The organism is Nonomuraea sp. AD125B, assembly GCF_041402765.1.
Classification (GTDB): domain Bacteria; phylum Actinomycetota; class Actinomycetes; order Streptosporangiales; family Streptosporangiaceae; genus Nonomuraea; species Nonomuraea bangladeshensis.
Map to the genome: position 1 here is coordinate 405519 of NZ_JBGLOU010000001.1, position 56578 is coordinate 462096.

Genomic DNA, 56578 nt, shown 5'->3' on the forward strand with positions numbered 1-56578 from the left:
GCTCCACGCGGCCGAGCACCGTGTTGCGGTGCAGGCCGAGGCGCGCCGCCGCGCGCCCGGTCGAGCCGCCGCAGTCGAGCACCGCGGCCAGCGTCACCACCAGCACCGGTCCGTCCGGCGCGGCCAGCAGGTCGGCCAGCACCAGCCGCGCCGACGCGGCCAGCTCCGCCTGGCCCAGCGTGCCGAGCAGCGCCCGGTAGCCGAGCTCGTCGAACGTGCGCACCTCGCCGTGCCCGAGCCGGACCGTCGCGCCAGCGGCCAGCACCGCCTGCTCCAGCGAGGCGCGCAGCCCCTCGCCGCCCTCGGCGGCCCGGCCCACGCCCGCGCTGAGCGGCACCGGCACGCGCATCCTGGCCAGGTGCCTGCGCAGCGCCGCCGCGACCTGGCCGGACTCGATCTCCGGCTCGGTCCACCAGCTCGCCCAGCCGTCCTGCCACGGGGCGAGCGGCAGGTCGGGCAGCACCTCCTGCCAGGCCGACACCACGCCCGGCGACAGGCCGGCGCCCTCCAGCGCGGGATCGGTACGCAGGAACACCGCCACGTGCCGCCCCTCCAGCCGCCAGCCCGGCAGGTCCACACCAGGCTCGGCCTCCACCGCGTGCCCCGGCCGGGCGAACAGCGCCGTCAGCGCGGCCCGCGCCTGCTCGGCGCCGTAGACGGCGCTCACCCGCTCCCGCGCCACCGACGTCGTGAGCGGGGCGCGCGCCAGGCGCAGGATCAGCCGTACGCTCTCCGCCCACGCCGGGGCCGGGGGAGCGGCCAGGCCGGCGACGAGATCGGCCCAGCGGCGGCCGTCCGGGCCGGGGACCTCCACCCGCACCTGGTGCTCGGCCCGGGCCGCCGCCGACTGCCCGGCCAGCAGGTGGCCGTCCGGCAGCAGCAGCGCCGCCGTCACGCCGGGCACCTCCGCGTTGATCACGCCGAGGATGCCGCGCGGGCTGCTGCGCTCGGCGAACAGCTCCGCGCAGCGGGCCGCGAGCCGGGCCCGCGCCGCCTCGGGGCTGGCGACCACGGCGGCCAGCTCCAGCGCGTACGCGGCCGGGTCCTCGCCCACCGCGAACACCGGCAGCCGCATCCGCGTGGCGAGCTGCGCCGTCGCCGACGTCGGCCCCGCCTCGGCCGGGCTGACCAGGCAGGACGCGCTGCGCTCCCATGCCAGGCGGAGCGCCGACTCCACCATCCAGGCGCCGTGGCCGAGCGTGGCCGACAGCACGACGACCGTTCCCGGTCCGTGCGAGCGGATCTGGTCCAGCTCCGACACCAGCGCCACGCGGGACACCCGCCGGCCGAGGTCCTCGCCGACCAGCATCTGGGCGCGGCCCAGCGGGCCGTACCTGACCAGCTCGTCCACGGTGAGCTGCTCGGCGACGCGCGGGGCGCGTACGCTGCTCATCGGCTCGCCTCCTTCGGGTGCCGCAGCGGGAAGCCGAACGCGCCGGGGCCGCCGAGCGCCAGGCCGGGGATCGTGTGCCAGAGCGGCGCGGCGGGCACGACCAGCACGTCCACCAGGTCGCCCGCGGTCAGCCTGCCGGGGCCGGTCATGCGCAGCGTGCCCCGGTCCAGCAGGCACAGCAGGTCGGGCACGGCCGCCGCCAGCGAGCCGTCCGACAGCGCGAGGATCAGCTCGTTGTGCGCCTCGATGCGGATCAGGCGGCCGCTGTCGTGGTCGTGCACGGCCAGGCCCACCGGGTTGCCGGGGAAGAGCGCGGCGGCCTGGCGCACCGAGGGCCCGATCTCGACCAGCCGCCCGCCGCCGAGCACGCTCGCGCCGGTGACGGCGGTCAGCTCGGCCAGCAGCCGCTCGTGCGGCGCCACGACCCCCCGCTGCCCCGGCCCGCCGTCCCGGAAAGCCCCACCCTCGTAGAAGGGCCCGCTCTCCCAGGAGGGTCCGCCGCCTGGCGAGGGTCCGCTCTCCCAGGGGGGTCCGCCGCCCGGCGAGGGTCCGCTCTCCCAAGTGGGCCCGTTCTCCCAGGGTGGGTGGGGCGGGCCGCCGGTCCAGGCGGGGCGGCCGGGGGCGTGGGCGAGCAGGACGCGGCCGACATCCAGCACCCGGATCATCGAGCCCGGGATCGCCGCCCCCGCCAGCTCGCCCACCCGCGTCGGGTAGAGCGCGCACAGCAGCCACCCGCCGGCGCTCTGCGCGACGACCCGAGCCAGCCGCTCGGCCCGCGCCGACCCGGTCTCCAGCAGCAGCGAGTCGTCGCCCGCGCTGACCGCCGCCATGGGCGCCAGCGACAGCCCGGCCAGCTCGAACGTCGTCTGGTGGATGAGCGGGAACACCCGCCCCATGCCGTCGCAGTCGATGAGCGGCAGCCCGAGCAGCGCCGCCGCCGCCACCGGGAACAGCGCGTTGACGCTGGCGGCGTTGAGCGGCAGCACCGCGCCGAGCGGCCCGCACCGGCCCTCCAGGCTGCGCGCCAGCGCCTCGGGCTCGGCGCCCGAGGGCGGCAGCTCGGCCATGGCGGTGGTGGAGCCCATGCCGCCGATGGCGGCGCAGACGGTGCCGGAGTCGAGGTCGCCGGCCGCGACCAGGCGTACGGGACCGGTGTGGGCCAGGATGTCGCCGAGCCAGACGCCGGCGAAGTCGATGCCCTCGCCCGCCGCGCTGGTGGAGAAGAACTCCGCCCCGGCGAGCAGCGCGGGCACGTCGGCGGCGGTGATCAGCCGCTCGCTCACGTCTCCTCGCCCGCCTCGCCGCCCGCGCGGACCATCAGCCGGTAGGAGCCGCTGCGCAGGAACGACATCGACACCGCCCGCGAGCTGACCACACGCTCGCTGCCGAGCCGGGCGCCGCTCTCGGCGACCAGCGTCAGGGCGCGCTGCTCGGCGATGCCGCGCTGGCGGTCGAGCTCCTCGCGCGACTCGGCGTAGACGACGGTGTCGAGCCAGGCCGTCGGCTCGGTGCAGGCCGCGCCGATGGCCGCGAGCTCGCCGCCGGGCAGCACCAGCCGCCCCGGCGCGGGCAGCCGGGCGGCGACGGCCCTCGCCCGTAGGGCCGCCTCGCCGGTGGAGCCGGCGGCCACCACCGCCTGGTCGGGTTCGTGCTCGGCCAGCAGGGCGAACGCGGCGGCCGAGGCGGCGGGGGAGCCGGGGATGCGGGTCAGTGACGCGGTCGGCACGGCCATCCGCACCCCGCCGGGCCCCGGCCGGTCGACGGTCACCTCGGGCAGGCCGCCCGTGACGTGGCCCACGGCGAGCGCGTCCGGCAGGGCCAGCCCCACCAGCGCGTCCCCGGCCCCGGCCAGCCAGGCGGCACCGGTCAGCGCCGCCGCCTCCGACGCGGCCAGCGCGAGCACCGGCAGCAGCCGCAGCCGTTCGGCCGAGATGCGCCCGCCGTCGCCGGCCGCGAACCAGGTGGACACCTGCGGCCCGACCAGTTCGCCCACCCGTACGCACCGCTCGGCCAGCTCGGCGGCCCGCGCCAGCAGCGCCGCGTTGATGACGGTGGCGGCCTCCCTGTCGAGCAGCCCCAGCCCGCCCACCTGGTGCGACAGCGACACCCGCGCCTCGGGGCGGGTGTCGTGGACCAGCTCGGCGGCGGCCAGCTCGTGGTCGGCGCAGCCCGGCGCGCCGCTCGCGGTCACCGCGAGCGCGGGGATGTCGCGGGCCGCGGCGGCCTCGGCGAGGACGGCGTAGATGTCGAGCGGCGCCAGCTCGACGCCGAACAGGTCGTGCCCGCCGATCACCGCGCCCCGCCGCGCCTGCAGGGACCGCAGCAGCGGGGAGGGGTGACCGGAGCCGAGCCCGCCCGTGGGCAGCCGGGGCACCACGCGCACGGCCGCGACCGGCGTGCCGGCCAGGGCGGGATCGAGCTCGGCGGAGACGTCCCAGGTGACGGAGCCGACGCGGGCGCCGTTCGCGAGGCCGCGCAGCATCCGGGCGAGGACCCGCTCGCTCGCGTTGGGACCGGTGGCGTGGCGGGTCTCGCCGTCGCCGACGAGTGCGCCGTGCGCGCGCCCCGCACCCAGCAGGATCCCGATCCGCGCGCCCTCCACCTAGCTCCTTCGGCCTCGCAGCAGCCGGTCGAGGCTCACCGCGCCGAGGATGAGCGCACCCTGTACGACCTGCTGATATATCGTATCCCAGCCCAGCAGGTTGAACCCGTTGCCGATCAGCGTGATGAGCAGGACGCCGATCAGGCCGCGCCAGATCGCGCCCTCGCCGCCCATGACGCTGGTGCCGCCCACGACGGCCGCGGCGATGGCGGTCATCTCCATGCCGGTGGCGAGGCTCGCCTGCGCCGACCCGCCCCGGGCGGCCAGGATGAGCCCGCCGAGGGCCGCGCACACGCCGCTGATGGCGAACACCGCCACCTTGATCTGCCCGACCCTGATGCCGGACAGCCGGGCGGCCTCCTCGTTGCCGCCGATCGCGTACACGCGGCGGCCGAACGTGGTGCGGGCCAGCAGGATCCAGCAGACCGCGACCACGGCGAGGAACAGCAGCGACGCCGCGGTCACCCCGCCGAGCACGGTCGGCCAGCTCAGCGCCTGGAAGGCGGTGGCCCGGTCCTCGGCCGGGTAGACGATCGCGCCGGCCGTGAGGATCACCGCCACGCCCCGGTAGATGATGCTGAGCGCCAGCGTCGCGATGAACGAGTGCACCTTGATCCGGACGACCACGATGCCGTTGATCATGCCGAGCAGCGCGCCGGCCAGCACGCCGGCGATCATGCCGGGGCCGACCCCGGCCACGTTCGTGACCGCGACGGCGACGATCGCCGACAGGGCCAGCACCGCGGTGATCGACAGGTCGAACGACCCCGAGATGATCACCAGGGTGGCGGCGGTGGCCAGCAGTCCCACCACGGCGGCCTGGTCGAGCAGGTTGACCAGGTTGCCCGTGGTGAGGAACGTCGAGGTGCTGACCGACAGCACCACGATGATGAGGACCACGCCGAGCACGATCCCCAGGTCGCGCAGCCGGGCCGAGCGGCCGGGCGCGGCTTTCACGTCCGCCTTGACGTCCGCGGTGGTGGCGGTCATCGGTTCTCCTCAGGAAGTTCGGTGTCGGGGGTGTCGGCGAAGGCCAGCGCGACGACCTGCTCGGGGGTGGCCCGGCCGCGCGCGAACTCCCCGACGAAGCGGCCGTGCCGCATGACGAGCACCCGGTGCGCCAGGCCCAGCACCTCCTCGACCTCGGAGGAGACCACCAGCACCGCCATGCCCTCGGCGGCCAGCTCGACCAGGAGCTGGTGGATCTGGCCCTTGGCGCCCACGTCCACGCCGCGGGTCGGCTCGTCCACCATCAGGACCTTGGGCCGGTCCATGAGCCACTTGCCGAACAGCACCTTCTGCTGGTTGCCGCCCGACAGCGTCCACACGGGGCCGCCCAGGTCGGAGCCGCGCACGTCGAGCCCGCCGAGCATGGCGCCGGCGGCCTCGCGCTCGGCCCCGCCCCTCACGAACCCGGCCCGCTGCCTGCTGCCGAGGCTGGCGAGCGCCACGTTCTCGCGGACCGAGCGGCCGAGCACGAGGCCCTGGTCCTTGCGGGACTCCGGCACCATGGCGAGCCCGGCCTTCATCGCGCGGGCGGGGGAGCCCGCGGGGACGGCCTGACCGGCCACCTCGACCACGCCCGCGTCGGGCGCGTCCGCGCCGAAGATCGCGCGCAGCGTCTCGGAGCGGCCGCTGCCCACCAGGCCGGCGATGCCGACGATCTCGCCCGCGCGGATGTCCAGCGACACGTCGCGCACGGCGGTGCCGCGGCGCAGGCCGCGGGCGCTGAGCAGCACCGGCGCGTCCTCGGGCACCGGCCGCGGCTCGGGGTAGAGCAGCTCGACGGGGCGGCCCACCATGTCGCCGACCAGGCTCTGCGGCGTCCGCTCGGCAGCGGGGCCGGTCTTGATGTGCCGGCCGTCGCGCAGCACGGTGACGTCGTCGCAGACCGACAGCACCTCCTCCAGGAAGTGCGAGATGAGCACCACGGCCGCGCCGTCGGCCGCGAGACGCCTGATGACCTCCAGCAGGCGCTCGGTCTCGTTCTGGGTCAGCAGCGCGGTCGGCTCGTCCATGCCGATGACCGACGCGCCCGAGGCCAGCGCGCGCAGCACCTCGACCTGCTGCTGCGCGGCGATCGGCAGGTCCCTGACCAGCGCGGACGGGTCCAGCTCGAACCCGGTCCGCTCGGTCAGCTCGGCGAAGCGCCGCCGGTCGGCGCGGCGGTCGCGCCAGCCGAACCGGTTGCGCCAGCGGCCGAGATACACGTTGTCCAGCACGGTCATGGCCGGCACCAGGGCCAGCTCCTGCGAGATGAGCGTGAACCCGTGCCGCAGCGCGTCCCTGGGCGAGCCGACCGTGATGGGCCGGCCGTCCAGCAGGATGCGGCCGGTGTCCGGGGCCACCGCCCCGCACACCGCCTTGAGCAGCGTGGACTTGCCCGCGCCGTTCTCGCCGAGCAGGCCGTGCACCCGGCCGCCGTGCAGGGTGAACGACACGTCCCGCAGGACGGGCACGCCGCCGTAGGACTTGCCGAACCCCTCAAGGTCGATCCTCACCGGCGGCTCCTCCTACTCGTCGTACTCGCCGGCGACGCCGGCCAGCGCCTCCTTGGTGCCCTTGCCGTCGTTCGGCGCGAGCACGGTCTCGCTGTTGGACTCCTCCACCTGCTGGCCGCGGGCCTTGGCCAGGCCGAGCTCGGCGGCCTTGGCGCCGGCGCTCTTCTCCGGCAGGTAGTAGGTGGCGAACCAGCGCCCGTCCTGGACGGCCTTGACCGCCTGGCGGGAGCCGCCGTTGCCGATGAGCAGCACGCCCTTGCCCTTGACCACGCTCTCCGCGCCGGCGATGGCCTGGGAGCTGCCGATGACGACGTTGACGTCCGGCTGGGCCTGCAGCACGTCCTGCATGGCCTTGCGCCCGCCCTCCTGCGTGTAGCCGCCCTCCACCCGGGAGGCCAGCTCGACGCCGTCGGCCGCCTCCAGGGCCTTGACCGCAGCCTCGGTGCGGGCGTTGTCCAGGGGCAGCGACTTCATGCCCTCCAGGTACGCGACCTTGCAGGGGTTGAGGTTCTTGCTGCGGCACGCCTCGACGCCGAGCTCGCCGAGCTTCTTGCCGTTGTCGGCGGGCACGTCCACGAGCGTGATCACGCCGGGGACCTGCGAGTCGGCCGTGTCGTACGCGGTCCCGACCGGCGTGAACTCGGCCACCACCGTGATCCCGGCCGCGACGGCCTGCCGGAGCGCCGGCACCACGGAAGCGCCGTCGTTGGCCTGCACGATGAACACGTCGAACCGCTTGCTGGTGACCGCGTCCTGGATCTGCTGGACCTGCGTCTGGGCGTCGAAGTTCGGGTCGAAGAACTCGGCCGTGGCGTTGTTGGCCTTGGCGTACTCCTCGATGCCGTTCCACGTGGCGACGGCGAAGGCGTTCGCACGGGCGAAGCCGAAGAAGGCGATCCGCTTCTGCGCGTCGGCGCCCTGGGCGGCCTGCGAGGCGGGCGCGCTGCTCGCCGTGCCGGTCTCCGACCCGGGCGCGACGCACGCGGTGCTGAACGCGAGGATCGCGGCGGCGGCGCCGACGGCCATCCCTGTCTTCCTGACCTGCCCGTATTTCCTGATGTGCATGGGCTTTCCCGTTTCTCGGTGCGCGGCTGGACGCTTGTGGAGAGCCCGTCGCCTTACCCCCGGGGCGTCGGCCTCCTCCGACGTGCTGGAAACTGTAGGAAGCCCTTCCCAGACCCCATGGGCGCGGCGCACATCCCGGCCCGGCGCCACTGTGCGGCGTGCCGCGCACCGAGGGAGGGGCCGCCGCGGGCCCGTCCCGCGGGCCCTTGGCCCCCCTCGGATCCGTGACGACCGCGGGAGGCCGTTAAGGTGAACAATCCCGCGCGCGCGGGATGTCGTGCTGATGGAGTCACGAAACGGATGGTCGGTTCATGGGTGACAAGCCGGAACGTCGGGTGGCGGTCTTCGGTGCCGGGTACATCGGGCTGGTGACCGGCGCCTGCTTCGCCGAGCTCGGGCACCGGGTGGTGGTCAGGGACATCGATCCCGAGAAGGTGAGGCTGCTGCGGGCCGGCGACGTGCCGATCTACGAGCCGGGGCTCGGCGACCTGATCGCGCGCAACAAGGAGCGGCTGTCGTTCACCCTGGACCTCGCCGAGGCGCTGGACGGCGCCGAGGTCGCGTACGTGTGCGTGGACACCCCGCCCTCGGCCTCCGGCGACGCGGACCTGTCGCGCGTGTGGTCGGTGGTGCGCTCCCTGGAGGGCGCGAAGGACCTGAAAGCGGTCGTGGTGAAGTCGACCGTGCCGGTCGGCACCGGCTCGCGCGTACGCGCCGTGCTCGACGAGAGCGGCCTCGCGCACGTCGGCTACGCCTCCAACCCCGAGTTCACCGCCGAGGGCACGGCCGTCCACGACTTCCTGCACCCCGACCGCGTGGTCGTCGGCGCCTCCGACGAGTCGGTCGCGCGGCTCGTCGCCGACCTGCACGCAGGCGTGGACGGGCCGGTCGTGACGATGGACGTGCGCTCGGCCGAGATGGTGAAGCTGGCCTCCAACGCCCTGCTCGCCACCAAGATCAGCTTCATCAACGAGATCGCCACGCTCTGCGAGAAGACCGGCGCGGACGTCACGGAGGTCGCCCAGGCCGTCGGCCTCGACCACCGGCTCGGCCCCCACTTCCTGCGGGCCGGCATCGGCTGGGGCGGCTCCTGCTTCCCCAAGGACTCCGAGGCGCTGCGCCAGCTCGCCAGCAACACCGGCTACCACCTGCAGCTGCTGTCGGCCGTCATCGAGGTCAACAACCTGCAGAAGCGGCGGGCCATCCAGCAGCTCAACGACGCGCTGGGCACGCTGGCCGGGGCGCGGGTGGCGCTGCTCGGGCTGACGTTCAAGCCGGGCACCGACGACATGCGCGAGGCGCCGAGCACCGTGCTCGCCTCGCGGCTGCTCGCCGAAGGGGCCGAGGTGCGCTGCTGGGACCCGATGGCCCGGCCGGGCGCGGCCGAGCCGTGGGCGTCCACGACCCGCCACCCGACGCCGGAGCTGGCCATGGAAGGGGCCGACGCCGCGATCGTGGTCACCGAGTGGCCGCAGCTCCAGGACGTCGACTGGGCGGCGGTCGCCGGGTCGATGCGGCGCCCGGTCCTCTACGACGGGCGCAACCTGCTCGACCCGGCCGCGATGCGGGCGCTCGGGTTCACGTACATGGGGGTCGGCCGGCCGTGACGGCGCCGTCGAACTTCGACGGTTGTCCTACCATGACGTCATGGAAGACGTCTTGGCAGACGAGCGCATCCCGCCGCACCCCGACCCCCGGGAGGTCACGCTCCAGCAGGTCCTCGAAGCCCTCGTGGACCCGGTGCGGCGCGGCATCGTCACGCGGCTCCGCGACTCCGCCGCCGCCATCAAGTGCGGCGACTTCGACCTGCCGGTGAGCAAGTCGACGGCCACGCACCACTTCCGCGTCCTGCGCGAGGCCGGCCTCATCCGCCAGCACTACGCGGGCACCGCGCGGCTCAACACCCTGCGCCGCGACGAGCTGGACGCCGTCTTCCCCGGCCTGCTCGACGCCATTATGGACGCGGAGCGCGCCCGGGTCTGACGCGCCGGCGCGTTCAGCAGGCGGCCGCGCGGGACTCCAGCAGGGCGCGCTCGCGGCCGTTGCGGGTCAGCGCCGCCGCCCGCTCGAACTCGGCCCGCGCCTCCTCGCGGCGGCCCAGCTTGAACAGCAGGTCGCCGCGGACGCTCGGCAGCAGGTGATAGCCCTTCAGCGCGGGCTCGCCGGCGATCTGGTCGAGCAGGCCGAGACCCACCTCGGGGCCGTACGCCATCGACAGCGCCACCGCCCGGTTCAGCTCGACCACGGGGGAGCGCAGCAGCTTGGCCAGCTCCTCGTAGAGCGCGGCGATGCGTGCCCAGTCGGTGTCGCCGGCGACGACGGCGCGGGCGTGGCAGGCGGCGATGGCGGCCTGCAGCGCGTACGGGCCGGGAGCGCCGCCGGCCAGGCTCTCGGCCCGGCGCAGCGCCTCCAGGCCGCGGCCGACGAGCAGGCGGTCCCAGCGGGTGCGGTCCTGCTCCAGCAGCAGGACCGGCTCGCCCGACGGGCCCACGCGGGCCGCCGAGCGGGACGCGTGCAGCTCCATGAGCGCCACCAGGCCGTGCACCTCGGGCTCGCCCGGCATCAGCCCGGCCAGGACGCGGCCGAGACGCAGGGCGTCCTCGCACAGCGCGGGCCGCAGCCAGTCGTCGCCCGCCGTGGCCGAGTAGCCCTCGTTGAAGATCAGGTAGATGACCTCCAGGACGGCCGCGAGCCGCCCGGCCAGCTCGCCGCCCCCGGGCACCTCGAACGGCACGCGCTTGTCGGCCAGGGCGCGCTTGGCGCGGACGATGCGCTGCGCCACCGTCGGCTCGGGGACCAGGAACGCGCGGGCGATCTCCTCGGTGGTCAGGCCGCCGAGCACGCGCAGGGTCAGCGCCACCCGCGACTCCATCGACAGCGCCGGGTGGCAGGCCGTGAACACCAGGCGCAGCAGGTCGTCCTCGATCTCGTCCGGCTCGGGCCGCTCCTCCTCGCCCGCGCCGCTCTCCAGCCGGTGGCCGAGCTCGGCGAGGTTGTGGCGCAGCCGTTCGTTCCTGCGGATCAGGTCGATCGCGCGGCGCCTGGCGACCGTCACGAGCCAGGCGCCCGGGTTGTCCGGCACCCCGGACCCGGGCCACTGCTCAAGCGCGGCGACCAGCGCGTCCTGCGCCAGCTCCTCGGCCAAGCCGACGTCGCGGACGAGCCCGGCGAGCCCGGCGATGAGCCGGGCGGCCTCGATCCGCCACACCGCCTCCACGGTGCGGTGCGGATCGGCACCGGCGCCGCGGTGCGCGCCGGTGCCCCCGCCAGCGTCCGCGCCAAGGTCCGCGCCAGCGTCCGCGCCAAGGTCCGCGCCGGGGTCCGCGCCAAGGTCCGCGCCGTGGTCCGCGCCAAGGTCCGCGCCGGGGTCCGTCGTCATCCGCCCATCCCACCAGCGCCCCCGCCGCCCTCGCAACCCGCGGCGGGGCGCGCGGGGGGTCAGGCGTCGGGGACGTCGCCGCGCAGGCGTACGTGCAGGGCCCGCTCGCGCTCCTCCTCCGGCAGCGACTCGTCGAGCACGTCGGAGGCGTCGAAGACGCGCCACACGTCGAGCCCGACGCCGTCGTGGCCGGGCGGCACCGGCACCCGCAGCGCCCACTCGATCGCCTCCTCCCGCGACTTCACCTGGATCAGCCAGAACCCGGCGATCAGCTCCTTGGACTCGGCGAACGGCCCGTCGATCACGCTCGCCCGCCCCCCGCTGTAGGCGATCTGCGCCCCCTTGGAGCTGGGCAGCAGCCCCTCGGCGGCCAGCAGCACCCCGGCCTTGGCCAGCGCCTCGTTGTAGGCGTGCATGGCGTCCACGAGCTCCTGAGGAGGCAGCTCCCCGGCCTCGGTCGCGGCGTTGCCCTTGCCCACGATCATGAACTTCACGGTCTGCTCCTCTTTCACGCGTACGGTCCGTCGCCGGTGCGTCGAACGGCGGGAGGCCGGATCGACAGGCGGCCACCGATTGTCGTACACCCGGAGGCCACCCGCTCAGTCGATCTGCATGACGACGGCCTTCGGCTCGGTGAAGAACTCGCGGCTGAACGTGCCGCCCTCGCGCCCCACGCCCGAGTCGCCCGCCCCGCCGAACGGCGCCCGCAGGTCGCGGATGAAGAAGCAGTTGACCCAGACCGTGCCCGCCCGCAGCCGGGCCGAGACGCGGTGCGCCCGCGACAGGCTCTCGGTGAACAGCATGGCGTTGAGCCCGTAGCGGGTGCCGTTCATGAGCGCCACGACCTCGTCCTCGGTGTCGAACGGCGTCACCGTCACCACCGGGCCGAAGATCTCCTCCCGCTGGTGGCGGGCGGTGGCGGGCAGGCCGGTGACGATCGTCGGCCGGACGAACCAGCCGTCGCCGAGCCCGCCCGCGTGCACGGTGCCGCCCTCGGCGGCGACGGTCTCGACGTAGCCGCGCACCTTGCGGTAGTGCGTCTCGGAGGCCAGCGGCCCGAGCTCGGTGTCCTCCAGCTTGGGGTCGCCGAGCCGCATCGCCCCGGCGGCGGCGGTGAAGCGGGCCAGGAACTCCTCGAACACCGGGCGCTGCACGTACAGGCGGGAGCCGGCCAGGCAGACCTGCCCGGCGTTGGTGAAGATCGCGCGCAGCGACCAGCTCACCGCGTTGTCCAGGTCGGCGTCGGCGAAGACGGCGTTGCCGCCCTTGCCGCCGAGCTCCAGGCTGACCGGGACGAGGTTGCGGGCGGCGGCGGCCGAGATGACGCGGCCGGTCGCCGACTCGCCGGTGAACGTGATGCGGTCCACGCCGGGATGCTCGGTGAGCGCCTGGCCGGCCGAGTCCGGGCCGTACCCGTGCACGACGTTGAGCACGCCGGGCGGCAGGCCCGCCTCCAGCGCGAGCCGGGCGAGGATGGTCGCCGAGGCGGGCGTGTCCTCGGCGGGCTTGAGCACGACCGTGTTGCCCCAGGCCAGCGCGGGCGCGATCTTCCAGGTCTCCAGCATGAGCGGGAAGTTCCACGGCGCGACGGCGGCGGCCACGCCGACCGGCTCGTAGCGGGTGTAGGCGTGGTGGCCGGAGTCCATCGGCAGGGCCTCGGCCGGGGTGAGGCGGGCGTGGTCGGCGAAGAAGCGGAAGTTGTCGGCGGCGCGGGGCACGTCGTTGCCGCGGCTCTGGCTGATCGGCTTGCCCATGTCGCGGGTGTCGGCCAGGCCGAGCCGGTCGGCGTGGGCCAGGATGAGGTCCGCCAGGCGGTGCAGCAGCCGCCCGCGCTCGGCGTGGCCCATGCGTGGCCAGGGCCCCTCGTCGAAGGCGCGCCGCGCCGCCGCGACGGCCAGGTCCACCTCGGCGGGGCCGCCGAGCGCGACCTCGGCCCACGGCCCGCGGGTGTAGGGATCGACGCTGGCGAAGGTCTCGCCGCCCGCCGAGGCGACCTCGGCGCCGTCGATCACGTGCCCGAAGAACTCCACGTCAACCGCCCTTGCTGATCTCGTCGCGTTCGGCGAGCGTCTGGTCGCCGGCCGCCCAGTGCGTACGCGGCACCTCCCTGACGATCACCCTGATGCTCTGGGCCGGCGAGCCGATCGCCCGCTCCACGGCGGCGTGCAGCTCGTGGATGAGCGCCCGGATCGCGGCCGGATCACGCCCTTCGGACAGGGACACCTCGACCAGCGGCATGTCAGCCCTCGCTTCCCGTGACGGGCCGCCCCGGCAGGGGACGGCGGATCTGCGGCTGGGTGTGGACGCGCCGCGTGGGGCCCTGCCACATGTCGATCGAGCCCGGCTCGGCGGGGTCGAAGTAGCGGGGACGCCAGGCGTCCTCGTCGGTGATGAGGCGCACGCCCCACGAGTACTCGTACGTGATGCCCTCGGGGCCCTTGAAGTAGACGAACACGGCCGTGGACTGGGGGTGGCGGCCGGGGCCCATCTCGATCTCGACGCCGTTCGCCTCCAGGAAGTGCCAGTTGCGCATGACGTCGTCGAGCGAGTCCACCTGGAAGTTGATGTGGCAGAGCCCCGGCCGGCTGCCCTGGAAGACGGCGAGCTTGTGGTGGACCTGGTCGATGCGCATGAGGCAGGCCCAGTCGCCGATCCAGTCGGAGACGCGGGCGTTGAACAGGCCGTTCCAGAAGCGGTACGCCTCGCGCACGTCGGGCGCGTCCAGGCACAGGTGGCCGAACTCGGTGATGCCGGCCTCGCGGCCGTGCCGTACGGGGGCGGTGAGCGTCACCTGGTCGATGACGAGGTCGACCCGGTTGCCGAAGGGGTCGTCGAAGGAGAGGAAGTCGCGGACCCGGCGCGAGCGGGCCTCCTCGGCGCCGCCCCGCGCGACGGCGACGCCCGCCTTCTCCAGCTCGGTCTCGGCGGCGGCCAGCGCGTCCTCGTCGCGGACGGTGAAGCCGGAGCTGATGACGCCGGACTCGCCCTCGACCAGGGCGAGGCAGTGGTGGCGCTGGTCGGCGCGCAGGTAGGCGACGCCGTTCTCCTGGGCGGTGAGCTCCATGCCGACGACGTCGACCGCGAAGCGCACGGCGGTGTCCAGGTCGGCGGCGCCGGAGCGGACGTAGGCGATGTCCGTCAACTCGATCATGACGACTCCCGGAGGTGGGACCAGATGCGGGCGAGGAGTTCGGGCGCGGCGGACCGCCACGCCCGCTGTTCGGCGGGGGTGAGGGGGACGGGGGTTCCGGCCGCGGCGGCGGTGGCGTTCATGCGGGCGCTGGCCTCCAGCACCCACATGAGGGCGACGGCCTCGCCGGCGCTCGCGCCGGCGGTGACCGCGCCGTTGCCCCGCATGACCAGGGCGGGGGAGTCGCCGAGCCGGTCGGCGAGCGCCCGGCCGCGGGCCCGGTCGCGGACGAGCACGGCGTCGTCGAGCACGGGCACCTCGGGCCCGAGGAAGGCGCCCTGCCCGTGTAGCGGCCGGATGGGCACCCCGGCGGCGGCGAGCGCGGTGGCGGCAGGCGGCTGTGCCCGGCAGATCGCGCCGGTGCCGGGGCGGGCGCGGGCGATCTCGACGTGGATCCACGCCTCGCGCGGCGCTCCGCCGGGCAGTTCGGCGGCGTCGAGAGGGAGCTCGGCGTACGGGGACGCGGCCGTGAGGGTGCCCAGGGGCACGGGTGGAGTCATCAGCAGCCGGTCGGCGCCGGTCCGGACCGAGACGTGCCCGAACGCGGTCACCAGCCCCGCCGCCGCCAGTGCCCGCCCGGCCAGGGCCAGCTCGGTCCGTAAGTGCTCTTCCGGTAAGGGTCCGGCTTCAGCCGTGCGCACCGCCGCCCGCCTCCTCGCGAGATCGTTCCCGAAGACAGGGAGGACAATACATGTATCTCCATACCTGTTCTAGAGGAACGGATCATGCTCTCCCTATGCTGGAGGGCATGTCGCTTCAGCACGCGCTGCTCGGCGTCCTGGAGGCGCGCCCCATGAACGGGTACGAGCTGACCCGCTTCTTCGAGGCCGCCCCGCGCTGGGTGTGGTCGGCGCCGCAGAGCCAGATCTATCCCACGCTGCGCCAGATGGAGCAGGCCGGCCTCATCGAGGGCCAGAAGGAGATCCGGGGCACCAGGCTGAGCAGGACCGTCTACTCCATCACCGGACGCGGCCTGGCGGAGCTGCGCGCCTGGCTCGGCGCCTCCCACACCCCGCCGCCGGCGCGGGACGCGTTCTTCCTGCAGGCGCTGTTCTTCGACATGATCGAGCCGGACCGGGCCGCGTCGGTGCTCAAGGCGTTCATCGCCGAGCAGGAGCAGCTCGCCGCCGAGTGGCGGGCGCACAGGGAGGCGCTGCTGGCCAAGGACACCCCCCTGCTCAAGGAGCGGCTGAAGAACCGCCCGGCGGCCGAGCACGACCGCATCGCCGCGCTGAAGGCGCACGTCTTCGCGGGGCAGATCGCGGTCGCGACGGCCCGCGCCGAGTGGGCCCGCGAGAGCCTGCGGCTGCTGGAGGAGCCCACGCCCTGACGCGGGCGGGGCCGCACACGCGACGAGCGCGCGTCCCCGGGCGATGGGGACGCGCGCTCGTACGTGGGTGAGGTCAGGAGGCGTACTCGGGGTAGCCGTAGCCGACGACCTGCCACTTCGGCCGGACGCGCTCCTCCACCTTGCCGTTGCCGGTGTTGCCCTCGATGGTGGAGATGGTGCCGTCCTGGTTGTCCTTCTCGACGAACCCGACGTGGTTGATGGCGTCGAGGTCCTTGCTGCCGCTCCAGGAGAAGAAGACCACCGCGCCGGGCTTGGCGACGGTGCCGAAGCGGTCGTTGTTCTTGAACCACCTGGCGTGGGCGACGGTCCAGGCGTCCCAGCCGATCTGCGGGCGGGCGCCGGTCTTCTCGCCGACCCAGGAGACGAACATCGCGCACCAGGGGGCGTTGAGGTAGCCGGCGGGGGTGCCGCCGTCGCGGGCGATGGTCTCGGCGGCCCGCTTCGAGTCGGCGTACCAGCGCTGGTACGGGGTGCCGCCGCCGGCGGCGTTCTCGCTGGTGCCCACCTGGGAGCGGGCCATGGACAGCACCTGGTCGGCGGTGACCTGGATCTTGTTCTCGTCGGCGCGGGAGCGCTGGGCGGCGTGGTCGACCGGGTTCTTGGTGCTCTTGACAGTGCTCTTGACGGTGCTGCTGTGCTGTCCTGCGGCCGAGGCGGTCTCGGCGTTCGCGGCCTGCGGGCCGAGCGCGGCGGCGGCCACGGCCGTGCCGAGGACGGCGTAGGCGATCTTCATCTTTCGGGCAGCGGTGAAGCCGTGCTTGGCCATCGAGGGGGTTACTCCTTGCTTCCATGCCGCTTACCGGGTTAGCTGACGGGTTCGGACGTGGAAGCTGCCCTACGGCACGTGGTGCCGATTCACCCCAAAGGACGTGGGTCCCCGGTTCCGCGCGTGGCGGATTCAGCGGTCACAGGACGATCCTGTGATGTTCTTTCACTTGCGATGGTCAGACATACTCCGACAAAACGGACGTATGCCCTGAGATGCCCCATAAGGTAATACACATGGCAAGGAGATGACAAATCCCTAAAGGGCTGGTCAGGACAGTTGTTGCCGGGCGTCGGCCAGCAGCCCCATCATGGCAAGGGATTCGTCAAGCGGCATGATCGCCGATTCGGTCCGTCCCTCGGCCACCGCGGCACGCACCTCGCGCACCTCACCCGCGTAGCCGTTGTCGGCCGGATCGAGCAGATGCTCCTCGGGCTCCATGCCGGGCGCGGACAGCACGATCCGCTCCGGCGCCCAGAACGCCGCCGGGATGTCCGCCCGCATGCCCGTGCCGACCACGTGGGCGGAGTTGGGGTAGTGCGCGAGCAACGAGGTCGCCACCACGGCGTGCCGCCCCCCGGAGTACGTCAGCAGCCCCGCCGCCTCGGCGTCCACGCCGTTGGGCGCGAGCGCCCCGGTGACGCGCAGGCTCTCGGGCATGCCGAGCAGCAGCTGCGCCAGCCCGAACGGGTAGATGCCGAGGTCGAGCAGCGCGCCGCCGCCCAGCTCGGGAGCCCACAGCCGGTGCGCCTCATCATAGGGATGGGCGAAGCCGAAGGACGCCTGCACCGAGCGGATCTCCCCGAAGCGCTCGTCGGTGGCGATCATGCGGATCAGCGGGTTGAACCGCATCCACATGGCCTCCATGAGGAAGACGCCCGCCTCGCGCGCCAGGCGCACCATCGTCTCGGCGTCCGCCACGCTGGCCGCGAGCGGCTTCTCGCACAGCACGGCCTTGCCGTTCGCGATGGCGGCCGCGGCCACCGGGAGGTGCTGGGCGTGGGGCGTGGCGACGTAGATCGCGTCCACGGCCGGGTCGGCGCACAACTGCTCGTAGGAGCCGTACGCCGACTCCGCGCCGAGCGTCGCGGCCATCGCCCGCGCCCTGCCGAGGTCGCGGGAGCCGACGGCGGCCACCCGCATGCCCGGCTCGGCCGCGATGGCCGTCCCCACGGTCTGGGCGATGCCGCCGGTCGCCGCTATGCCCCACGCAAAATCTCGCACAAGGCGAGATCGTAGAGGGTTCAGGTGGCGTTGAAGGTGTCGGGGTCGGGCCCGAGGCGCTTGCCCTGGTTGAGGGCTCCGATGGCGGCCATGTCCTCGGTGTCGAGGATGAAGCCGAACACGTCGATGTTCTCCTTGATGCGCGCCGGGGTGACCGACTTCGGGATCACCACGTTGCCGAGCTGCAGGTGCCAGCGGAGCACGATCTGGGCGGGCGTCCTGCCGTACTTGCCCGACAGCACCGCGAGCGCCGGATCGTCCAGCAGGCCCCTGCCCTGGCCGAGCGGGCTCCACGCCTCGGTGAGGATGCCGTTGGCCTCGTGGAACTCGCGCAACTCGCGCTGCTGCAGGTAGGGATGGAGCTCGATCTGGTTGATGGACGGCGTGATGCCCGTCTCCTCCATCAGCCGGGTGAGCGTGGGGACGGTGAAGTTGGACACCCCGATCGCCCTGGCCCGGCCGTCCCGGTAGATCTTCTCCAGGGCCTTCCACGCCTGGACGTACTTGTCCTGCCGCGGCACCGGCCAGTGGATGAGGAAGAGGTCGACGTAATCGAGGCCCAGCCGGGCCAGGCTCTCGTCGAAGGCCTGCTCGGCGCGGCCGTGGTCGCCGTTCCACAGCTTGGTCGTGATGAACACCTTCTCGCGCGGCAGCCCGCAGGCGCGCACGGCCTGGCCCACGCCCTCCTCGTTGCCGTAGGCGGCGGCCGTGTCGATGTGCCGGTAGCCGGCCTCCAGCGCGGTGCGCACGGCCTGCTCGGCCTCGTCGCCGGGGACCTGCCAGACGCCGAACCCCAGCTGCGGGATCTGCACGCCGTCGGTGTTGAGCATGAGCGAGTTCATGGTGTCCATTGTTCACGTCGCGTTCCTGGCGGCTTAAGGCGGCAGGGGTAACTTAACGGCGTCATGGACGGGCCATCACCCTGCTGGGAGGCCCATCGGCCGGGAGGGGCAGGAGTGGTCGGACAGGCGTCGGCCTGGGTGGAGTCGCCGCTCCAGATGCTGTGCGCCGTCGAGGCCCACCACGCGGGGCTCCTCGGGCCCGTGACCACGGTCGTGCCGCGCGCGGGGCTGCGCGCGCTGAAGGCCACCCGCGCGGAGCTGCGCTCCCTCGGCGCGCCCGACGGGCTGGTGCTGGCCGATCCGCGCGAGCGCATGCCGCGCCGGGTCCTCGCGGTCGGCGACGCCTTCTCCGGCAGGGTGCAGGTGCGCTGGCTGGCGTCGTGGCCCGGCCGGGTCGTCATCGTGGACGACGGCCTCGCCACGCTGCGCCTGCTGGAGCTGCTGGCGGCCGGGCCGTCGCGCCCCCTGCTGCGCGCCCGCGCCGAGCCGTCCGCGCCGCGTACCGCACTCGGCCTGGCCGCCGCGCTGCGGCTGCGCCTCAGCCGGGTGTCGGTCTTCACCGCGCTCGACGTGGACGACAAGCTCGCCGAGGCCGTCCGCGCCGCCGGCGTCGAGCTGGTCCGGCACGACTTCGCCTGGCTGCGCGCCCAGCCGCCGAGCCCGTACGGCCCCGACGAGCACACGGTCGTGCTCGGCACCTCGCTCGTCCGCAACGGCCTGGTGCACCGCGGCCGCTACCTGCGCTGGCTGACCGACCTGGCGGCCCGCGAGCCGCTCGCCTACTACCCGCACCGCCGCGAGGACCCGGTGGACGTGGCGCTCATCGCGGAGCTGCCCGGCGTCACCGTGCACGACGCCGGCGCGCCCGCCGAGCTGACCCTGCGCGGCCTGCGCCCGGACCAGCGGGTGCTCAGCCTCCCCTCGACCGCCGTCACCTCGCTGCGGGTCCTGCTCGGCCCGCGCGGCGTCGCCGTCGAGCCCGTGGACGTGCCTGACGACTGGTGGACCAGCAGGGCGGCGCCCGCCCTGCGCTCGCATCTGACAGGAGTGCCTGGTTGAACGTGTTGGCGGTGGCCGACTCCGACTCGTACCTGAAGTGGGCGGCCTGCCTGCTCGACGACCTGCCCGAGGGCTCGTCCGCGGACCTGGTGGTGGTCCGTACGCCGATCGCGCCCTCGCCCGAGCAGATCGCCGCCGCGGTGAGCGGGCGCGGGCGGCCGGCGCCGCCGGTGCTGTCGGCCCGGTCGGTGCGCCGGCTCGCCGAGCGCACCCGGCCCGACGTGATCCTCGTGGCCTGTACGGGGCCGGTGGTGGACGTGCTCGTGTCCGGCGTGCTGGACGGGCTGCGGCCCCGGCCGGTGTTCGTCAGCGGGCTGCCGGGCATCTCGGTGCCGGCGACGGAGAAGGCGTGGATCTACCGCAGCGGCTGCGACCTGTTCGTGGTGCACAGCGAGCGGGAGGTGGCCGAGTTCGGCGAGATCGCCGGGCGGCTCGGCGGGGGAGGGGCGGTCGGGCTGGCCCGGCTGCCGTTCCTGCGCGCGGGCGCGGCCCCGGCGGGCGGCGACCGGGTGGTCTTCGCCACCCAGGCCAAGGTGCCGCGCGGGCGCGAGCAGCGCGAACAGATTCTGAGCGCCCTGGCCGAGCTGGCCCGGCGCCGGCCGGACCTGGACGTCGTGGTCAAGCTGCGGGCCCTGGAGGACGAACGGCAGACGCACCGCGAACGCCACCACTACCAGCGGCTCTGGCGCGAGATGGGCGAGCCGGGGCGGCTGCGCTTCGCCGCCGGGCCGATGCACGAGCAGCTCGCGAACGCGGCCGGGTTCGTCACCGTCAGCTCGACGGCGGCGCTGGAGGCGATCGCGCTGGGCGTGCCGTCGCTGGTGCTGACCGACTTCGGCGTCAGCGCCGAAATGATCAACGTGGTGTTCGAGGGCAGCGGCCTGCTCGGCACGCTCGACGACCTGGCCGCGGGCGCCTTCCGCGCGGCCTCGCCCGCCTGGTGCGCGGCCAACTACTTCCACCCCGCCGAACGGGACGACTGGACCCGGCTGCTGGCCGGCCTCGTGTCCGCCGGACCGAGCGGGCCCGCCACGTCCCTGCTGGACGGCCCCGAGCACGCGGCGGCGCGGCGGCGGGCCCGGCTGCGGGTGGAGGTCCACCCGTCGATGCTGCGGGCCGGATACAAGGCGAGGAAACGAGTGCGCCGCTACCTGACAGCCCTCGGCTGAGCGGCCGGAGAGGGCCGGGCGCTCAGCCGAGCGTCCGAAGGCGGGGCCGGGCGTTCAGGCGAGTGGGCGGAGGCGGCGCCGCAGGCGTTCCAGTGCCTTCGGGCGGGACGACGCCGGCCGGTCCAGGAGGCCCAGCACCTCCAGCCGCCTGCGCTTGAAGTAGCGGGCGTCGAAGTCGATCCGCGCCGGACGCAACCCCGGATACGCCTCGGCCTGCATGCAGTAGCCGACCGCGCGCACCAGCCCGGCCAGGTCCACCGGCGGCGGCTCCTCGATGCCGCCGTCCGCCGTCAGCCGGGGCAGCAGCGCGTCCACGACGGTGAGCGGGACCCGGTTGCTGTTCTCGTAGGGCGTCAGGCGCTCCAGCACCAGCTCCGTCCCGTACGAGGCGACCGGCAGCCCGAAGTAGCGCCGCGCGGTCATCAGCCCGGTCGAGAAGCAGCCCACGACCAGCTCGGGCCGCAGCGCCGCGAAGCACACCTCGGCGGGCACGTTCTCCCCGGGCACCGACAGCCGCACCCCGAGCCGCCCGGCCGTCTCACGCAGGAGCCGGGCGTGCCGCCGCCCGGCCGCCGGATGCGGCTTGAACACCACGTGGTCGTGGCCGCGGGCGGCCAGCGCCGCCAGCATCCCCTCGTGCAGCCCGGCCTCCTCCTCGGCGCTCAGCAACTCCAGCGCCGACAGGTACTGGCCGAGGACGACCGGCGCGCCCTGTGGCAGGGCGGGGGCCGCGGCCCCGGGCGCCCCTGCCACCTCCGCGACGACCGCGAGGAAACGCTCGCCCGGCAGCGTCTCGGCCGGCACGCCGTACTCGCTGAGCAGCAGCGGCGTCAGCCCCGGCACCAGGTCCAGGTGGAGCAGCCGGGTGACGCGGCGGTGGATCTCGGCGGGGAGCGGGTCGCGCGTGGGGCCGTAGCTCATGAGCCCGTCGGCGTAGACGGTGATCGGGCAGTCGCGCACCAGCCCGCCGATCGTCCGGGCGGGCGGCACCGCGATCGACTCCAGCACCAGCTCCTCGACGTCGTCCAGGCCCCAGTGGGAGCGGATCAGCCGCTCGGTCATCGGCACCTCGATCACCCGCGCCCGCCAGTCGGACGGATGCAGCGGCGCGATCAGCTCGTTCCACGAGCGCACCTCGTCGAAGCGCCCGCGCAGCGCCGCGAAGCCGGGTGTCTCCTCCAGCGGCGTCGCCACCTCGGGGACGGCCGCGTTGTTCGACACGATCAGCAGCCGCCGGCCGTCGCCGAAACGGCCGTCGTCGATCGCGGCGGCCAGCGTCATCGCCCCGAACAGGGTCGAGGCGTAGAAGACCTTCATGGGGCGCTCCGGATCCTGGCGTACGGGTCGGGGGGCAGTCCGGGCAGCAGGGCGCGCAGCAGCGCCCCCCGCTCGGCGGGCATCCGCGTCACGGCCTCGGCCACCAGCTCGCGCGGCAGCGAGGACACCATCAGCACGCCCCGCTCCTCGAAGCGGGCGCGCAGCGGCGGCGCGAACCGCTCGCCGAGCTCCAGATGGTGGGCGAACAGGGCGCAGAAGGTCCGTACGGCCTTCGGCAGGAACTCCGGCTCCAGGTCCTTGAGCACCAGCTCGAAGGCGTCGAAGAAGTGCAGTTGCCGCTCGTCGCCGATCTGGGTGAGCGAGCCGGCGACCTGGCGGCGGTAGAACACCCCGGCCAGCGACACCACGGCGAACGTGGCCGCCTCCCGGTGCAGCCGCCAGATCCACGGCCGGTCCTCGGCCGTGTGCAGCGAGCCGGGGAAACGCAGCAGGTCGCCCAGCGAGCGCCGGTAGATCCCGGCCCAGGCGTAGGGGTAGTCCACCATCGTGCGCGTGTCCGCGGGCAGGATCGCCTCGCGGGGGTCGAGCACCACGCCCCTCCGCGCCAGGGGGGCGCGGTGCACGACCCGTTTGCGGCCCTCGACCTGCACGTGGTCGACGCGCACGAAATCGCAGCCGAGCCCGTCGGCCGCCTCGACCAGCCGGGCCAGGTAGCCGGGCGCGAGCCAGTCGTCGCCGTCCAGGTACGTCACGTACCGGCCGGACGCGGCGGCGAGACCGGCGTTGCGCGCGTCGGCCAGCCCGGCCGGCACGTCATGACGGATGACGGCCAGGCCGGGCAGCTCGCCGCGGAAGTCCTCGACGATGTCCGGGGTGGCGTCCACGGAGCCGTCGTCGACGACGATGAACTCGAAGTCGCGCCGGGCGTTGCGGGCCAGCGCGGTGAGCGCGTCGGCGATGTAGCGCTCACCGTCGCGGATCGGCACGACGACCGAGAGAGTGATCAACGGGGGGTCTCTCCAGGAACGAGGGGCAGGGGGTCAGGCGGTGACCCGGCGCAGGCGGGCCTTGGGGGCCTCCTCGCCGGGGAAGACGCGCTTGACGCCGTCGCCCATGGCCTGCTCGATGATCCGGATGTCGCGCACCAGGTGCTCCAGGCCGGCGGGCTCCAGCGAGGCCGCATGGTCGGAGCCCCACATGGTGCGGTCGAGCGTGATGTGCCGCTCCACGCACACCGCGCCGAGCGTCACGGCCGCCAGCGAGATCTGCAGCCCGCGCTCGTGGCCGGAGTAGCCGACCGGCACGCCGTAGCGCTCCTTCAGCGTGGTGATCGTGCGCAGGTTCGCCTCCTCCGGAGGCAGCGGGTACGTCGAGGTCGCGTGCATCATGATCAGCCGGTCGGTGCCGAGGATCTCCACCGCCGCGTCGATCTCCGACAGCGTGGACATGCCGGTGGACAGGATGACCGGCTTGCCGGTGGCGGCGAGGGCGCGCAGGAGCTGGTGGTCGGCCACGCCCGCCGAGGCCACCTTGTGCACCAGGACGTCCATCTCCTCCAGGAACTCGACGGAGGGCACGTCCCACGGCGAGGCGAACCAGTGCAGGCCGCGCTCGGCGCAGTGCTTGGCGATCTCGGCGTACTCGTCGCGGCCGAACTCGGTGCGCTCCTTGTACTCCAGGTACGTCATCTCGCCCCACGGCGTCTGCCGGATCTGCCCCTTCTGCTCCTCCGGCACGCAGATCGCGGGGGTGCGCTTCTGGAACTTGACCGCCTGGCAGCCCGCGTCGGCGGCCACGTCGATGAGCCGGCGGGCGATGTCGAGGTCGCCGTTGTGGTTGATGCCGATCTCGCCGATGACGTAGACGGGCTCGCCGTCGCCCACCAGCGTGTCGCCGATCGCGACCGGGCCGAAGCGGGGGCGGGCCCGGCCCGCGGCGGCCGGCTGGGCCTGCGGCTCGGGGCGGGCGGCCACCACGCGGTCGCACAGCTCGCGCACCGCGCCCGAGCCGCCATTGCGGGTGAGCACGACGCGGGCCGCGGCGCGCACCCGCGGGTGGGCGTCGGGGGTGGCGACCGGCCAGCCGACCTCGGCCATCGGGCCCAGGTCGTTGACGTCGTTGCCGACGTAGGCCACCCGGGCCGGGTCGAGGCCCTCGATGTGCAGCCAGTCGCGCAGCACCGTGCGCTTGTCGGCCAGGCCCTGCAGCACGGGCACGCCGAGCTTGCGGGCGCGGGCGGCGACCACCGGATTGTGCTCGGTGGACATGATCAGCACCTTGACGCCGGAGCGGCGCAGCAGCGACACGCCCATCCCGTCGGAGCGGCTGACCAGCACCATCTCGCGACCCTCGGAGTCGACGTAGGCGCGGTCGTCGGTGTGCACGCCGTCGAAGTCGGTGATGACGGCGTCCACGTCGATGGGCTCCGGCCGGTCGATGAACGGCGCCAGCGCCCGGACCAGCTCCAGGTCGCCCGGCTCGTCCACCTCGATCGCGTGCTGCGGCGGGACCGGCTGGACCGCGGTGCGGCCGAAGAAGCGGTGGCCGTGCTCGCGGAAACCGGCGGTGCGCATGACGTAGAACGCGCCGTTCTCGCGGAACTGGGGCTCGCGGTCCTGCCGGCGCGGCCGGACGGCGGGGTCGTGGTTGACGCCCGCGCCCGCGGCGGTCCAGAGGAACTCGTGCGTCGGCAGGCCGGACACCACGGAGTCGGCCTCGCCGTCGAGGACCTTCCGCACGGCGGCCGACAGGTCCTCCGGGTCGATGAACGCGCTCGTGCACTGGACGAGCACGACGACCTCGGGGTCGGCGCCGAGCGCGTCGAGCGCGTGCAGCACCGCCGACTCGCTGGAGGCGGTCGCGCCGCTGAGCTCGGCGGGCCGCTCCACGATCAGTGCGCCCGCCTCGCGGGCGGTCGCGGCGATGCCGTCGTGGTCGGTGCTGACCACGACCTGGTCCACGAGCTCGGCGGCCAGGCAGGCCCGGACGGCCCGGGTCACCAGCGGCACGCCCCCGACCAGGGCGAGGTTCTTCAGGGGTACGCCCGCCGAACCTCCGCGGGCGGGAACTACGGCCAAGACTCGCAACGGATTCTCCTCAAAGCTTCTGATGGCATTGAGAAGCTAGAGGTCCGGGTTGAACGCCCGGCGTCACCGTCATTAACGCTCCATGGGGATCCGGTAGAGCAACTCTGGCCGGCCCACTCCGCCGTACTGCGGCATGCGGACCGCCGTACCCAGCTCGACCAGGTGTTCCAGGTAGCGGCGGGCGGTCACGCGGGACACCCCGATGGCGTCGGCCACCGCCTGCGCGGCCATGCCGCCCGGCCGCGCCCGCAGCTCGGCCGCGACCGCGTCCAGGGTGTCCCTGGACAGCCCCTTGGGCAGGTCGGAGCTGCCGCGCAGGGCGCCGAGCACGCGGTCCACGTCGCCCTGGCCGGCCGCGACCCCGGCCTCGTCCTTGAACCGGGCGTAGCGGGTGAGCTTCTCCTGCAGCGTGGCGTACGTGAACGGCTTGAGCAGGTACTGCGAGACGCCGAGCGACACCGCCGAGCGCACCATCGCCAGGTCGCGGGCCGAGGTGACGGCGATGACGTCGCACATCAGGCCGCCCGCCCTGATGGCCCGCACCACCTCCAGCCCGTGCAGGTCCGGCAGGTACAGGTCGAGCAGGACGAGGTCCACCGGGCGGCGGCGCAGGAAACGCAGCGCCTCGCCGCCGGAGCGGGCCACCCCGGCCACCGTGAAGCCGGGCACCCGCTCGACGTAGACGCGGTTGGCCTCGGCGGTGATCTCCTCGTCCTCGACGACGAGGACGGAGACGGCGGCGCCGGTCATCGGACGCGCTCCGGGATCGGCAGCCGGACGGTGAACGCGGACCCGCGCACCTCGATCTCCCCGCCGAGCCGCCGCACCGCCTGCCCGACCAGCGCCAGGCCGAGGCCGCGGCCGTCGCCCTTGGTGGTCCAGCCCCTGGCGAAGGCGGCCGGGCCGGTGAGCCCCGGGCCGTCGTCGGAGACCTGGATGACGGCCCGGCCGCCGTCGGAGCCGAGCCGCACCTCGACGCGGGTGCCGGCGTCGATGGCGTTGTCGATGAGGTTGCCCGCGATGGTGACCAGCGCACGCGGGTCCAGGCCCCAGTCGTCCAGCGGCTCGTCCTCGCCGCCCTCGTTCGTGATCACCAGCTCGACGCCGCGCTCGGCGGCCTCGGCGCTCTTGCCGAGCAGCAGCGCCGCGAGCACCGGCTCGCGGACCGCGCCCATCACCCGGTCGGTCAGCTCCTGCGCCGCGCGCAGCTCGGCGGTGCCGAGCGCGACGGCCTCCTCGGTACGGCCCAGCTCGACCAGCGTGATCACGGTGTGCAGCCGGTTCGCGGCCTCGTGCGCGGCCGAGCGCAGCGACTCGGCGAAGCCGCGCTCGGCGTCGAGCTGGCCGGTCAGCGCCTGCAGCTCGGTCGTGTCGCGTACGGTCACCACCCGGCCGAGCCGGCTCGCGGCGCTGTTGACCGCGAGGACCCGCTCGCCGACCAGGTGGACCCGCTCCTCGCCGGCGGCCGTCAGCTCGGTGAGGCCCAGCTCGTCCACGTGCCGGCCCTCGGCGCCGGCGGGCAGGCCGAGCAGCAGCCGGGCGGCGTCGTTGCACAGCGTCAGCCGGCCGTCGCCGCCGACCAGCAGCAGGCCCTCGCGCACGGCGTGCAGGACCGCGTCGTGGTGCTCGTGGATGCGGCCCAGCTCCACCGGGCCGAGCCCGTGCGTCTGGCGGCGCAGCCGGGCGGTCACCAGCCACGTGCCGGCCGCGCCCAGCCCGAGCGCGAGCGCCACGATGAAGCCGCCCCAGCCGAGCTGGCCGCGCAGCATGGCGCTGATCCTGTCCACCTTGATCCCCGCGCTGACCAGGGCCACCACCCGGCCGTCCGACAGGACGGGGGTGACGGCCCGCTCGGAGGGGCCGAGCGTGCCGGTGTAGGTCTCGGTGAACGTCTCGCCGCGCAGCGCCGGGCCGGTGTTGCCGAGGAAGCGCCGGCCGATCTCGGAGCGGTGGGGATGGCTGAGCCGGGTGCCGTCCGGCCGCATGATGGTGATGAAGTCGACCCCCGTGCTGAGCCGCACCCGCTCGGCGAACGGCTGCAGCCGCGCGCTCGGGTCGGGGTCGCTCAGGGCGTCGGCGACCTCGGGGGCGGCGGCCACGCTGACCGCCACGGCCGTGGCCCGGTGGCCGGCGTCGTCGGTGAGCAGCCGGTGGGCCTGCACCAGGGCGAGCACGGCGCAGCCCGTCGCGGTGACCGCGACTACGAGCAGTTGCAGGACCAGCATCTGGCCCGCCAGGCTCCAGCGACGCATGGTGAAGACACCTTTTTCCGGCATTAGTCGTGAACGTAACTTACTTAATGGTGACCTGGGTCACGTACGCCGCGCATAGTCGCACCACTGGAACGTCCGTCCGCAGTGGCTGGAGACAACCCCCCATGCGCGATCGCACACGCTATCTGTACCTGGCCGTCATCGCGGCGGTCCTGCTCGGGATCCTGGTCGGGTTCGTCTGGCCGGAGGCCGGTCAGGCGCTCAAACCCCTCGGCACCGGGTTCGTCGCCCTCATCAAGATGCTGATCGGGCCGATCATCTTCTGCACCATCGTGCTCGGCGTCGGCTCGGTGAGCCAGGCCGCCAAGGTCGGCAAGGTCGGCGGCCTCGCCCTCGGCTACTTCATCGTGATGTCCACGGTGGCCCTGCTCATCGGCCTGCTCGTGGGCAACGTCATCCACCCGGGCGAGGGGCTGCGGCTCACCGACACCGCCCGGCAGGCGGCCGAGGCGGAGGCGGCCAAGGGCGGCGAGAGCGGCACCGTCGACTTCCTGCTCGGCATCATCCCCGACACGCTGCTGTCGTCCCTGACCTCGGGGTCGGTGCTGCAGGCGCTGCTGGTGGCGCTGCTGACCGGCTTCGCGCTCCAGGCGATGCGGGAGAAGGGCAAGCCGATCCTGCGCGGCATCGAGCACCTGCAGCGGCTCGTCTTCCGCATCCTCGCCATGGTCATGTGGGCCGCGCCCGTGGGCGCGTTCGGCGCGATCGCGGCCGTCGTGGGCGCCACCGGCATCGAGGCGCTCAAGAGCCTCGCGATCATCATGATCGCCTTCTACACCACCTGCGTGCTCTTCGTCGGCCTGGTGCTCGGCCCGCTGCTGTGGCTGGTCGCGCGGGTCAACCTGTGGTCGCTGCTGCGCTATCTCGGCCGCGAGTTCCTGCTGATCCTCTCGACGTCCTCCTCGGAGACCGCGCTGCCGCGGCTCATCGCCAAGATGGAGCACCTCGGCGTGAGCCGGACCGTCGCGGGCATCACGGTCCCGACCGGCTACTCCTTCAACCTCGACGGCACCGCCATCTACCTCACCATGGCCACGCTGTTCATCGCCACCGCGACCGGCTCGCCGCTGGAGCTCGGCGAGCAGGTGGCGCTGCTGCTGTTCATGATGATCGCCTCCAAGGGCGCGGCGGGCGTGACGGGCGCGGGGCTCGCCACCCTGGCCGGCGGCCTGCAGGCGCACCGGCCCGAGCTGGTGGACGGCGTCGGCCTCATCGTGGGCATCGACCGCTTCATGTCCGAGGCGCGGGCGCTCACCAACTTCGCGGGCAACGCCGTGGCGACGGTCCTCGTCGGCACCTGGACCGGCGACTTCGACCGGGAGCGCGCCGGCGAGGTGCTGGCCGGACGGGCCCCGTTCGACGAGTCCACCCTGATCGACGAGGACGAGTCCCCCGGGGAGCGCCCCGAGCCCGACGCCGGGGAGCGGGAGATGGCCCGCGCCTGACCACGCGTCAGCGGCGGCCGTAGGTGAGACGCCGGAGCAGCGCCTCCGCCGGACCCCTCCGGCCGCCCGCGGACAGCACGGCGGCGAGGACCACCGTGGCGAGCCAGGTCAGCACGGCGACGCCGGACGCGGCGGCGTCGCTGGCGCGGGTGCCGAGCCCGCCGAAGTACGGCGCGAACACCGCCACGAAGATCACCGACTGCAGCAGGTAACAGGTCAGCGACCACTGGCCGCACGCGGCCAGCGCCCTGACGACCACGCCGGGCCGCACGCGGGACGCGACCAGGCCGATGACGGCCGCGTACGCGAGCCCGCCCGCGATGCCGCTCAGGCTGTGCAGCACGTACGCCGCCACCGCCACCAGGTCGGACGCCGCCCACACCCGCGTGTCGATCAGCGTCAACGGCGCCCCTCCCGCGACCGCCAGCCCGGTGCCGGGGACCGCGACCCGGACGAGCAGGTCCCGGTGCGCCAGCGGGTCCTCCAGCAGGCGGCGCCTCGCGGCCCAGACGCCGAACAGGAACGCCGGCACCACACCCACGGCGAAGTACGTGGGCGTCATCCCGGACCAGCCGATCAGCCGCATCATCGTCGCCTCGACCGGGTCGGCCATGGCGGCCGGGGTGTCGCCCTTGGGCCCGGAGATCGTGAGCAGGCCGAAGGCGGCCATGACCACGGCGTGCGCGACGAGCCCGGCGATGGCGGCGCGCAGCACGGTGCGGTCCTCGCGCAGGACGAAGCCGGCGAGGACGAGCCCGACCAGCCCGTACGCCCCCAGGATGTCCCCGAAGAACAGCAGCAGCGCGTGGCAGAACCCGAAGGCCAGCAGCCACAGGCTCCGGCGGCGCAGCACCGCGCGCACCCGGGACGGGCTCCGGCCGGCGGCGAGCTGCCGGTGCGCGAGCTGGACCAGGCCGTAGCCGAACAGCGCGGCGAACATGGGCAGGGCGCGCCCGTCCACCAGCAGGATCTGGACCCCGGCGACGAGGCGGTCCAGCGTGCCCCCGTCGAGGGCGTAACCGCGGAAGCCCACGGGGTGGCCCCCCAGGTACATGTGCGCGTGGGCCAGCGCGATCAGCAGCAGCATCAGCCCGCGGGCCAGGTCGGGCGCGAGAGCCCGGCGCGTGACGGGAGTGGCTCCCTGGACGGGCAGCGGCGGAGCGACGGACATGGGTGTCCCCTCAGTAATTAGCTACACGACTGTATCTAATGATGATGAAGGTAAGCTACACCCGTGTAGCTGAACAAGGGGGCGAGAATGGGCGACCACAGCGGGCGGACGCGCCGGCGTGGCGAGGAGTTGCTCAAGGCCATCCACGACGCCGTGCTGGAGGAGGTGCTGGAGGTCGGCGTGGCGCGGCTGACCATGGACGGCATCGGCCGGCGGGCGGCGACGCCGCGCACGACGCTGTACCGCCGCTGGTCCAGCCCCGTCGAGGTGCTTCTGGACGCGCTCTACCACCAGCATCCGGTTGAGGAGCCGGCCCCGGGGGCGGACGATCTGCGCGGCGACCTGATCAGGGCGCTGCGCCTCATGACGGAGTGGGCGTTCAGCAGGGCGGGCCGGGCGGTGGCCGCCATCCTCACCGACCCGAAGAGCGCGGAGCTGATGTCGGAGGCGCTGCACGAGCGGGTCTTCGCCGGCCGTGGCGGCACGTTCACGCTCACGGTGCTGCGGCACTACGCCGACCGGGGCCACTTCGGCGCCGAGCTGATCACCCCGGTCGTGGCCGACATCGGCGAGGCGCTGGTGACCAAGCACCTGCTCGACAGAGGCACCCCGCCCACCGACGAGACGCTCGAGGCGATCGTCGACCAGGCCATCCTGCCCGCCGTCGGGTTCGGCCCGCGGGCCTAGAGCGCCCGGCCGGCTCCCAGCCGCCGGCCGCGAGCCGGCCGGGCGCTCGTGGCGGGACTTCTCAGCGCGGCTTGCGGGCGATGCCCGCGTAGCCCATGCGGGCCGTCTCCTCGTCCACGATCGTCGGATGCGCCGGGTCGGCGAACGGCCACACGGCCGGTCCGAGCCCGTTGGCGAGACCCGGCGGGATCAGCTCGAAGTCGCCGAAGAAGGTCTCGATCTCCTTGCCCGGCCGCGGCGTGAACGGCATTCCCGACTGACGGTAGAACCCGGCGATGCGGGCGGCCCGCTCGGTCGCCACGTCGTTGCCCATGTGGGAGATGGCGAGGTAGCTGCCCGGCGCCAGCGCCTCCCGGTAGGCGGCCACGAAGCCCTGCGGGTCCTCCTCGTCCGGCACGAAGTGCAGGATGAACATCATGAGCACGGCCACGGGCCGGGAGAAGTCGAGCAGGCCGCGCACCTCGGGGTCGGACAGGATCTCCTCCGGCCGGCGCACGTCGCCCAGCACCATCGCCACCCGGTTGGGGTCGGCGAGCAGCGCCCGGCCGTGCGTGGCCACCACGGGGTCGTTGTCGACGTAGACCACGCGGGCCTCGGGAACGATCCGGTGGGCGACCTCGTGCACGTTCTCCTGGGTCGGCAGGCCCGAGCCCAGGTCGAGGAACTGCGTGATGCCCTGCTCGCACAGGTAGCGGACCATGCGGCCGATGAACGCGCGGTTCTCCCTGGTGCCGTCGCGGACCTCGGGCATGACGCCGAGCACCATGTCGCCGAGGTCGCGGTCGGCCTTGAAGTTGTCCTTGCCGCCCAGGAAGTAGTCGTACATGCGGGCCGCGTTGGGGATGCGGGGATCTACGCCCTGCGGCGCCTGCTCCGTCATGAACCAATGATCCACTATCGGAACGGTAGAAATCACGTGGCCGCCGGAAGTCTCAGGACGAACCGGGCGCCGCCCGGGAAGTCCTCCGCGCAGATCTGGCCGCCGTGCGCGAGCGCCACGTCGCGGGCGATGGCGAGGCCGAGGCCGGTGCCGCCGGCGTCGCGGCTGCGGGAGGCGTCCAGCCGGGTGAAGCGCTCGAAGATGCGCTCGCGCTCGGCCTCGGGGATCTCCTGGCCGTCGTTCTCCACCGACAGCACCGCCAGGCCGTTCTTGCGGGTCACCCGCACCTGGACGTGGGTCTCGGCGTGCCGCTGGGCGTTGTCCAGCAGGTTCGTCAGCACGCGGGCGAGCTGCAGCCGCACGCCGTCCACCTCGACGCCGGCGGCCAGGTCGGCGTGGACCGGCAGTTTGTCGCTGCGCCGGCCCAGCTCCTGGCGCACCAGGACGGCCAGGTCCACCCGCTCCTTGGCGGCGTCCACCTGGGAGCCGATCCTGGCCAGCAGGAGCAGGTCGGTGATGATGGCCTCCAGCCGGTCGGTGTCGCGCAGGGCGCTTTTCACCAGCGACCGCAGGTCGGTGTCGTCCGGGTAGAGCTGGGCGCTCTCCAGCTGGGCGCGCAGCCCGGCGATCGGGGTGCGCAGCTCGTGGGAGGCGTCCGAGGCGAACTGGCGCTGCTGCTCGGCGGAACGTTCCAGGCGGGTCAGCGTGCCGTTGATCGAGCGGGCGAGCTGGGCCACCTCGTCCTCGCCCGGCGGCTCGCTGACGCGGCTGCTGAGGTCGCCGGTGTGCACCGCGTCGAGCTGCGCGCGCATGACGGCCACCGGGCGCAGGGCCCGGCCGGTGATCAGCCAGGTCGCCCACCCGGCCAGCGCGACGAGCACCGCGACCTCGGCGAAGACGACGAACTCCAGGGTGCGCGTGCCCAGCACGTCCGGGGTGCTGCGCCCGGCGAGGACGACGGGCGAGTCGGGGGAGACGTTCACCCGGATCGCCGACAGGTGCACGCACTCGGTCGGCAGGCAGTTGAACACGTCGATCTCGGGGTCCTGCCGCGTGGGGCGCAGGTCGGTGAGCGGCGGCAGGGCGCGGGCGGCGTCGCTGGTGGCGATGATCCGTTCGTCGGCGCCGATGACCTGGATGAGGTCGACCGACGGGTCGGACAGCGGGATGGTGGAGCCCTGGGGCAGGCTGCCGGAGCGCATCTCGTACGCCACCCGCTGGGCGGTGTGGCGGGTGTCGGCGAAGACGGACGACTCGACCAGCGTGCGGGCGAGGACGACGGCCGCGACGCCCATGGGCAGGAGCACGAGGGCCGCCACGATCGTGGCGATCAGGGTCACCCGTCCCCGCAGGGACCTGCCCCAGATCGACCGGAACACCGCCGACATCCCACGACATTACCGAGCGTCACGACTCGCAGATGCCGCGAGAGGGGAAAGATCCCCCAAAGCATCAGCTATCAATCGTCGGTGCCGGAGCCGGAGCGCTGGATCCAGACGGCGGTGTCGGGCGGGATCGACCCGTCGGCCGCCAGCGGGCCGCTGGACAGCAGCACCTCGCCCGCGACGCCCGGCGGCACGGGACGCTCGCCGGTGTTGAGCACCACGACCAGGCCGGGGTCCCGCTCGACGGCCAGGACGTCCTCGGGGGAGTCCAGCCAGGACAGCGTGCCGCCGCCGAGCGCCGGATGCCGCCTGCGCAGGCGCAGCGCGGCCCGGTAGAGGTTGAGCGTCGAGCCGGGGTCGTCCTCCTGGGCCTCGGCCGACAGCGCCGTCCACTCCGCCGGGATCGGCAGCCACGGGTCGCGCCAGCCGCAGCCGGGCTCGGCGGTCCACGGGATCGGCACCCGGCAGCCGTCGCGGCTCTCGCCCCGGCGCAGGAAGGCCGGGTCCTGGCGCAGCTCGTCCGGCAGGTCGAGGACCTCGGGCAGGCCCAGCTCCTCGCCGTTGTAGAGGTAGGCCGAGCCGGGCAGGGCCAGCATGAGCAGGGTGGCCGCGCGGGCGCGGGCCAGGCTCCCGTGGCGGGTGACGTGGCGCGGCTTGTCGTGGTTGGACAGCACCCAGGTGGTGGGCGCGCCGACCAGCTCGGCCTCGGCCAGCGACTTCTCGATGACCGTACGGAACGACTTGGCGTGGAAGTCGGCCATCATGAACTCGAAGTTGAACGCCTGGTGCAGCTCGTCCGGGCCGATGTAGCGGGCCAGGCGCTCGGGGGAGGAGACCCACGCCTCGGCCACCGCCATCCGGCCGCCCGGGTAGGAGTCGAGGATCGGCCGCCACTCGCGGTAGATGTCGTGCACGCCGTCCTGGTCGAAGTAGGGCACCTGCTCGTCGCCGAGCATCTCGGCCTGCGGGCCGTCCTTCGCCCCGACGTCCGGCAGGCCGGCGGCCTTGATCATGCCGTGCGCCACGTCCACGCGGAAGCCGTCCACGCCGCGCTCCAGCCAGAAGCGCAGGATGTCGCGGAACTCGGCGCGCACCTCGGGGTTGTCCCAGTTGAGGTCGGGCTGCTCGGGCGCGAACAGGTGGAGGTACCACTGGCCGTCCTCGACCTGCGTCCACGCCGGGCCGCCGAAGATCGACTCCCAGTCGTTGGGCTCGTCGCGGAAGATGTAGCGGTCGCGCAGGCCGGCCTGGAACCAGGGGTGCCGGTCGGAGGAGTGGTTCGGCACCAGGTCCACGATGACCCTGATGCCCTTGCCGTGGGCCTCGGCGACGAGCGCGTCGAAGTCGGCGAGCGTGCCGAAGCGCGGGTCCACGTCGCGGTAGTCGGCCACGTCGTAGCCGCCGTCGGCGAGGGGCGAGGTGTAGAACGGGCTGAGCCAGATCGCGTCCACGCCGAGGCCGGCGAGGTAGTCCAGGCGGCCGCGCACGCCCTGGAGGTCACCGGTGCCGTCGCCGTTCGCGTCGGCGAAGCTTCGCGGATAGACCTGGTACACGACGGCGTCCCGCCACCAGTCGTCGTTGCCGAGCAGCATGGTGTTCCTTCCCCCGGGGGACCGAGTGGTCCTGTGATGTTCTGGTGAAGGATGTCCTGATCGTCGCTTCTGGGTCAAGCGTAACTTTCCGCAAGTTGCAGAAGCGACGTGCGGGTTTGGTAACGCTCTTTCGCAAGACCTTCCAATTCTTGCAAAGAGCCGCTAACTTCCTGGAAACGTTCGGGCTTTCCCTCCGCGGCGGCGCGCCATCAGCGCGCCGCTGCTTCTGCGTGACCTCAGGAGGTCTCATGCGCAAGCGTGCTCTGGGTGTGGCCGCCCTCGCGACCCTCGCCCTCGCCGCCACGGGCTGCGGCGGCGCAGAGCCGGCCGCCCCCACCGCCTCGTCCGGCGCGTCCGCCCCCGCCACGGCGGCCGCGGGCGGCGGCACGCTCGTCATCTGGGCCGACCCCAGCCGGGTCCAGCCGCTGCAGCCCTTCGCCGAGGCCTTCGGCAAGGAGAACGGCGTGAAGGTGGAGGTCAAGGAGATCTCCAAGGACAACCAGACGACCTTCCTCACCGCCTCCCAGCAGGGCAGCGGCCCCGACATCATGATCGGCGCGCACGACTGGATCGGCAACCTGGTGCAGAACGGCGCCATCGACCCGATCACGCTGACCGAGGAGCAGAAGGGCGCCTTCTCCGCCAAGGCCCTGCAGGCCGTCACCTTCAACGGCCAGATCTACGGCGCCCCCTACGCCGTGGAGAACATCGCCCTCATCCGCAACACCAAGCTCGCCCCCGACGCCCCCGCCAGCATCGAGGACCTGATCGCCCAGGGCAAGAAGCTCAAGGCGGACGGCAAGGTCAAGGAGGTGCTCTGCCTGCCGGTCGGCCAGAAGGGCGACGCCTTCCACGTCTACCCGATCTTCGCCTCGGCCGGCGGCGCGCTGTTCGGCGCCACCTCCACCGGCGACCCCGACCCCAAGACGGTGCTGCTCGGCTCGCCGGACTCGGTCAAGGCGTTCGAGAAGCTCAAGGACCTCGGCGAGAAGGGCGACGGCGCGCTGCGCACGTCGATCACCAACGAGAACTACATCGTCAACTTCGCCGGCGGCAAGTGCGCCTACCTCGTCTCCGGCCCGTGGGCGATCGCCGACGTCAAGAAGGCCGGCGTCTCCTACGACATCAGCCCCGTCCCCGCGTTCAAGGACGGCAAGCCCGCCACCCCGTTCGTCGGCGTCCAGACCTTCTTCGTCGCCTCCAAGGGCAAGAGCAAGGCCCTGGCCCAGGAGTTCGTCGCCAACTACGTGACCAACGTGGACGTCGCCATGGCGCTCTACAAGGCCGACCCGCGGCCCCCGGCGCTGTCGGCCGCGCTCCAGCAGGTCCAGGCCGAGGACCCGGACGCCGTGAAGTTCATGGACGCCGGCAAGGACGGCATGCCGATGCCCGCCATCCCCGAGATGGCCGCCATCTGGGAGCCGTTCGGCATCGCCGAGAACGCGGCGGTCAAGGGCGGCGACGCGGCCGAGGCCGCGGCGGCCGCGCAGAAGGCCGTCGACGGCGCGCTCAAGAACTGACGCCGTGGCACTCGACGTGCGCGAGAGCGGGCGGGCGGCGGGGACGCCGCCCGCCCGGCCCCGCAGGGAGATCACCACGGCGTTCGTGGTGAGCCGGATCGCGGTGCTCGCCGTGACCGCCGCGATCCTGCTGTACGCCGTTCCGCCGCTGGTCGCCACCGAGTCGTGGGCCGCGCTCGTGGTGCTGTGCGCCGCCGCCGCGGGCATCGCCCTGCTCTACCTGACCCGGCGCTTCGTCCCGGCGAAGTACCTCGTCCCCGGCACCGTCTTCCTCATCGCCTTCCAGGTGTTCCCCGTCGTCTACACGGCGACCACCGCGTTCACCAACTTCGGCGACGGGCACCGGGGCAGCAAGGCCGAGGCGGTCACCGCCATCGAGACCGGCTCGGTGCGCCAGGCCCCCGGCTCTCCCGAGTACGCCCTGACCCCCGCCCTGCGCGGCGAGGAGCTGGTGTTCCTGCTGGCCGACCCGAAGACCAAGCAGGTCTCGCTCGGCACCGCCGACGGGCTGACCCCGCTGACCGGGGCCGAGCTCGGCATCACCGGCAAGGTCGTCTCCGCGCCCGGCCTGACCGTGCTCAAGGCCCCCGAGGCGGCCGCCCGCGCCGCCGAGGTCTCCGCCCTCGCCGTGCCCACCTCCGGCGGCCTGATCAAGGCCAACGGGCTCAGCCGGGCCGTCGAGGGCCGGGCCGCGCTCGTGTACGACGAGGCGTGCGACTGCGTACGCGGCGCCGGCGGCCCCTGGACGGCCGACGAGGACCAGGGCTACTTCGTCAACGCCAAGGGTGAGCACCTGGCGCAGGGCTGGCAGGTGAACGTCGGATTCGCCAACTTCGCCCGCGCCCTGACCGACCCCACCATCTCCGGCTACTTCCTGGGCGTGCTCGGCTGGAACGCGGTCTTCGCGCTGGCCTCGGTGCTCGGCACGTTCGGCCTCGGCATGGCGGTCGCGCTGGCGCTGCACCACCCGCGCATGCGCGGCACCCGGTTCTACCGGATCGCGCTGATCCTGCCGTACGCGATGCCGGCCTTCGCCATGCTGCTGGTCTGGCGGGACATGTTCAACCGCGACTTCGGCCTGGTCAACCAGCTTCTCGGCGTGCACGTGGACTGGCTCGGCGAGCCCGTGACCGCCCGGCTCGCGGTGATCCTGGTCAACCTGTGGCTCGGCTTCCCGTACATGTTCCTCGTCACGACCGGCGCGCTGCAGGCCATCCCGCGCGAGCTGACCGAGGCGGCGGCCATCGACGGGGCGACCCCGTGGCGGGCCTTCCGGCGGGTGACGCTGCCGCTGCTGCTGGTCGCGCTGACGCCGCTGCTGATCTCGTCGTTCGCGTTCAACTTCAACAACTTCAACGCCATCGCGCTCACCACCGAGGGCGGGCCCTTCCCGGCCGCGAGCCCGCAGGTCGGCGCCACCGACCTGCTCATCACCTACACCTTCAGGCTGGCCTTCGGCGCGGCCGGGGCGCAGTTCGGGTTCGCCGCGGCCATCTCGGTGTTCATCTTCGCGATCGTGGCGCTCGTCTCGGCGGTGGCCTTCCGGCGCACCCGCAAGCAGGAGGAGGTCTACGCGTGAAGCTCGCCCTCAGGCACGTGTTCGTGCTCGTCGTCTGCGCGTTCGCGCTGTTCCCCATCCTGTTCGTGGTGTCGGCGGCGATCAACCCGCTGGGCACGCTGGCCTCGACCGACCTGCTGCCGTCCGGCGCCGGCGTGACGAACTTCGTGAACCTGCTCACCTCGGACACCTATCCGTTCGGGCGCTGGTTCTTCAACTCGGTGTTCATCGCGCTGGCCTCGTCGTTCGCGAGCCTGCTGCTGTCGATGTTCGCCGCCTACGCCTTCAGCCGCATGCGCTTCGCGGGCCGCCGGGCCGGGCTGCTGGCGTTGCTGCTCATCCAGATGTTCCCGCAGTTCCTGGCCATCGTGACGATCTTCATGATCTTCACCGAGGTCACCGAGCTCTACCCGGCGTTCGGCTTCAACACCGCGTGGGGCCTGCTGCTGCTCTACCTCGGCGGCGCGCTCGGCGTGAACACCTGGCTGATGAAGGGGTTCCTCGACACCGTGCCGAAGGAGCTCGACGAGGCCGCCACCGTGGACGGCGCCACGCACGCGCAGATCTTCTGGCGGATCATCATGCCGCTGGTCACCCCGATCCTCGCGGTCACCGCGCTGCTGGCCTTCATCGGCACGATGAGCGAGTTCCTCATGGCCAACGTGTTCCTGCGCGACCCCGGCAGCAAGACCCTCTCGGTCGGCATGTACGGCATGATCGCCGGCGACCACCGCAACGCGAACTTCGGCATGTTCGCCGCGGGCACGCTGCTGACCGCCGTTCCGACCGTCGGTGTGTTCCTCTGGTTGCAGAAGTACATCGTCTCCGGCCTGACCGCCGGCGCAGTCAAGGGATAGGTGCATTGCGCTACGTCGAGGAGCCGCACCACGACGGCTCCGCCCTGTACGTCCCCGACCAGGAGCCCGAGCTCGGCGCGCGGGTGACGCTCTGGCTGCGCGCGCCGCGGGCCGCGGGCGTCACCGGCGTGCACGTACGGGCCGTCCAGGACGGCGAGCCCCGCTACGCCGAGGCCGCGCCCGCCGCCAGGCGGGTCCCCGGCCTCGGCCGCGGGGACGTCTGGTGGCGGGCCGAGATCACCGCCGTCAACCCGGTCACGCCCTACCGGTTCCTGCTGGCCACCGGGCGGGGCCAGAGGTGGCTGACCGCCGCCGGCCTCGTGGGGCACGACGTCACCGACGCCACGGACTTCCGGCTGGTCTGCCACGAGCCGCCGCCGCGCTGGATGCGGGACTCGATCGTCTACCAGATCTTCCCCGACCGCTTCGAGCGCTCCCGCCCGATGCGCGACCTGCCCGACCGTGACCTGCCCGACTGGGCGCTGCCGCGCGACTGGGACGCCGACCCCGTCATCCCGTCGGGCCCCGGCACCGCCGAGCAGTTCTACGGCGGCGACCTCGACGGCGTCGTACGGCGGCTCGACCACGTCGAGAGCCTCGGCGCCGACACCGTCTACCTGACGCCGATCTTCCCGGCCCGTTCCAACCACCGCTACGACGCCGCCACCTTCGACCGGGTCGACCCGCTGCTCGGCGGCGACGCGGCGCTGCACCGCCTGGCGGACGCGCTGCACGCCCGCGGCATGCGCCTGCTCGGCGACGTCACCACCAACCACTGCGGCGACACCCACGAGTGGTTCACCGCCGCCGTCTCCGACGTCGCCGCGCCCGAGCGCGAGATGTTCTACTTCGACCCCGACACCGGCGACTACGAGTCCTGGTGGGGCGTCAAGTCGCTGCCCAAGCTCAACTGGAACAGCCCGCGCGTACGCGAGGGGATGCGCGAGGTCCTGACCCGCTGGCTCGGCCCGCTCGACGGCTGGCGCGTGGACGTCGCCAACATGACGGGGCGGCGCGGCGCCGACGACCTCGCGCACGAGGCCGCCGCGTACCTGCGGGCCGCGCTCGGCCCGGACGCGGCCTTCATCGCCGAGCACAACCACGACGCGAGCGGCGACCTCGACCGCGGCGGCTGGCACGGCACCATGAACTACGGCGGCTTCACCCGCCCGGTCTGGGCCTGGCTGCGCGACCCCGGCCTGGACCTCGACCACTTCCTGGGCGTGCCGGGCGGCGTGCCGGAGCGTGACGGGCACGCCACGCTCGCCACCTTCACGACCTTCGCCGCCCACATGTCGTGGCGCTCGCTCGTGCACTCCTGGCAGCTCCTCGACTCCCACGACTCGCCGCGCATCCGCACCGTCACCGGCTCGCGCGAGCGCCACCTGCTCGCCCTCGGCCTGCAGGCCACGCTGCCCGGCACGCCCATGGTCTTCGCCGGCAGCGAGTTCGGCCTGACCGGCGTCAACGGTGAGCACTCGCGCACCCCGATGCCCTGGAACCGGCCCGCCGACCAGGACCTCGCCACCCTCGCGGGATACCGGGCGCTGCTCGGCCTGCGCCGCGCCGAGCCCGCGCTGCGTCACGGCGGGCTGCGCTGGCTGCACGCCGACGCCGACTGCCTGGTCTTCGCCCGCGAGACGGAGGAGGAGACGTTGGTGGTGGCCGCGCGCCGGGCCCCCGGCGAGCCGCTGCCGACGGGCGTCCGGATGCAGGGCGTGCACGACGCGGCCGACGGCGACGAGATCCCCGGCGACGCGCCGTCACTCAGCGTATGGCGTGTCACGCACTGAACACGCTACGGTGGCGTGTGTTACTTGTCGTTTCAATTAGATAGTGGTGCGCTCCGATGAGGTTGCTGTCCGTAGCCGTCATGGCCTCGATCCTGCCTGCCCTTCCCGCGACGGCGGCCTCGGCCCAAGCGGGCACCACCTATTACGTCGACTCCAAAACGGGTGACGACTCGGCCGAGGGCACCAGCGCCCGCACCGCGTGGAGAACGCTCCACGCGGTCAACGTCGCCGACCTCAAGCCCGGCGACACCGTCGCCGTCAAGCGCGGCAGCTCCTTCCAGGGCCCGCTCCTGCTGACCGCCAAGGGCACCGCGGCCCGGCCGATCGTCGTCAAGACCTACGGCAAGGGCCCCGACGCCAAGATCACCGGCTCCGACGACGACTGCGTGATCATCAGCGGCGACCACTGGCGGGTCAGCAACCTGCGCGCCACCCGGTGCCGCTGGGCCGGCTTCCGCCTCGCCGGCCATGACAACCAGCTCTCCGGCGTGCGGGCCGACCGCAACGTCGCGGGCGTGCAGATCACCGGCTCGCGCAACACCGTCCGCGACAGCGTGATCAGCGGCAACAACCGCATGAGCGTCAACGACGCGGGCGGCGACAACGACTCCGGCGCCTTCGGCGTGCTGCTCAACGGCGACGACAACGTCATCACCGGCAACACCATCAGCGGCAGCTACGCCAAGAGCGCCGACTACGGCACCGACGGCGCCGCCGTCGAGATCTACAACGGCGACCGCAACCTCGTCACCCACAACATCTCCCGCGACAACGAGACCTTCACCGAGCTGGGCGCGCGCAAGGGCAGGACCGCCACCGGCAACGTCTTCGCCTTCAACGTCGTGACCTCCTCCCGCGGCCGGGCCTCCTTCCTCGTCACCCGCGGCCCCCGCCACGTCGTCGGCCCGGTCAAGGGCACCATCGCGGTGCACAACTCGGTCTACCTGCCCGGCAAGGACACCATCGGATGGTCCTGCCACGACGGCTGCGCGCCCGGGATTCTCAAGCTCCGCAACAACGTCATCATCGTCGGCGGCGAGGCCGGCTGGGAGGACGGCAAGGGCGCCGACGAGGACGGCAGCGTCTACCGCGGGCGCACCAAGTTCAAGCTCGGGCCGAAGTCCGTCGTCGCCGACCCCAAGTTCGTCTCCCGCACCGACCTGCGGCTGCGGCCCGGCTCCCCGGCCATCGGCCGCGCCCTGCCGCTCACCGCCGCCTGGTTCGGCGGCGTCGCGGGCCGCCAGAAGGACGTCCTGGGCCGCGAGCTGGGCGGCTCGCCGGACGCGGGCGCCTACCAGAGCGGCCGCTAGCATGGGCGCGTGGTAGCTCCAGATCTCCGCCGGCCGCTGGTCCGGCAGCTCGCCGCGGCCGAGGGCCCGCGCCGCTACTGGCACACCGCCGACGAGGCCGGCCGGGTGTGGCTGTTCGAGAGCGTCGAGGGCGGCGACGGCGAGCAGTGGGCGATCCGGCAGGTCGAGGTCGGCCCCGACCGCGCCGCCCGCCGCTACTGGTGGGAGCACCTGCAGGACGAGCAGGGCTTCCTCACCGACCAGCCGCTGGAGATCTGGGATCTCACCGAGATCCCCGGGGCCGCCTTCGACTCCGTGTGGGAGGCGGCCGGCTGATCAGCCCGCCGCGCCGCCCTCCAGACCTCTGACGATGAGCTCGACCGCGGTGTTCAGGCTGCGCCCGGTCTCCTCGGGGTCGTCCGGCAGGTGACCCTGCAGCTCCGACAGGATGATCCCCGACACGAACGCGTACAGCACGTCGCTCGTGCGCCGCAGCCCGTCCTCGGGCACCCCCGCCAGCCGCAGGATGCGCTCCAGCACCTGCCACAGTGACAGCCGCCGGTCGGCGACGATCCGCGGATGGCCGTGCACGTAGATCCACAGCGCGGGGTGCTCCCGCGCGTGCCGGTGGTAGGCGAACGCCAGGGCGCGGAGCTGCTCCTGCCACGGCCGGCCGTCGTCGGGCGGCAGGCTCATCCGCCCCGCCGTCGTGGCGCAGACGAGCTCCAGCAGCGCCTCCTTGCTCTCCACGTGGTGGTAGAGCGACATCGGGTTGACGGCGAGCTCGGCGGCCAGCTTGCGCATGGACAACGCCTCGACGCCGCCCGCGTCCACCAGTCGCAGCGCCGCGGCGCTGATCTCGTCGATGCTCAGCGGGGTTCCTCTGCGCGCGCTCACAGCCATACACCGTATGGTAGCGTCATCCATACGGTGTATGGCTAGATTTCTGGAGCACGTGATGGCACGGACGATCCCCGCCCCGCAAGGGCTGCCCCTCCTCGGCAACACGCTGCAGATCCCCGCGCACGCGCCGACGGAGCACTTCGTCGAGGTGGCGGCCCGCTACCGGGACGAGGGCGTCTTCCGCCTGGAGGTGGCCGGCCGGACGATCGTGATGGTCTTCGACCCCGACCTGGTCGCCGAGGTGTGCGACGAGAGCCGGTTCGAAAAGCGCATCCGGCCGCCCCTGTCGATCGTGCGCGACTTCGGCGGCGACGGCCTGTTCACCGCCGAGCGGCACGAGCCGGTCTGGGGGCAGGCGCACCGCATCCTGCTGCCGGCCTTCAGCCAGCGCTCGATGAAGGCGTACTATCCGCAGTTCCTGGAGGTCGCCGAGCAGCTCGTCGCCTCGTGGGCGGCCCGGCAGGGCCAGGACCTGCCCGTCGCCGACGACATGACCAGGCTCACGCTCGACACGATCTCGCTCACCGGGTTCGGCCACCGCTTCGACTCCTTCAACTCGCCGGAGCTGCACCCGTTCCTCAAGGCCATGGGCGGCGCGCTCACCGAGGCCATGCTGCGCAACCAGCAGCTCCCGTTCGTCACCCGGCTCAAGCGCCGGCACGAGGAGGCCTACCGGCGCGACATCGCGACCATGCGCGCCCTCGTCGACGACGTCATCAAGGCCCGCAGGGCCGAGGGCGGCGGCGCGACCGGCGACCTGCTCGGGCTCATGCTGGAGGCCGCCGACCCGCGGACCGGCGCCCGGCTGTCCGACGAGAACATCCGCAACCAGGTGCTCACCTTCCTCATCGCCGGCCACGAGACCACCAGCGGCCTGCTCTCCTTCGCGCTGTACAACCTGCTGCGCGAGCCCCACACGCTGGCCCGCGCGTACGAGGAGGTGGACCGGCTGCTGCCCGGCGACGAGCCGCCCTCCTACGAGACGATCATGAAGCTCGACGTCATCCCCCGCATCCTGGAGGAGACGCTGCGGCTCTGGTCGCCGATCCCCGCCTTCGGCGTGAGCGCGATCGAGGACACCGAGATCGGCGGCTACCCGATCCCCAAGGACCAGGGCGTGGGCGTGCTGCTGCCGGTCCTGCACCGCCACCCCGGGGCGTGGGAGCGGCCGGACGAGTTCGACATCGACCGCTGGCTGCCCGAGCAGCGTAAGAACCACCATCCGGCCGCGTACAAGCCGTTCGGCAACGGCGAGCGGGCCTGCATCGGCCGCCAGTTCGCGCTCACCGAGGCCCGGCTGGCGCTGGCGATGATCCTGCGGCGCTTCGCGCTGTCCGACCCGGACGCGTACCGGATGAAGATCAAGCAGACCCTCACCCTCAAGCCGGACGGGTTCACGCTGCGGGTGCGCGAGCGGCGCGCCCACGAGCGGACCGTCGTGGCGCTCCCCGACGCCGCCGCCGACGCCGCGACCGGGAGGGAGCGGGACGTCGCGGTCGCCGGGGTGCCGCTCACCGTCGCCTACGGCTCCAACCTCGGCACCAGCGCCGACCTCGCCGAGCGGCTGGCCGAGCGGGCCGGGCGGGCCGGGTTCGCCACCACGCTGACCACGCTCGACGAGCTCGACCCGCCGCGCGAGGGCCTGCTCATCGTGATCGCCTCCTCCTACAACGGCAAGGCCCCCGACAACGCCCAGCGCTTCGACGCCCTCGGCACGCTGCCCGACCTGTCCGGGGTGCGCCTCGCGGTGCTCGGCTGCGGCAACACCCAGTGGCCGACCTACCAGGCGTTCCCGCGCCGGGCCAGTGAGAAGCTGATCGCCGCCGGCGCGGTGCCGCTGGTCGAGCGGGGCGAGGCCGACACCGACGGCGACTTCGACGGCGACGTGTCGGCCTGGACCGCCCGGCTGTGGGCGGCCCTCGCCGAGGAGTACGGCGCCGGCTCCGGCGCAGTACTCCTCGGCGCCGGCTCCGGCGCCACCGGCCCCCGCTACACGATGGAGGTGCTGAGCGAGGCCGAGGTCCGGCCCGCCGTCGTCTCCGAGCGGGCCGTCCCGCTGACCGTCGTCTCCAACGAGGAGCTGACCGGCGACCCCACAGGGCTCTGGGACTTCTCCGCCGAGGCGCCCCGCCCCGGCGTGCGCTCCATCGTGGCCCGGCTGCCCGAGGGCGTCACGTACACGGCGGGCGACCACGTGGCCGTCTTCGCCAAGAACGATCCCGAGCTGGTCGAATGGGCGCTGCGCTGCCTGCGCGTCCCCCGCGAGCAGGTCCTGCGGCTGAGCGCCTCCGGCGCCACGCACCTGCCCGTGGACACGCCGGTGACCGCCGGGCTGCTGCTCGGCGAGTTCGCCGAGCTGCAGGAGGTCGCCACCCGCGCCGACCTGGAGGCGCTGGCCGCCCACACCGCGTGCCCGTTCACCCGCCGCCAGCTCGCCGAGCTGACCGCGAACTACGCCGAGGAGGTCCTCGCCAAGCGGCTGTCCCCGCTGGCGCTGCTCGACCGCTTCCCCGCGATCGAGCTGCCGCTGCCGGTGTTCCTGGAGCTGGCCGGGCCGATCAGGCCGCGCTACTACTCGATCTCCTCCTCGCCGCTGGCCGACCCGTCGCTGGTGCGGCTCACGGTCGGGCTCGTCGAGGGTCCCGCCTGGTCAGGGAGCGGCACCTACCACGGCACCTGCTCGGCGTACCTGGCCGGGCTGGGGGAGGGCGAGGTCTTCTACGGCTACGTACGGGTGCCCGCGCCCGCGTTCCGGCTGCCCGCCGACCCGGCCACGCCGGTGATCCTCGTGGGTCCCGGCACCGGGTTCGCGCCGCTGCGCGGCTTCCTGGAGGAGCGGGCGCTGTCGGACGCCCCCGGGCGGGCCCTGGTGTTCGCCGGGTGCCGGCACCCCGAGCACGACCTGCTGTACCGCGACGAGCTCGCGGCCTGGGCCGGGCGGCCGGAGGTGAGCGTGCACACCGCGTACTCGGCGGTCGCCGGGCATCCGTACCGGTACGTCCAGGACGCGCTGGCCGCGCACGGCGAGGAGGTGTGGGAGCTGCTGGAGCGGGGCGCGCACGTGTACGTCTGCGGCGACGGCCTCCGGATGGCCCCCGCCGTCCGGCAGGCCCTCCTGGACCTGCACCGGGAGCGCACCGGCGAGGACGGCGCCGTCTGGCTGGCCGGGCTGGAGGCGGACGGCCGCTACCAGCAGGACGTGTTCGCCTGACCTGGCCTTCTTGGCCTTCTTGGGACGCGATCTGCGAAAACTCCAGCTCACCATGGGCAGACCGTGGTTGATAATCCGGACTTAAACCCGCATCTAGGGATAGAACCGCAGCATGTACGACATTTCCGTGGAACATGCTGGAAACCTTTCCACGGCACTGTGAGAGCTCGGGAAAGGGGGGCGGCATGCTGCTGCGACTGAGGGTGTCCCTGCCGGACCGGCCGGGCGGGCTCGGCCGGGTGGCCAAGGCACTGGGCACACTCGGAGCCGACATCCTGCAGGTCACCGTGCTCGAAAGGGAGGCCGGGCGGGCCGTGGACGACTTCACCGTCTCCTGGCCGGGGCCGGTGACCCCGGCCGAGGCCGGCGAGCGGCTGTCGGTGGTGCCCGGCGTGCGCGTCGAAGGGGTGTGGACCACCAAGGAGGTGCCGGGATCGGCGCTCGACTACGACCTGCTCTCGCACGTCGTGGCCGAGCCGGGCCGCGGCCTCGCCACCCTCGTGGACGCGCTGCCGGGGCTGTGCGGGGCGGAGTGGTCGCTGGCGGTGGCGGACGGCGCGGTACGGCACGCCTCGCTGGCCGCCCCCGACACCTTCGAGCTGCCCGCGCCGCCGCCCCGGGCCGTCGCCGTGGACGCCCGCGAGCTGCGACTGATGCTGCTGCCGGTGCTGGAGCACCGCATGCACCTGGTCGTGGCGCGCGCCGCCGGAGGCCCGGTGTTCCACCGCGCGGAGATCGAGCGTGCCGTCCGCATCGTGGACGTCGTCGCCAAGCTCGCCGCCCGGACCGTCGCGTAGGACATTGACCCGGTAAGTGCCGCCTTATTAACGTGAGCTGCCTGATCAGCAAGCGGACCGGGGACGAGGCACATGGATTTCGAGCTGACCGACGAGCAGAAGGCGTTCCGGGAGACCCTGCGCGCGTTCGTGGACAAGGAGATCGTGCCGGTGGCCGTGGAGTGGGAGCACTCCGGCAGATACCCGGCCGAGATCATCGACAAGATGAAGCAGATGGGCCTGTTCGGCCTGTCCGTGCCCGAGGAGTACGGCGGCATGGGCGCGGACATGGTGTCGTTCGCGCTGGTCTTCGAGGAGATCGCGCGCGGCTGGATGGGCGTGGCCGGCACCATCGGCTCCCACTCGCTCGCCTGCTGGATGATCAACCGGCACGGCACCGAGGAGCAGCGGCGGCTCTACCTCAAGGACCTCGCCACCGGCGCCCGGCGCACCGCGATCGCCCTCACCGAGCCCGGCGCCGGCACCGACCTGCAGGGCATCCAGACCCGCGCGGTCCGCGACGGCGACCACTACGTGGTGACCGGCACCAAGACCTGGATCACCAACGCCCGCCACGCCGACCCGCTGCCCGTCCTCGTCAAGACCTCGATCACCGAACCCGCCCACAAGGGCATGTCGGTGCTGCTCGTGGACCCGTCGTCGCCCGGCTTCAGCGTCAGCCGCGACCTGCCCAAACTCGGCTACAAGGGCACCGAGACCTGCGAGGTCGTGCTGGACGAGGTACGGGTGCCGGTCTCCGCCCTGCTCGGCGGCGTCGAGGGGCGCGGCATGCAGCAGGTGCTCGGCGGGCTGGAGATCGGCCGGGTCAACATCGCCGCCCGCGCCGTCGGCGTCGCGCAGGCCGCGTACGACGCCGCGCTCGGCTACGCGCGGGAGCGCACCGCGTTCGGGCAGCCCATCGCCGACTTCCAGGCGATCCAGCTCAAGCTCGCCGACCTGGCCACCGAGATCCAGGCGGCGCGGCTGCTGACGTACTGGGCCGCGTCCCAGGCCGACAGCGGCAAGCGGGTGGACATGGAGGCCGGGATGGCGAAGTACTTCGCCTCCGAGGTGGCTCTGAAGGCGTCGCTGGAGTCGATGCGCATCCACGGCGGCTACGGCTATTCGCAGGAGTTCGTGGTCGAGCGGCTCTACCGGGACGCGCCGCTGATGGCGATCGGCGAGGGCACCAACGACGTGCAGCGGCTGGTGATCGCCCGCGCGCTGGTGTCGGGCAAGGGCAGGATCGGCTGGTGAGCCTCGGCGGGGCCGGGTGCCTATCCTGGTGCCCAGTGACGACCTGCGCGAGCGAGGGATGCCATGGCTCACCAGCCGAACTCCGGCCATGACCACGGTCACGGTCACGGGCACGGTCATGGGCATGGACACGGGCTGAGGAGGCTGGCGAGGAGCATCGCGCACGTCGTGACGCCGCACAGTCACGACAGCGCCGACAAGACCGACACCGCCCTGGAGTCCAGCAGTCGCGGCATGCGGGTCCTCGCCGTCTCCTTCGCCGTGCTGATGGTCACCGCGGCCGTCCAGGCGGTCATCGTCGTGGCGTCGGGCTCGGTGGCGCTGCTCGGCGACACCCTGCACAACCTGGCCGACGCCCTCACCGCCGTCCCGCTGGCCATCGCGTTCTCGGTCGGCCGCCGCGCCGCCACCCGCCGCTTCACCTACGGCTACGGCCGGGCCGAGGACCTGGCGGGCATCGTCATCGTCGCGATCATCGCCGTCTCCGCCGCCCTCGCCGGGTACGAGGCCGTCCAGCGCCTGCTCCACCCCCAGGACATCCGCGCCGTCGGCTGGGTGGCCGGCGCCGCGGTGGTCGGCTTCCTCGGCAACGAGTGGGTGGCCCGCTACCGGATCAGGGTCGGCAGGGAGATCGGCTCGGCGGCCCTGGTCGCCGACGGCCTGCACGCCAGGACCGACGGCTTCACCTCGCTCGCCGTGCTGCTCGGCGCGGGCGGCGCCGCGCTCGGCTTCCCGGTCGCCGACCCCGTCGTCGGCCTGCTCATCACCGTCGCCATCTGCTTCGTCCTGCGCGACGCGGCCCGCGAGATCTACCACCGCCTCATGGACGCCGTGGACCCCGCGCTCGTGGACGCGGCGGAAGGCATCATCGCCGGGGTGCCCGGCGTGCGGCGGGTCGGCTCGGTACGGCTGCGCTGGATCGGCCACGCCCTGCACGCCGAGGTGGAGATCCTGGTCGCCCATGACATGTCGGTCGTGGACGCGCACGCGGTGGCGGTCGAGGCCGAGCACCGCCTCATCCACGAGCTGCCCCGCCTGCGGGCCGCGACCGTCCACACCGACCCCTACGGCCCGGACGGCGCCGACCACCACGCCTCGCTCACCGGGCACCGGAGCGAGTGAGAAGAGCGGGCGGCATCACCGTCCGCCGTACGGGTAAGTTGGTGCGGGTGTCCGCAGCCACCGCTCCGCTCGTGCCCAGCGACCCCGGCAGCTCGGGCGGCCCGGCGGGCCCCGGCGCCCGGCTGGCCTGGCTCGACGCCCTGCGCGGCATCGGGGCGATGGCCGTGGTGGCCGAGCACCTGCTGCCGTGGTTCCTGCCGGGCCTGCGCCCCTACTGGTTCAGTCTCGGCGTCTACGGCATCCTCGTGTTCTTCCTGGTCAGCGGCTACATCATCCCCACGTCGCTGGAGCGGCACGGCGACGTGCGGGCCTTCTGGATCAGCCGGTTCTTCCGCCTCTACCCGCTCTACCTGGCGGTGACCGTGCTCGTGCTGGCGCTCGCCTGGTGGGTGCCGGTGCGCGCCGAGGTGCCGCGCGACGGGAGCGCGGTGGCGGCCCACGCCACGATGTTGCTCGACGTGGTCGGGGTGGGCGGGGTGGCCGACACCATGTGGACGCTGTCGTACGAGATGGTGTTCTACCTCGTGGTCACCGCGTTGTTCCTGGTCGGCGCGCACCGGGGGAGCGGGACGCTCACGATGGTGTTCGGCCTGGGGGCCGTGGCCGTGGGCCTGCTGATCGGCGGGCCCCTGCTGCGTGGCGGCTGGCCCGCGTACGTCACGGCCGCCGTGTTCGCGGCCGGGCTGGCGTGCGTGCTGTGGGGAAGGGCCCGCACGGCGGCGGCCTGCGTGCTGGGCGTGACCGCGCTGGCCGCGCTGGTGCTGAGCAGCCGCATCCCGTGGCTCGGCGTGGCCGTGGTGGCGGTCATGTTCGCGGGCACCACGATCCGCCGCTGGGAGGAGGGCGCCGGCCCGCTCTGGCCGCTGGCGGTGACGACGGCGCTGGTCGGGCTGGCGCCGCTGCGGGCGATCGAGACCGGCTGGTGGTGGGTGCAGGCCGACGTCTGGCTGACCACGATCGCGCTGGCGGGCGGCACGTTCGCGGCCGGGATGGCGCTGCGCGGGCGGCGGCTGCCCCGGGCGCTCGTCTGGCTGGGCCTGGTCAGCTACTCGCTCTACCTGGTCCACCACCCGCTGCTGAAGTACTTCACGACGATCTCGGGCGATCTGAGGGAGGCCGAGCCGGTGTGGCAGGCGGCGATGGCGGCGCTCGCCCTGGCGCTGGTGCTGGGGGCGAGCGCCCTCGCCTACCACTTCGTCGAACGGCCCGGCCAGGCGTGGGGCCGCCGCGTCGCGCGGGCCGTCTCAGGCGCCGGTGGCGGCGGGCTCAGGGGCGGCGGCTCCGGCGGGCGGGCCGGATAGAGCCGGTACGACGCGCGGATGGCGGGCCAGCGCCCGGGCCACCACCGGGTCCTCGGCGACGAGGAAGGCCAGGTGCCTGATGGCGTGCGCGACCACGTTGGCCAGCGCGAGGCGCTCCGGCGACGGCGTCGCGGGCGCGCCGCCCCGGGCGATCTCCAGGACGGGCGCCCGTTCGGCGGGCAGCCAGGGGGCGGGATCGGGGCACACCGCGTACGTGAGCACGACCCGGCCGTCCGGCTCGTAGCGCCAGCTCGTGGAGTGCAGCACCACGCCGGGGTCGTCGCCGCGCACCCCGGCCAGCCGCCGCGCCGCCTCGTCGGGGGTCTCGCCGGGGCGCGGGCTGGTCGTGGCGTGCCGGTACGACCAGCGATTGTCGGTGCCCACGCGTAGCATGAGCGTCTCAACCGAGACCACGTGTCCTGCCGTCATCGCCACCAACTTACTGCAATCCATGCGCAACTACGGGCAGCGCGCAGGTGGCGTTCGCTCTTGAACCGCGCGGCGAGCCCGGCTGTAGTCGAAGGGCGTGCGACAGAGAGGGGCCGAACAACCATGCCAGGTGTGCTGGTGCTGATGGGGTCGGGCGAGACGAGCCCGACCATGGTCGAGGTCCACCGCGCCGCCACGCGGGAGCTGCGGCCCGGGGCGCGGGCGGTGCTGCTCGACACGCCCTACGCCTTCCAGGAGAACCGCGCGGACATCTCCGCCCGCGCCCGCCGCTACTTCGCCCACAGTGTGGGGCTCCAGGTCGAGGTGGGGACGGGCATCGCGGGGGCCGACTGGGTGTTCTCGGGGCCGGGGAGCCCGACGTACGCGCTGGAGCGCTGGGCCGAGTCCGGCGTGGCCGGCGACCTGCGGGCACGGGTGCGCGCCCGGCAGGGCGTGACCGTGCTCGCCTCGGCGGCGGCCTGCACGGCGGGCCTGGCCACCGTCCCCGTCTACGAGATCTACAAGGTGGGCGCCGAGCCCCACTGGCGCGAGGGCATCGACCTGCTGGAGCCGCTCGGGCTGCAGGCCGTCCTCATCCCGCACTTCGACAACGCCGAGGGCGGCACCCACGACACCCGCTACTGCTACCTCGGCGAGCGGCGGCTGTCGCGGATGGAACGCGAGCTGCCCGAGGGCACCGCAGTGCTCGGCATCGACGAGCACACCGCGCTCGTCATCGACCTGGAGAGCGAGAGCGTGCGCGTCGCCGGGCGGGGCGGGCTCACCGTGCGCCTGCCGGGGTCGGCGGCGGTGCTGCCGGCGGGCACCCGCACCGACCTCGCCGGGCTCCGCCGGCTGGCCTCCGGTGCGGGCGGCGCCCCGCTGCCACCGCCTCCGGCGGAGCGGGCCGCCGCGCCCGCCGAGGTGACGCTGGAGGAGACGATCCGCGCCGGGGAGGAGCGCTTCCGCGCGGCGGAGGCGGAGCCCGACCTCGTGGCGGCCGCGCAGGCGGTCCTCGACCTGGAGGCCGAGATCGTCAAGTGGGCCGCCGACACCGAGGAGGACGCCGGCGGCGTCGACCAGGCGCGCGAGCTGATGCGGCTGCTCATCGCCCGCCTCGGCGAGCTGGCCGCCGACGCCGGCCGCCGCTCGACGGGCCTCGGCCACCTGGTCGAGTCGCTGCTCGCCCTCCGCGTCGCGCTGCGCCGCCAGGGCAGCTACGACGTCGCCGACGCGCTGCGGGATGCGATGCGAGCCGGCGGCGTGCAGATCGAGGACACCCCGGACGGCCCCCGCTGGAGCCTCTGACCAGGCGGCGTCGGCGGCGGGACAGGCCGATCCGGGCGCCGTCGGGCCTGACCCCGACGGCCCCCGCCAGAGTATTTGATCCGGCGGCGTCGGCGGCGGGACAGGCCGATCCGGAGTTCCTGACTCCCTGGGCTCAGCGGCGGGGTGGGTCGATGCGGGCGCCGTCCGGCTTGAAGATCATGATGCGGGAGAGGTCCACCGCGACCTTGGCGGCGTCGCCCGCGCGCCAGACCGGCCGGTTGCCGAGGCGGACGATGAGGTCCGCGCGGCGGTGGATGCCGCTGCCCGCGGCTCCCACGCGCTCCTGCTCCTGCGGCTCCGCCTCCTGCACGGGAGCGAACATGCGGCGCATCAGGCCCGACAGCCCGCCGGAGCCGTTCTTGGCGCCGTGGGCCCGCCGCTGCCTGGGGTCCGGCGGCTCGGGCACCGGCACGGCGGGCATGCCGCACTCCAGGTACGCCAGCCACTCGTGCCCGTGATACTCCAGCGTCCGCACCCGCCCGAAGAACGACGGCCCCTCGTACGACTCCGGCACCGGCGCGAGCCCGTCGGGCCGCATGCCGACCAGGACGTGCCCGCCAGTGTGCTGCGAGATGGCGTACGCCCTGGGATCGCTCCAGGGCATGGTGAGCCGGTGCGGGCCGAAGTCGAGCAGGACGTACTGGTTCTGCGGCGTCCTGACAGTGGCCGCCAACAGGTTCAACTGCTGGGAGTTGAGGAAGGCCGCCACGAAGGCGGTGGCTGGATCGTTGTAAATCTGGGCCGGAGTGCCGACGTCCTGCAGGACACCGCGATTGAGTATCGCGATGCGGTCGGCCAGCGTCAGGGCCTCCACCTGGTCGTGGGTCACGTAGATGGTGGTGACGCCGAGCGACCTGACCAGCGCCGAGATCTCCATGCGCAGCTCGGTGCGCATGCCCGCGTCCAGGTTGGACAGGGGCTCGTCCATGAGGAACAACTTCGGCTGCCGGACGATCGCCCGGCCCATCGCCACGCGCTGCCGCTGGCCGCCGGACAGGGTGCCGGGGCGGCGGTCCAGCGTCTCGTCGATGTGCAGCACCTTCGACAGCTCGGTCACGCGCTCGCGCACGAGGGCCGGGTCGGACTTGGCGATCTCCAGGGGGAAGGCGATGTTGCCGCGCACGGTACGGTGCGGGTAGAGGGCGCCGTTCTGGAAGACCATGGCGACGTCGCGGTCGCGCGGCGGCAGGTGGTTGGCGAGCTCGCCGTCCAGCCACAGCTCACCTTCGGTGATGCCTTCCAGGCCGGCGATCATCCGTAACAACGTCGACTTGCCGCAGCCCGAAGGGCCCAGCAGGACGAGGAACTCACCGTCTTCAGCCCGTAAGTTCAGCCGGTCGACGGCCAGGTAGTCGCCCGGATACACCTTGGTCACGCTGTCGAGAACGACCGAGCTCATGGGCCTGCACCTTGCGCGCGTGTCACCTGTGACGAGACGGATTGATGAGGTAGTACATCGCGCCTTAACGCTAGATGTCCACCCTTGACATAAAGAATCTCCCTCCGCGCCGTTTCGGTCGGGAGTTTTGGGCGTCCGAAGACTGATATTTCCGGATTGCCGATGCCTGCAAAGGACTTGCGTAAAGTTGCAGAAACGGCTTTCATGGTCGGGACGCAGGGGGGAGGCCGGCTCGTGCCCGCCTCGGGTGCCCCGGAGCAGCGGATTCGGCGGCAGGGTGGAAAGTAAAGTAGCTCACATGAATGGTCACGCTCGCCTTGCCGACATCGCCGCCCAGGCCGGGGTGAGCGAGGCCACCGTCAGCCGGGTGCTCAACGGCAAGCCAGGGGTCTCCGCGACCACCCGCCAGTCGGTCATGACCGCGCTCGACCTCATGGGCTACGAACGCCCGCCCCGCCTGCGCCAGCGCAGCAACGGGCTGGTCGGCCTGGTGACGCCCGAGCTGGACAACCCGATCTTCCCGGCGTTCGCGCAGGCCATCGAGAAGGCGCTGACCCAGCACGGCTACACGCCGGTGCTGTGCACCCAGCTCCCCGGCGGCGCGCCCGAGGACGAGTTCACCGAGCTGCTGGTCGACCGCGGGGTGAGCGGCATCGTGTTCGTCTCCGGGCTGCACGCCGACACCACCGCCAGGATGGACCGCTACACCCGCCTCACCGACCGCGGCCTGCCGATCGTGCTGGTCGACGGCTACAGCGAGCACATCGACGCGCCCTTCATCTCGCCCGACGACCGCATGGCGGTCCGGCTGTCCGTGCAGCACCTGGTCGACCTCGGGCACGAGCGCATCGGGCTGGCGCTCGGCCCGCGCAGGTTCGTGCCGGTCATCAGGAAGATCGAGGGATTCAAGCAGACGATGGCCCAGCTCCTCGGCGCGGCCGACGTCGACGACCTGATAGCGCACTCGCTGTTCTCGGTGGAGGGCGGCCAGGCGGCGGCCACCCAGCTGCTGGCGCGCGGCTGCACCGGCATCGTGTGCGCCAGCGACCTCATGGCGCTGGGCGCGATCCGCGCCTGCAGGGAGAAGGGCCTCGCGGTGCCCGGCGAGGTGTCGGTGGTCGGGTTCGACGACTCGCCGCTCATCGCGTTCACCGACCCGCCGCTGACGACGGTGCGCAAACCGATAGGAGCGATGGCCTCGGCGGCGGTGCAGACGCTGCTGGAGGAGGTCAACGGCGCGCCCGCCAAGCACGTCGAGCTGATCTACCAGCCCGAGCTGGTCGTGCGCGGCTCCACCGGCTCGGGACCGCTGGTCAACCGATGACGCGCGACGTCCTCGTCCTGGGCGGCGCCGGTGTCGACACCACCGTGTACGTCCCCGAGCTGCCGCTTCCCTACCGCGACACCTACCAGGTCCCGCCGGTCGTCGACCGCATCGGCAACACCGGGGCGGGCGTCGCGCTCGGCTGCCACGCCCTCGGCCTCGACGTCGCCTTCGCCGACCTGATCGGCGACGACCCACAGGGCGCGCTGATCCGGCACGCGCTGCGCGACCTCGCCTGCTCCTACGGCCATGCCGAGGCAGGCACCCGCAGGAGCGTGCTGCTCGTCGGCCCCGACGGCCGGCGCACCTCCTTCTTCGACCCCAAGGCCACGCCGGGGGAGCGCCTGCCGAAGGAGACCTACACCGGCGTGCGCGCCCGCCACGTGCACGTCTCCATCACCGACTTCTGCCGCCACGTCTACGACGACCTCCACGGGGTGCCGATCTCCACCGACCTGCACGACTGGAACGGCGCCGACGACTACCACAAGGACTTCGCCCTCCGCTCCGACCTGGTGTTCCTGTCGGCCGTGGCGCTGCCCGACCCGGCCGCGGCGATGCGCGCCATCCTGGCCGGGGGCCGCGCCCACACCGTGGTCTGCACCCGTGGCGCCGACGGCTGCCTCGTGCTGACCCGCGACTCCGGCGAGGTGCGGGCGTTCCCCGCCGAGCCGCTGCCGGGGCCGGTCGCCGACAGCAACGGCGCGGGCGACGCGTTCGTCTCCGGCTTCCTGTACGGCACGCTGCGCGGCCGGCCGCTGGAGGAGTGCGTCAGGCTCGGCGCCCTCGCGGGGGCGCACGCGTGCTCCGTGCCCGGCACCCACGAGTCGCCGATCACCGAGAGACTGCTGCTGGAGCGGGCCGCGGCGACCGGCCCGCGTCCGGATCAGTCGAGCTCGCGCCAGGCCCTGCCGACGAACGGCGGCAGCGAGATCAGCGCGTAGACGCAGGTGAAGGCGAGCAGGGCGGCGCGGAGCCCGGCCAGCTCCGTCAGCGCCCCGGCCAGCAGCCCGCCCACCGGCATGGCCGCGTAGGCGGCGGCGGTCATGGCCCCGATGACCCGGGCCCGCAGCACGGGCGGGATCCGGTCGTACTGCAGCACGCCCAGGATGGGGTTGATCGCGCCCGCGGCGAAGCCCGAGGCCAGCGCCACCCCGACGGCAACGGCGAACGGCACGTCCAGCGCCAGCACCAGCACCCGTGGCACCCCGGCCAGCAGGAACGCCATCCCGTACGTCAGCCGCCGGGGCAGCCGGTCGCCGGCGGCGGCGTAGGCGACGGTCCCGGCCAGCGCGCCCGCCGCCACCGACCCGGCCAGCAGGCCGAACGCGCGCGGATCGCCCGCCACGTCCCGGGCGTACAGGGCCAGCAGCACCTGCGTGACGCCCGTGTCCAGCATGTTCACCACCACGATCATCCCGGTGGCGCCGAGCTGCAGCCGGTCACGCCACAGGAAGGCGAGCCCGGACCGCAGCCCCCGCAGGTACCCCTCCCCGCCGCCGGGCCGCGCCGCGCCGCCGGCCCGCGGCAGCGTGCCCACCAGGGCCGCCGACAGCAGGAACGTGACGCCGTCCACGATGAGCAGCGCGTGCGTGCCGAGCCAGACGATCAGCACCCCGGCCAGCGGCGCGCCCACCATCGCGGCCCCGCGGTAGACCCCGTCGTAGGCCGCCGCCGCCCGCTCGATCCGCACCTGACCCAGCGCCGCCAGCTCCGGCAGCATCGCCTTGCGCGCGGTCTCGCCCGGCGTGGCCGCCAGCCAGCGCAGGAACAGCAGCGCCAGCAGCAGCGGGTACGACAGCCCCGAGCCCTGCGCCAGCAGCGGCACGGCCAGCACGACCAGCCCGCTGATCAGGTCCGACACCATGCTCGACCGGTGGAACCCCAGCCGGTCCACCAGCGTCCCGCCGAACGCCGCCGCGACCACCACGGGCAGCGTGGCCGAGAACGCCGCGAGGCCGGTGAGCGCCGCGCTGCCCGTGGTCTCCAGCACGAACCACGGCACGGCGAGGACGCACAGCATGGTCCCGGTGACGGAGAGGGCGTTGGCGGCCAGCAGGATGATGAATGGACGCCTCACGCGCTCTAGCCCCGTTCCCGACCCGGAAGTTGCTCAGGGTAGACGGGTGACGGAGGGATCTGGATGACAGCGTTACCCGATTGGGCAAAAGT

49 protein-coding genes and 1 riboswitch (1 of these 50 running past the window's edge) are annotated in these 56578 nt (G+C 73.3%); of the genes, 21 read left to right on the top strand and 28 right to left on the bottom strand.

Features of this window, described 5'->3' with window-relative positions; genetic code table 11:
* The 6 genes in view from ACBR40_RS01825 to ACBR40_RS01850 are tightly spaced (at most 12 nt apart) and all read right to left on the bottom strand, a layout consistent with a single transcriptional unit that may run on beyond the window.
* Positions 1-1393 carry the 5' portion of a PucR family transcriptional regulator gene (locus ACBR40_RS01825; protein WP_371247120.1) on the bottom strand. It extends 122 nt beyond the left edge of the window, so the window shows 1393 of its 1515 coding nt (coding positions 1-1393); the start codon lies at positions 1391-1393; its stop codon lies beyond the left edge, outside the window.
* Complete coding sequence (locus ACBR40_RS01830) at positions 1390-2676, bottom strand: DUF917 family protein (RefSeq protein ID WP_371247121.1); 1287 nt, start codon at positions 2674-2676, stop codon at positions 1390-1392. Before ACBR40_RS01830 ends, ACBR40_RS01825 begins: the two co-directional genes overlap by 4 nt.
* Positions 2673-3995 (bottom strand): hypothetical protein, encoded by a 1323-nt coding sequence (locus ACBR40_RS01835; RefSeq protein ID WP_371247122.1) that lies wholly within the window; start codon positions 3993-3995, stop codon positions 2673-2675. The genes ACBR40_RS01830 and ACBR40_RS01835 overlap by 4 nt, the downstream gene beginning before the upstream one ends.
* On the bottom strand, positions 3996-4985 hold the full coding sequence (locus tag ACBR40_RS01840) for an ABC transporter permease (protein ID WP_344215190.1): 990 nt from the start codon (positions 4983-4985) through the stop codon (positions 3996-3998).
* Positions 4982-6496, bottom strand: coding sequence for a sugar ABC transporter ATP-binding protein (locus ACBR40_RS01845; RefSeq protein ID WP_371247123.1), 1515 nt, complete (start codon positions 6494-6496; stop codon positions 4982-4984). Before ACBR40_RS01845 ends, ACBR40_RS01840 begins: the two co-directional genes overlap by 4 nt.
* 12 nt (positions 6497-6508) lie before the next feature.
* Positions 6509-7561, bottom strand: coding sequence for a sugar ABC transporter substrate-binding protein (locus tag ACBR40_RS01850; protein ID WP_344215186.1), 1053 nt, complete (start codon positions 7559-7561; stop codon positions 6509-6511).
* Positions 7562-7872: 311 nt separating this feature from the next.
* Between ACBR40_RS01850 and ACBR40_RS01855 the strand changes: the two genes are divergently transcribed.
* Both ACBR40_RS01855 and ACBR40_RS01860 read left to right on the top strand, forming a co-directional pair.
* A complete protein-coding gene (locus tag ACBR40_RS01855; RefSeq protein ID WP_371247124.1) occupies positions 7873-9168 on the top strand; it encodes a UDP-glucose/GDP-mannose dehydrogenase family protein in 1296 nt (431 codons plus the stop codon).
* A 40-nt stretch (positions 9169-9208) separates the two neighbouring features.
* Positions 9209-9544 (top strand): helix-turn-helix transcriptional regulator, encoded by a 336-nt coding sequence (locus ACBR40_RS01860; RefSeq protein ID WP_344215182.1) that lies wholly within the window; start codon positions 9209-9211, stop codon positions 9542-9544.
* 13 nt (positions 9545-9557) lie between these two features.
* Here the strand turns inward: ACBR40_RS01860 and ACBR40_RS01865 are convergent, their stop codons facing one another.
* The 6 genes from ACBR40_RS01865 to ACBR40_RS01890 all read right to left on the bottom strand — a co-directional run bounded on the left by ACBR40_RS01865 (position 9558) and on the right by ACBR40_RS01890 (position 14771).
* Entirely contained in the window at positions 9558-10940 is a 1383-nt protein-coding gene (locus ACBR40_RS01865; RefSeq protein WP_371247125.1) for an RNA polymerase sigma factor, read from the bottom strand.
* 59 nt (positions 10941-10999) lie between these two features.
* The gene (locus ACBR40_RS01870; protein ID WP_344215872.1) at positions 11000-11425 is read right to left on the bottom strand and encodes a YciI family protein; all 426 of its coding nucleotides are present in this window, start codon (positions 11423-11425) and stop codon (positions 11000-11002) included.
* A gap of 114 nt (positions 11426-11539) precedes the next feature.
* Positions 11540-12970 carry an aldehyde dehydrogenase gene (locus tag ACBR40_RS01875; RefSeq protein WP_371247126.1) on the bottom strand — a complete coding sequence of 477 codons (1431 nt, stop codon included), beginning with the start codon at positions 12968-12970 and terminating at the stop codon, positions 11540-11542.
* 1 nt (position 12971) lies between these two features.
* On the bottom strand, positions 12972-13178 hold the full coding sequence (locus ACBR40_RS01880) for a tautomerase family protein (RefSeq protein ID WP_020541062.1): 207 nt from the start codon (positions 13176-13178) through the stop codon (positions 12972-12974).
* 1 nt (position 13179) lies between these two features.
* On the bottom strand, positions 13180-14091 hold the full coding sequence (locus ACBR40_RS01885; protein WP_344215176.1) for a VOC family protein: 912 nt from the start codon (positions 14089-14091) through the stop codon (positions 13180-13182).
* A complete protein-coding gene (locus ACBR40_RS01890) occupies positions 14088-14771 on the bottom strand; it encodes a class II aldolase/adducin family protein (protein WP_344215174.1) in 684 nt (227 codons plus the stop codon). Before ACBR40_RS01890 ends, ACBR40_RS01885 begins: the two co-directional genes overlap by 4 nt.
* A 107-nt stretch (positions 14772-14878) precedes the next feature.
* On the opposite strand from ACBR40_RS01890, the gene ACBR40_RS01895 reads away from it, so the two are divergent.
* Positions 14879-15460: a PadR family transcriptional regulator gene (locus ACBR40_RS01895; RefSeq protein WP_371247127.1), complete on the top strand. Its 582-nt coding sequence runs from the start codon at positions 14879-14881 to the stop codon at positions 15458-15460.
* 73 nt (positions 15461-15533) lie between these two features.
* Here ACBR40_RS01895 and ACBR40_RS01900 read toward each other — a convergent pair whose 3' ends face one another.
* The 3 genes from ACBR40_RS01900 to ACBR40_RS01910 all read right to left on the bottom strand — a co-directional run bounded on the left by ACBR40_RS01900 (position 15534) and on the right by ACBR40_RS01910 (position 18313).
* On the bottom strand, positions 15534-16247 hold the full coding sequence (locus tag ACBR40_RS01900) for a CHAP domain-containing protein (protein WP_344215170.1): 714 nt from the start codon (positions 16245-16247) through the stop codon (positions 15534-15536).
* A gap of 12 nt (positions 16248-16259) precedes the next feature.
* Positions 16260-16395: riboswitch (cyclic di-AMP (ydaO/yuaA leader) on the bottom strand.
* A gap of 122 nt (positions 16396-16517) precedes the next feature.
* On the bottom strand, positions 16518-17471 hold the full coding sequence (locus ACBR40_RS01905) for a Gfo/Idh/MocA family protein (protein WP_371247128.1): 954 nt from the start codon (positions 17469-17471) through the stop codon (positions 16518-16520).
* Positions 17472-17491: 20 nt separating this feature from the next.
* Positions 17492-18313 (bottom strand): aldo/keto reductase, encoded by an 822-nt coding sequence (locus ACBR40_RS01910; RefSeq protein ID WP_371247129.1) that lies wholly within the window; start codon positions 18311-18313, stop codon positions 17492-17494.
* Positions 18314-18427: 114 nt separating this feature from the next.
* On the opposite strand from ACBR40_RS01910, the gene ACBR40_RS01915 reads away from it, so the two are divergent.
* Entirely contained in the window at positions 18428-19372 is a 945-nt protein-coding gene (locus ACBR40_RS01915) for a hypothetical protein (protein WP_371247130.1), read from the top strand.
* 2 nt (positions 19373-19374) lie between these two features.
* Positions 19375-20541: a DUF6716 putative glycosyltransferase gene (locus ACBR40_RS01920; protein ID WP_364453185.1), complete on the top strand. Its 1167-nt coding sequence runs from the start codon at positions 19375-19377 to the stop codon at positions 20539-20541.
* A 54-nt stretch (positions 20542-20595) separates the two neighbouring features.
* Here ACBR40_RS01920 and ACBR40_RS01925 read toward each other — a convergent pair whose 3' ends face one another.
* The 5 genes from ACBR40_RS01925 to ACBR40_RS01945 form a co-directional block, all read right to left on the bottom strand.
* The gene (locus ACBR40_RS01925; RefSeq protein WP_371247131.1) at positions 20596-21858 is read right to left on the bottom strand and encodes a polysialyltransferase family glycosyltransferase; all 1263 of its coding nucleotides are present in this window, start codon (positions 21856-21858) and stop codon (positions 20596-20598) included.
* Complete coding sequence (locus ACBR40_RS01930) at positions 21855-22826, bottom strand: glycosyltransferase family 2 protein (protein ID WP_344215160.1); 972 nt, start codon at positions 22824-22826, stop codon at positions 21855-21857. The genes ACBR40_RS01925 and ACBR40_RS01930 overlap by 4 nt, the downstream gene beginning before the upstream one ends.
* A gap of 33 nt (positions 22827-22859) precedes the next feature.
* Positions 22860-24905: an N-acetylneuraminate synthase family protein gene (locus ACBR40_RS01935; RefSeq protein ID WP_371247132.1), complete on the bottom strand. Its 2046-nt coding sequence runs from the start codon at positions 24903-24905 to the stop codon at positions 22860-22862.
* Positions 24906-24977: 72 nt separating this feature from the next.
* A complete protein-coding gene (locus tag ACBR40_RS01940) occupies positions 24978-25655 on the bottom strand; it encodes a response regulator (protein WP_344215156.1) in 678 nt (225 codons plus the stop codon).
* The gene (locus ACBR40_RS01945; protein WP_371247133.1) at positions 25652-27157 is read right to left on the bottom strand and encodes an ATP-binding protein; all 1506 of its coding nucleotides are present in this window, start codon (positions 27155-27157) and stop codon (positions 25652-25654) included. Before ACBR40_RS01945 ends, ACBR40_RS01940 begins: the two co-directional genes overlap by 4 nt.
* Before the next feature lie 125 nt (positions 27158-27282).
* On the opposite strand from ACBR40_RS01945, the gene ACBR40_RS01950 reads away from it, so the two are divergent.
* The gene (locus ACBR40_RS01950) at positions 27283-28623 is read left to right on the top strand and encodes a cation:dicarboxylate symporter family transporter (protein WP_344215152.1); all 1341 of its coding nucleotides are present in this window, start codon (positions 27283-27285) and stop codon (positions 28621-28623) included.
* A gap of 7 nt (positions 28624-28630) precedes the next feature.
* Here the strand turns inward: ACBR40_RS01950 and ACBR40_RS01955 are convergent, their stop codons facing one another.
* Positions 28631-29794, bottom strand: coding sequence for a DUF418 domain-containing protein (locus ACBR40_RS01955; RefSeq protein WP_371247134.1), 1164 nt, complete (start codon positions 29792-29794; stop codon positions 28631-28633).
* 87 nt (positions 29795-29881) lie between these two features.
* Here ACBR40_RS01955 and ACBR40_RS01960 point away from each other — a divergent pair, with 87 nt between their 5' ends.
* Entirely contained in the window at positions 29882-30481 is a 600-nt protein-coding gene (locus ACBR40_RS01960; RefSeq protein ID WP_371247135.1) for a TetR/AcrR family transcriptional regulator, read from the top strand.
* Positions 30482-30542: 61 nt separating this feature from the next.
* On the opposite strand, the gene ACBR40_RS01965 is transcribed toward ACBR40_RS01960, so the two are convergent.
* The 3 genes from ACBR40_RS01965 to ACBR40_RS01975 form a co-directional block, all read right to left on the bottom strand.
* Positions 30543-31361, bottom strand: coding sequence for an SAM-dependent methyltransferase (locus ACBR40_RS01965; protein ID WP_371247136.1), 819 nt, complete (start codon positions 31359-31361; stop codon positions 30543-30545).
* Positions 31362-31393: 32 nt separating this feature from the next.
* On the bottom strand, positions 31394-32749 hold the full coding sequence (locus tag ACBR40_RS01970; protein WP_371247137.1) for a sensor histidine kinase: 1356 nt from the start codon (positions 32747-32749) through the stop codon (positions 31394-31396).
* A gap of 71 nt (positions 32750-32820) precedes the next feature.
* The gene (locus tag ACBR40_RS01975) at positions 32821-34338 is read right to left on the bottom strand and encodes a glycoside hydrolase family 13 protein (protein ID WP_371247138.1); all 1518 of its coding nucleotides are present in this window, start codon (positions 34336-34338) and stop codon (positions 32821-32823) included.
* A gap of 248 nt (positions 34339-34586) precedes the next feature.
* Here ACBR40_RS01975 and ACBR40_RS01980 point away from each other — a divergent pair, with 248 nt between their 5' ends.
* Genes ACBR40_RS01980 through ACBR40_RS02005 form a run of 6 tightly spaced genes read left to right on the top strand, consistent with a single transcriptional unit; the run spans position 34587 to position 41691 of the window.
* Positions 34587-35858: a maltose ABC transporter substrate-binding protein gene (locus ACBR40_RS01980; RefSeq protein ID WP_364452358.1), complete on the top strand. Its 1272-nt coding sequence runs from the start codon at positions 34587-34589 to the stop codon at positions 35856-35858.
* 4 nt (positions 35859-35862) lie between these two features.
* A complete protein-coding gene (locus tag ACBR40_RS01985; protein WP_344215138.1) occupies positions 35863-37437 on the top strand; it encodes an ABC transporter permease subunit in 1575 nt (524 codons plus the stop codon).
* Positions 37434-38273: an ABC transporter permease subunit gene (locus tag ACBR40_RS01990; protein ID WP_344215136.1), complete on the top strand. Its 840-nt coding sequence runs from the start codon at positions 37434-37436 to the stop codon at positions 38271-38273. Before ACBR40_RS01985 ends, ACBR40_RS01990 begins: the two co-directional genes overlap by 4 nt.
* A 5-nt stretch (positions 38274-38278) precedes the next feature.
* On the top strand, positions 38279-40066 hold the full coding sequence (locus ACBR40_RS01995) for a glycoside hydrolase family 13 protein (RefSeq protein WP_371247139.1): 1788 nt from the start codon (positions 38279-38281) through the stop codon (positions 40064-40066).
* Between the two features lie 56 nt (positions 40067-40122).
* Positions 40123-41376 carry a NosD domain-containing protein gene (locus ACBR40_RS02000; RefSeq protein ID WP_344215131.1) on the top strand — a complete coding sequence of 418 codons (1254 nt, stop codon included), beginning with the start codon at positions 40123-40125 and terminating at the stop codon, positions 41374-41376.
* A gap of 9 nt (positions 41377-41385) precedes the next feature.
* Positions 41386-41691: a hypothetical protein gene (locus ACBR40_RS02005; RefSeq protein ID WP_371247140.1), complete on the top strand. Its 306-nt coding sequence runs from the start codon at positions 41386-41388 to the stop codon at positions 41689-41691.
* Here ACBR40_RS02005 and ACBR40_RS02010 read toward each other — a convergent pair whose 3' ends face one another.
* On the bottom strand, positions 41692-42258 hold the full coding sequence (locus tag ACBR40_RS02010) for a TetR/AcrR family transcriptional regulator (protein ID WP_344215127.1): 567 nt from the start codon (positions 42256-42258) through the stop codon (positions 41692-41694).
* Positions 42259-42313: 55 nt separating this feature from the next.
* On the opposite strand from ACBR40_RS02010, the gene ACBR40_RS02015 reads away from it, so the two are divergent.
* The 5 genes from ACBR40_RS02015 (at position 42314) to ACBR40_RS02035 (ending at position 49925) form a co-directional block, all read left to right on the top strand.
* Positions 42314-45469 carry a bifunctional cytochrome P450/NADPH--P450 reductase gene (locus ACBR40_RS02015; RefSeq protein ID WP_371247141.1) on the top strand — a complete coding sequence of 1052 codons (3156 nt, stop codon included), beginning with the start codon at positions 42314-42316 and terminating at the stop codon, positions 45467-45469.
* 185 nt (positions 45470-45654) lie between these two features.
* Positions 45655-46266, top strand: coding sequence for an amino acid-binding protein (locus ACBR40_RS02020; protein ID WP_344215123.1), 612 nt, complete (start codon positions 45655-45657; stop codon positions 46264-46266).
* A 72-nt stretch (positions 46267-46338) separates the two neighbouring features.
* A complete protein-coding gene (locus ACBR40_RS02025; protein WP_344215121.1) occupies positions 46339-47502 on the top strand; it encodes an acyl-CoA dehydrogenase family protein in 1164 nt (387 codons plus the stop codon).
* 168 nt (positions 47503-47670) lie between these two features.
* Positions 47671-48624, top strand: a complete 954-nt coding sequence (locus ACBR40_RS02030) for a cation diffusion facilitator family transporter (protein WP_344215116.1) — start codon at positions 47671-47673, stop codon at positions 48622-48624.
* Positions 48625-48671: 47 nt separating this feature from the next.
* Positions 48672-49925: an acyltransferase family protein gene (locus ACBR40_RS02035; RefSeq protein ID WP_371247142.1), complete on the top strand. Its 1254-nt coding sequence runs from the start codon at positions 48672-48674 to the stop codon at positions 49923-49925.
* Here the strand turns inward: ACBR40_RS02035 and ACBR40_RS02040 are convergent.
* Positions 49869-50354, bottom strand: coding sequence for a hypothetical protein (locus ACBR40_RS02040; RefSeq protein WP_371247143.1), 486 nt, complete (start codon positions 50352-50354; stop codon positions 49869-49871). The two genes, ACBR40_RS02035 and ACBR40_RS02040, sit on opposite strands and share 57 nt — an antisense overlap.
* 123 nt (positions 50355-50477) lie before the next feature.
* On the opposite strand from ACBR40_RS02040, the gene ACBR40_RS02045 reads away from it, so the two are divergent.
* The gene (locus ACBR40_RS02045) at positions 50478-51662 is read left to right on the top strand and encodes a hypothetical protein (RefSeq protein ID WP_344215110.1); all 1185 of its coding nucleotides are present in this window, start codon (positions 50478-50480) and stop codon (positions 51660-51662) included.
* 133 nt (positions 51663-51795) lie between these two features.
* Here ACBR40_RS02045 and ACBR40_RS02050 read toward each other — a convergent pair whose 3' ends face one another.
* Positions 51796-53082 carry an ABC transporter ATP-binding protein gene (locus ACBR40_RS02050; RefSeq protein WP_371247144.1) on the bottom strand — a complete coding sequence of 429 codons (1287 nt, stop codon included), beginning with the start codon at positions 53080-53082 and terminating at the stop codon, positions 51796-51798.
* Between the two features lie 298 nt (positions 53083-53380).
* On the opposite strand from ACBR40_RS02050, the gene ACBR40_RS02055 reads away from it, so the two are divergent.
* The gene (locus ACBR40_RS02055) at positions 53381-54406 is read left to right on the top strand and encodes a LacI family DNA-binding transcriptional regulator (protein WP_371247145.1); all 1026 of its coding nucleotides are present in this window, start codon (positions 53381-53383) and stop codon (positions 54404-54406) included.
* Positions 54403-55350, top strand: coding sequence for a carbohydrate kinase family protein (locus ACBR40_RS02060; RefSeq protein WP_371247146.1), 948 nt, complete (start codon positions 54403-54405; stop codon positions 55348-55350). Before ACBR40_RS02055 ends, ACBR40_RS02060 begins: the two co-directional genes overlap by 4 nt.
* Here the strand turns inward: ACBR40_RS02060 and ACBR40_RS02065 are convergent.
* Positions 55293-56486 (bottom strand): MFS transporter, encoded by a 1194-nt coding sequence (locus tag ACBR40_RS02065; RefSeq protein ID WP_344215101.1) that lies wholly within the window; start codon positions 56484-56486, stop codon positions 55293-55295. The genes ACBR40_RS02060 and ACBR40_RS02065 overlap by 58 nt on opposite strands.
* Between the last annotated feature and the right edge of the window lie 92 nt (positions 56487-56578).

Coding starts and splice junctions, on each gene's coding strand:
- ACBR40_RS02055 (WP_371247145.1), top strand. CDS start 53,381: ATGAATGGTCACGCTCGCCTTGCCGACATCGCCGCCCAGGCCGGGGTG.
- ACBR40_RS01950 (WP_344215152.1), top strand. CDS start 27,283: ATGCGCGATCGCACACGCTATCTGTACCTGGCCGTCATCGCGGCGGTC.
- ACBR40_RS02025 (WP_344215121.1), top strand. CDS start 46,339: ATGGATTTCGAGCTGACCGACGAGCAGAAGGCGTTCCGGGAGACCCTG.
- ACBR40_RS02050 (WP_371247144.1), bottom strand. CDS start 53,082: ATGAGCTCGGTCGTTCTCGACAGCGTGACCAAGGTGTATCCGGGCGAC.
- ACBR40_RS01855 (WP_371247124.1), top strand. CDS start 7,873: ATGGGTGACAAGCCGGAACGTCGGGTGGCGGTCTTCGGTGCCGGGTAC.
- ACBR40_RS01850 (WP_344215186.1), bottom strand. CDS start 7,561: ATGCACATCAGGAAATACGGGCAGGTCAGGAAGACAGGGATGGCCGTC.
- ACBR40_RS01975 (WP_371247138.1), bottom strand. CDS start 34,338: ATGCTGCTCGGCAACGACGACTGGTGGCGGGACGCCGTCGTGTACCAG.
- ACBR40_RS01965 (WP_371247136.1), bottom strand. CDS start 31,361: ATGACGGAGCAGGCGCCGCAGGGCGTAGATCCCCGCATCCCCAACGCG.
- ACBR40_RS01960 (WP_371247135.1), top strand. CDS start 29,882: ATGGGCGACCACAGCGGGCGGACGCGCCGGCGTGGCGAGGAGTTGCTC.
- ACBR40_RS01900 (WP_344215170.1), bottom strand. CDS start 16,247: ATGGCCAAGCACGGCTTCACCGCTGCCCGAAAGATGAAGATCGCCTAC.
- ACBR40_RS01880 (WP_020541062.1), bottom strand. CDS start 13,178: ATGCCGCTGGTCGAGGTGTCCCTGTCCGAAGGGCGTGATCCGGCCGCG.
- ACBR40_RS01895 (WP_371247127.1), top strand. CDS start 14,879: ATGTCGCTTCAGCACGCGCTGCTCGGCGTCCTGGAGGCGCGCCCCATG.
- ACBR40_RS01945 (WP_371247133.1), bottom strand. CDS start 27,157: ATGCGTCGCTGGAGCCTGGCGGGCCAGATGCTGGTCCTGCAACTGCTC.
- ACBR40_RS02060 (WP_371247146.1), top strand. CDS start 54,403: ATGACGCGCGACGTCCTCGTCCTGGGCGGCGCCGGTGTCGACACCACC.
- ACBR40_RS01860 (WP_344215182.1), top strand. CDS start 9,209: ATGGAAGACGTCTTGGCAGACGAGCGCATCCCGCCGCACCCCGACCCC.
- ACBR40_RS01980 (WP_364452358.1), top strand. CDS start 34,587: ATGCGCAAGCGTGCTCTGGGTGTGGCCGCCCTCGCGACCCTCGCCCTC.
- ACBR40_RS01865 (WP_371247125.1), bottom strand. CDS start 10,940: ATGACGACGGACCCCGGCGCGGACCTTGGCGCGGACCACGGCGCGGAC.
- ACBR40_RS02000 (WP_344215131.1), top strand. CDS start 40,123: ATGAGGTTGCTGTCCGTAGCCGTCATGGCCTCGATCCTGCCTGCCCTT.
- ACBR40_RS01840 (WP_344215190.1), bottom strand. CDS start 4,985: ATGACCGCCACCACCGCGGACGTCAAGGCGGACGTGAAAGCCGCGCCC.
- ACBR40_RS02040 (WP_371247143.1), bottom strand. CDS start 50,354: ATGACGGCAGGACACGTGGTCTCGGTTGAGACGCTCATGCTACGCGTG.
- ACBR40_RS02020 (WP_344215123.1), top strand. CDS start 45,655: ATGCTGCTGCGACTGAGGGTGTCCCTGCCGGACCGGCCGGGCGGGCTC.
- ACBR40_RS01940 (WP_344215156.1), bottom strand. CDS start 25,655: ATGACCGGCGCCGCCGTCTCCGTCCTCGTCGTCGAGGACGAGGAGATC.
- ACBR40_RS01925 (WP_371247131.1), bottom strand. CDS start 21,858: ATGAAGGTCTTCTACGCCTCGACCCTGTTCGGGGCGATGACGCTGGCC.
- ACBR40_RS01910 (WP_371247129.1), bottom strand. CDS start 18,313: ATGAACTCGCTCATGCTCAACACCGACGGCGTGCAGATCCCGCAGCTG.
- ACBR40_RS02045 (WP_344215110.1), top strand. CDS start 50,478: ATGCCAGGTGTGCTGGTGCTGATGGGGTCGGGCGAGACGAGCCCGACC.
- ACBR40_RS01970 (WP_371247137.1), bottom strand. CDS start 32,749: ATGTCGGCGGTGTTCCGGTCGATCTGGGGCAGGTCCCTGCGGGGACGG.
- ACBR40_RS01885 (WP_344215176.1), bottom strand. CDS start 14,091: ATGATCGAGTTGACGGACATCGCCTACGTCCGCTCCGGCGCCGCCGAC.
- ACBR40_RS01870 (WP_344215872.1), bottom strand. CDS start 11,425: ATGATCGTGGGCAAGGGCAACGCCGCGACCGAGGCCGGGGAGCTGCCT.
- ACBR40_RS02010 (WP_344215127.1), bottom strand. CDS start 42,258: ATGGCTGTGAGCGCGCGCAGAGGAACCCCGCTGAGCATCGACGAGATC.
- ACBR40_RS02015 (WP_371247141.1), top strand. CDS start 42,314: ATGGCACGGACGATCCCCGCCCCGCAAGGGCTGCCCCTCCTCGGCAAC.
- ACBR40_RS01955 (WP_371247134.1), bottom strand. CDS start 29,794: ATGTCCGTCGCTCCGCCGCTGCCCGTCCAGGGAGCCACTCCCGTCACG.